Below are 55,703 nucleotides of genomic sequence, written 5' to 3' on the forward strand. Positions count from 1 at the left end.
GCGAGCATCGCGTTCGTCGCGCGCGTGCCCGAGAAGGGCCGCTACGGCAGCGTGGAGGGATTGGATGCTGCGGCCGAGGCGCCGCGGCACATCACCGGTGTGCGGTGGCACGCGAACGGCCTCGGCTACATCGGCGACCGGCCCGCCCACGTCTTCGTGATCGCCGCGCCCGCTGTGGACGCCGAGCCGTTCTACGAGCCTGCATCGGCGGTGCGCCCCGATGACGAGACGCCGCCCAAGAAGACGCTGGTCGCCGCGGAGGCGCGCCAGCTGACGGAGGGCACGGCATCGCACGGCGGGGTCGTCTTCACGTCCGACGGACGCGAGATCCTCACCGTTCCCGACGACATCGAGTCGGACCGCCGCGATCTGCGCGACCGCCTCATCGCCCTCGCGGTGGACGGCTCCGGGCAGCGTGAGGTGCTGGGACCCGACACCGGCATCGCGATCTACGACGCGGTCGTCGCCCCCGACGGCACGATCGCCCTCCTCGCGCACGAGGTCGGCGACGGCGTGGACTTCATCGCCCCCGGCGTCGGACTGTGGCTCCTCGAGGGCCGCGGTGCGCGTCGCGTCACCGACGCCGATGCGCTGAACTTCGGCGAGGGGCACCTGCGGGTGGACGGCGACGCCTTCCTCGTGCAGGATGCCGCGCGCGGCCGCGTGCGACTGCTGCGCGTCACGCGCGACGGTGCGGTCACCGAGGTCCTCGGCGGAGACGTCGAGGTGGGCGGCCACGCCACCGGCGGCGGCCGCGTCGTGGCAGCCGTGTCGCAGCCCGACTCGTTCGGCGAGCTCGTGCTCATCGAGGCTGGTGCCGCGCGGACGCTGACCTCGTTCGGGGCTCGGGCCGCAGCATCCGGAATCGTCCTCCCGCGGGAGCTGACGGTCACCGGGCGCGACGGCTACCCGGTGCACGGATGGGTCGCGACGCCGGAGGGCGAGGGACCGTTCCCGGTCATCCTGCAGATCCACGGCGGGCCTTTCGCCTCGTACGGGGTGCACCTGTTCGACGAGACGCAGGTGCTCGTCGATGCGGGATACGCCGTCGTGTACTCCAACCCCCGCGGATCCGCGGGGTACGGACGGGCGCACGGCCGCAGCATCCGTCAGCAGATGGGCACTGTCGACTTCGCCGACGTCATCGACTTCCTCGAGGGGGCGATCGCGGACGACGCCCGTCTGGACGGAGAGCGGGTCGGCGTGCAGGGCGGGTCGTACGGCGGATACCTCACGGCGTGGGTCATCGCCCACGACCACCGGTTCGCGGGCGCGATCGTGGAGCGCGGCTTCCTCGAGCCGCTCTCGTTCCAGGGCACGAGCGACATCGGCTCGTTCTTCGGCGACGAGTACGTCGGAGTCTCGGTGGAGGACATCGCGCGCCAGAGCCCGATGGCCGTCGTCGGCCAGGTGACGACGCCCACACTGGTGATGCACTCGGAGCTGGACTTCCGCTGCCCGCTCGAGCAGGCGACGCGGTACTACTCGGCGCTCAAGCGCCAGGGGACCGAGGCCGAACTGCTGGTGTTCCCCGGCGAGAACCACGAGCTCACGCGCGCAGGTCAGCCGCGGCATCGCGTCCAGCGCTTCGACGCGGTGCTGGACTGGTGGGACCGCCACCTGCCGGTCGGCTGATCCGATCACAGACACGAGTCGGCCCCGGGAGCTTCCGCTCCCGGGGCCGACTCGTTTCAGGCGCGGATCAGATGTCGCCCTTGAAGGTGAAGGCGCGGACGACGTTGATGATGCCGAGCACGACGAGCGAGATGCCGAGGATCCACCAGAGGATCGCGACACCCCAGACCGGCGCGAAGAGCACGACGATACCGGCGATGATGCTCAGGATGGCGAAGAAGATCGACCAGCCCTTCGACGACGCGTCGCCGAGCGTCGACAGCGCGACGATGCCTTCGACGATCCACATGATTCCGATGAGGATGCCGAGGAACAGCGCGAGCCACGCGGTGGTCTGCCCAAGGTTGAACAGGGCCACGACGCCGGCGATGATGAACAGGATGCCGAGCGCGATGTGGCCGACGCGGGCCCAGCCGCCCTTGGTCTTCGAGAAGATCCCGAGCCCGGCGTAGACGAGGCCGGCGGCGATCGCATAGATCGCGATGATCGCCGTGATGACCGCGGCGGTCTTGCCCGGCCAGACCAGGATCAGGATGCCGACGATGATGGCGAGGACGCCGCCGACGCCGAGCGCCGTGCGGATTCCGTTGACGGCCGACTTCTCGGCTTCGGATGCAGTGGACATGAGGGGCCTTTCTGAGAGTTCCCTGTACGTGGTGCGGCTAAAGCTTAGACCCCACATCGAACTTGCAAGCGACCATGAACGTGTGTTGCCCGATGCCCATCGCCTCGGCGGGCCGCAGCGCGCTAGCGTGAGCGTGCGTGACCGTGAGCGTGCGCGCCCGGCGCGGCGTGCAGGAGGAAGGTTTCGATGGCCGTCGTATCGAGAGGGTTCGGAGCGCGTCGCCGCGAGAGCGATCCGCGGCTGCCACCCGGGCAGTACCTGACGGAGGATTTTCCCGTGCTGTCGGCCGGTCCGACGCCGCGGATCGAGCAGGACGACTGGCGCTTCGGCATCCGCACCGAAGGCGGCGACGCGGTCTCGTGGACGTGGGACGAGTTCATGGCTCTGCCGATCGAGGACGTCGACACCGACATCCACTGCGTGACGCGGTGGTCGAAGCTGGGCACGTCCTGGCGCGGCGTGTCGCTCGACACCCTGCTCGACACGGTCGAGACCGACGCCGAATTCGCCATGGCGCACTCCTACGGCGGCTACACGACGAACGTGCCCATGGAGGACCTGCTCGGCGGGAAGGCGTGGGTCGCGTTCGAGTTCGAGGGCGAGCCGCTCGACCCCGAGCACGGCGGGCCGGCGCGGCTGCTCGTGCCGCATCTGTACTTCTGGAAGAGCGCGAAATGGGTGCGCGGGCTCACCCTCATGCAGGACGACGAGCCCGGATTCTGGGAGCAGAACGGGTACAACATGCACGGCGATCCTTGGACCGAGGAGCGGTATTGGTGACGGTCGGCGGCTGGCGGCCCGGCCGCGTCCTCGAGGCGCTGCCCGCGACACCGTCGGCGCGCATCCTGCGACTCGAGGTGCCGGGCTGGCCGGGCAGCACGGCGGGTCAGCACGTCGACATCCGGCTCACCGCCGAGGACGGCTACCAGGCGGTGCGGTCGTATTCGCTCGGTTCGTACGGCCCCGGCGACACGATCGAACTGGCGGTCGACGAGATCCCCGAGGGCGAGGTGTCGCCGTACCTCGTGGAGGATGTGCTGCCGGGCGACGAGCTCGAGGTCAAGGGGCCCCTCGGGGGCTACTTCGTGTGGCGACCCGGGGGAGAGGGGCCCGTGCAGCTCATCGCCGGGGGGTCGGGAATCGTGCCGCTGATGGCGATGGTGCGGGCTGCGACGGATGCCGGGGCTGCAGCATCCGTCCGACTGCTCTATTCCGTCCGCACGGCGAGCGACGCGATATATCGCGATGAACTCGAGCGGCTGGCCGACGACGGGGGAGTGGGGCTCACGTGGCGGTACACCCGCGCGGCGCCAGACGGCTGGACGGATCCGGTCGGGAGGCTGGACGAGGACGCACTGCGCGCGGCGACGTGGGAGCCGTCGCAGGAGCCGATCGTGTACGTGTGCGGACCCACGGGGTTCGTCGAGCACGTCGCCGACGCGCTCGTCGGGTGGGGCCATGAGCCCGCCCGGATCAGGACTGAACGCTTCGGAGGTGCATGATGCGTGCCGAGAACGCCGCGAGCGTCGTCGACGGCAACGCCGCGGCGGGGATGCTGTGGGATGTGTTCGGCACCGACGTCACCGCGCTGGTCGGCGTGTGCGGCGGATGCGGCGATGCCGCGCCGCTTGCGGAGGCCGTCGTCGAGATCGACGAGACGGCGGCGATCGTCCGTTGCCGCTCCTGCACCCACACGCTCTTCACCGTGCTGCGCGACGGGGACGAGATGCGGCTCGTGCTCGGGATGCTGCACGAGATCGTGCGGCCCTAGCCCGGTGAGACAGGTCAGCCGAGCAGCAGTCAGCCGAGCAGCAGGGTGACGAGGATCAGCACCGGGACACAGCCGATCGTCGTGAGGAACACGGTGTCGCGCGAGATCGTCTCGCCGACGTCGTAGCGCTGCGAGTAGTTGAAGACGTTCTGCGCCGTGGGCAGCGCGGCGAGCACCGTGACGATGAGCACGTCGTGCGGCGAGAGGCCGAACACGAACTCGGCGACCGCCCATGCGATCACAGGCATCGCGACGAGCTTCAGGATCGTGGCGAGAACGATGTCGCGCCGGCGCCCCGACGCCCCCAGCACGCGCTGCCCGTGCAGCGAGATGCCGTACGCGATCAGGAGGATCGGCACGCACGCGTTCGCGATGAGCATCGCCGGCTCCATCACGACGGGCGGCAGCTCGATCCCGAGCACGGAGACGAGCGTGCCCAGTACCGAGCCGACCACGATCGGGTTGGTCGCCACCCGGGCCACCGCGCGCCAGAGCGATGCGCGGGCGGTGGTCACAGCATCCAGGATCGCCATCGTGATCGGGGTGAACACCAGCAGCTGCATGAGGATGACCGGCGCGGGATACGCTGCGCTGCCGAGGAGATACAGCGACAGCGGGATGCCGATGTTGTTCGAGTTGACCTGACCCGCGCTGAGGGCGCCGATCACCGTCTCGCCGGCGGGGCGCCGCCAGATGAGACGGGCGATGACCGCGTAGACGAGGATGACGGCCACGGCCGCGATCGCCGACACCGGGAGGAGGGCCGAGAACAGTGTGTGGACGTCGGCCTGCGCGAGGACGACGAACAGCAGGAACGGGGAGAGCACGAAGAAGGTCAGGCGCGCGAGCACGGGCCGCGCGTGCTCGCCGAGCAGATCGATGCGCCCGAGGATCCAGCCCACGAGGATCGCCACGCCCACGACGACGAACCCGGTGAGCGACTCCAGCATGCTTCGAGCCTAGGAAGTCGTTCTCTGCGGTGCGAATCGCGCGTCACCGTCTGACAGACTGACACCCGCCGAGACCAAGGAGCGACGGATGCCTGAACCCCGTGACCGCGTGACCCGCAAGGCCGATCTGCTCACGGCGCTGACGGCTCCGGCGGCCGACGTCTGGGTGGCGACGGCATCCGCGGAGGCGGCGCCGCATCTCGTGCCGCTGTCGCTCGCGTGGATCGAGGACCGGGCGGTCATCGCGTTGGAGGGCGGATCGGTGACGGCGCGCAACCTCGGTGCGTCCGGGGTCGCGCGACTCGCGGTCGGTCCGACGCGTGACGTGGCGGTGATCGACGTCGTGCTCGAGCGGTCGGCGGGCGTGGACGACGACGCACCGCTGGGCGAGGCCTATGCGGCGCAGGCCGACTGGGACCCGCGCGGGCTCGCCGGCTACGTGTTCCTCGTGCTGCGGCCGACCCGGATCCAGGCGTGGCGCGAATCGAACGAACTGGCGGGCCGCGTGCTCATGCGGGGCGGCCACTGGGTCGTGTGACCGTCGCCGGCTCGTGTGGTTCCGCGGCGGGGCGGGAGTGACGGAAGTCACTTCCTGCGACTCCCTCGACGCCGGAGCCGCGCGTCGCTATCGTCGGCGCTGAGGGGAAGTCGATTCGGGGGTTTCGATGGAGACAGTGATCGTCATCCTGCAGGCCTGCGTGGTGATCGGCGCAATCGTCATGGGCGTGCGCACCGGCGGGATCGGACTCGGGCTCTGGGGTGTCGTCGGCACCGCGATCCTGGTGTTCGTCTTCCGACTCGAGCCGGGATCGCCTCCCGTGGACGCGTTCTTCATCATCATCGCGGTGATCACGGCGTCCTCGGCGATGCAGGCCGCCGGCGGCATCGACTACCTCGTGGCGATCGCCTCCAAGATCATCCAGCGCAATCCCGCCCGGCTGACCTTCGTCGCGCCGCTCGTCGCCTTCGTGTTCACCGTGCTGTCGGGCACGTCGAACATCTTCTTCGCGCTGATCCCGGTGATCTACGAGACCGCCTACCGCAACGGACAGCGTCCCGAGCGCGCGCTTGCGGCGTCGACCGTGACCTCGGGCCTCGGCATCACCGCGAGCCCCGTGTCGGCGGCGATGGCGGCCTATCTCGTGCTCATGGACGGCACCGGGTACGGCCTTCCGCAGATCCTGGCGGTGACAGTGCCGGCGGCGATCATCGCGTGCATCGCCACATCGTTCGTGCAGCAGCGCATCGGCAAGAACCTGCTCGACGACCCCGTGTTCCTCAAGCGCGTCGAGGAGGGGACCGTCGAGGTGCCGGCGCCGCTCAAGGCCGCGTACGCCGCGAAGATCGGCGGTGGTGCGGGTGCCGGAACCTCGAGCCTGGGCGCACCCGCCGGGGGAGAGGCCGTGAAGGTGCAGCCCGTGGAACACCCCGTGCCTCCGGGCGGCGCGACGGCGGCGTGGATCTTCATCGCCGGCACGCTCCTGGTCGTGACGCTCGGCCTGTTCCCCTCGCTGCGCCCGGCGTTCCCGAACGACGAGGGCGAGCTCGTGCCGATCGGGATGTCGCCGGTCATCGAGATGGTGATGTTCACCGTCGCCCTCGTGATCATCCTCGTGCGCAAGGTCAAGCCGTCGCTCGTGGTCGAGCAGCCGCTGCTGCGTGCCGGCTATGTCGCCGCTGTCGCCCTCTTCGGCATCGCGTGGATGGCCGACACCTTCATCTCGGCGAACGAGGAGACGATCATCGAGCCGCTCGGCGCGATGATCGAGTCCAACCCGCTGCTGCTGGCCGTCGCGCTGTTCCTCGTCTGCGGCCTCACCACCAGCCAGTCCGCGACCACGAACACCCTCATCCCCATCGCGCTCGCCGCCGGGCTCGCGCCGGGAGTGATCACGGCGATGTGGCCGTCGCTCATCGGCGTCTGGCTGTTCCCCGCGAACGGCTCGCAGATCGCGTCGGTCGAGACCGACCAGACCGGCTCGACGAAGCTCACCCAAGTGCCCGTCTGGCACTCCTTCACGATCCCGATGCTGGTCTCGTGGGTGGCCGTCGTCGCCTCGGGTCTGCTGATCCAGCTCATCATCCCGGCCTGAACCGGCCCGGATCCACGGCGTCTGAGCGCGCGCCCGCGTGCGGAGAGGAGCAAGCATGTCCGACACGAACGAGGTCGCGGAGGGCGCCGCTGCGCTCATGCCCGAAGTGATCGAGCGCCTCGAGACCCTGGTGCGGATCCCGTCCGTGGCCTTCCCGGGCTTCGATCCCGCACCCGTCCACGAGATGGGTAGGGCCGTGGTGGAGCTGTTCGAGGCCGCCGGCGCGACCGGGGTGTCGCTCGTCGACGTCCCCGACGGGTATCCGTGTGTGTTCGCAGACCTCGCGGGACCCGAGGGGTCGCCGACGGTGCTGCTCTACGCCCACTACGACGTGCAGCCGGCGCCCGAGAGCCAGCGCTGGTCCACACCGCCGTTCGAACCGGTCACGAAGGAGGACGGGCGCATCTACGGCCGCGGCGCCGCCGACGACAAGTCCGGGCTCGTCATCCACTACGCGACCCTCAAGCTGCTCGGCGCCGACCGGCCGTGCCGCGTGAAGATCCTCGTCGAGGGGGAGGAGGAGACGATCTCGCACCTCGAGGCCTTCGTCGAGGCGAACCCCGAGAAGTTCGCGGCCGACGCGTATGTCATCGCCGACATCGGCCCTCAGGCGCCGGGCCGGCCGGGTCTCACGACGGCGCTCCGTGGCGATGTCGCCTGCACCGTCACAGTGCGGACGCTCGCGAACCCCGTGCACTCGGGAGAGTTCGGGGGAGCGGCACCCGACGCCCTCACCGCGATGATCCGCATCCTCGACACGCTGCACGATGACAACGGCGACACGGTGATCCCGGGTGTCGACAGCGGCCACTGGGATGGCGCGGAGATGGACGAGGACGTGTACCGGGGCGGCTCGGCGATCCTTCCGGGCGTGGAGTTCCTCGGGACGGGCTCGCTGTCGGACCGCATCTGGGCGAAGCCGTCCGTCACCGTCCTCGGCATGGATCTGCCGAACACGACCGAGGCGTCGAACGTGCTGCTGAACGAGGTGAAGGCGAAGCTGTCGATGCGCATCATCCCGGGCTCCGACGGCGACGCCCAGCTGGAGGCGCTGATGGCGCACCTGCGGTCACAGCGGCCCTGGAACGCCGAAGTGGTCGTCGAGAAGGTGAAGGTGGGGCATCCGTTCGCCGTCGATGAGTCGCACCCGGCGATCGTCGCCGCGGAGGACGCGCTGCGCGAGGCCTACGGTGCCGACGTGGAGTCCATCGGCAGCGGCGCATCGATCCCGCTCGTCGCGTCGTTCAAGAAGATCGCTCCCGATGCGGCCATCGTGCTGTGGGGCGCCGAGGACACGGCGCTCGCTCGCATCCACGCGTCCGATGAATCGGTCGACCCGAAGGAGATCGAGCGGATGATCGTCGCGCAGACGCTGTTCATCCGCGAATTCGCCGGATGACGACGGATGCTGCGACCCGCGGTGTGCGACGGAACTACAGCGGTGTAACACGATCAGGGAAAGTCATCCGGTTGACACTGTCTCGTGTGCGTGGCGATTCAGCGCGTGGGCAGGAGCGCGTGGGCGAACTTCGGTGATGGAGCCCCTTCTGGGAACCCCTTCTGGCGCGGGGGTCTGGAAGGGGTTCCGTTCGCGCTCCTTCTCCGTCGCGCCGATAATGCACATTATGTCAACTCGTAATGACTCTATGGGCGAGATTCGCACATAGAGCGAAATCGGGTAACGCCCACCGGTCCCCTCGAATCCATCCCTGGCCTGGCCTTCTTCGAGCCGCTTGTACTGTTGGGTAAACCAAGCGGCATAAGCGCGACCGTTCAGAAGCTTCACCTCTGCATCTAGCCTGACCAGGCATTTGTCGCATCGCGGTAGCAAGAACTGCATGCTGTGTGCGATTCTTGCAACCGGTTCAGGCGCGAGGAGGCAGTGTGGACGAGGACTCGAACGTGGTGCTCTTCGCTCCGTTCGGCGGCTCCGTTCCAGACCCAGACTTCTTCCTCGAGAGCGTGCTGGACGGCTGGGAGCGTCAGCAGCGTGGCAAGGACTTCGCGTCGGGAACGATCGGCTCTCGCCGATCACTTGTAGTCCAGCTGGTCGACTTCAGTGGGCACTACCCGTGGCAGTGGACGCTCGCGGACGCCGATGACTTCTTCTCCCATGCCCGCGGCATCCGCAATCTTGCCCACGCGACCGTGCGTTCCTATCAGACGGCGATCAAATTGTTCTGCGACTTCGCGTGCGATCCCCGCTACGACTGGAATGAGCAGTGCGCGCGCCTGTTCGGCGCCGGGTTCGCGCAGGTGATCACCGAGCTCAACCGGATCAGCCACGCTCAACCGACCGATGCGCGGCCGGCGAAGCGGCCGTTCACCCAGCGTGAGCTGCAGCAGCTGTTCGACCTGGCCGATCTCGAGGTGCAGCGCGTCATCAACTCCGGCCGACGCGCCCCGATCGCGGCCTGGCGCGACGCCGTCGCACTGAAGGCCGCATACAGCTGGGGCCTGCGCTCCAACGAGCTTCGCCACCTCCAGCTCGTCGACCTGTCCCGCAACCACAGGGCCCCCTACTTCGGCGACTATGGCGTAGTCCGGGTGCGGTGGGGCAAACCCCACCGAGGCTCGGCGAAGAAGGTGCGCTCGGTGCTCACCGTCTGGGAGTGGAGCGTCGACGTCGTACGCGACTGGGTGACTAACGGTCTCCCCCACTACGGCGAACCCCTCACCGACCTGTTCCCCACCAGCAAGGGCAACGTGGTGGGCGAATCGCACCTGCTCGGCCGGCTGCGCGCCTTCATCGACGAGCTCGGTTTCCCGCCGGGGCTCGACATCCACTCCTTCCGGCGCTCGTACGCTACCCATCTCATCATCGGCGAAGGCTTCGACGTCGCGTTCGTGCAGATGCAGCTCGGACACGAGCACGCGTCCACGACATCCATCTACGCCCTCCCCTCCCCCGACTACCAGACCCGAGCTTTGCAGCAGATCCATGAACGGACCCTGGCGGCCGCGAAGCAACTCCCACGAAGGAGAGAACCATGACACGACGCGAGATCCACTACACCTGGCGCGTGAGGGAAATCATGGCGCGCCGCAACATCTACCTCGCCAAAGACCTTGCGCCGCTCCTCCATGAACGCGGCATCACGCTGACCGCCAACGCGATCTGGCGCATCGTCAAGGACGAGCCCGAGCGCATCTCGATCCAGATGCTTGTCGCTCTCGCCGACGCCCTTGACGTCTCCCTCGACGAGCTCATCACCTACACCGCCCGCGATGCGCGCACCATCCGGGCCAAGCGCGCCGCCGGCGACCGGCTCCCCGACATCCGCGACTACCGCCCCACCCGGGCGCGCATCCTCGACGACGATGACGACGAGTAGACCGGGTCGGCCCAGCAGCGGCGGTAACGGCTCCGCCCGACCTCCCACCCTTCGCACCTTCACCGATCCGATCCCTCGCGGGAGACCTCGCTCCACTGGCGATCTCCGCTGCGACCGCTGCCAGAACAAAGTCGCACGCATCCGGGTGCGATGGCCCGACGGCGCCATCTGCGGCCCCTGCTTCACCACCGCCACCCACACCTACGGCACCTGCGCACACTGCCACACCCACCGGATGACGCCCGGCCGCTCCGCCACCGGTCAACCGATCTGCCGCGACTGCGCCGGCATCCGAACCAACCTCACCTGCAACCGCTGCGCACAGGAAGCCGAACGCCACCGCGGCGGACTCTGCGCGCGCTGCGCCCTCAACGACGACCTCAACGCCCTGCTCAAACCTGGAAACGACCGCCAGATCCTGCAACTCGTCGACGCCCTCGCCGCCGCCGACCGGCCGGAAAGCATCATCAGCTACCTCCGAGGCGCTCGAGCGCACGAGCTACTCACGCGCATCGGCACCCGCGAACTGCCGCTCACCCACGAAGCACTCGACTCACTCCATCGATCCGCGGCCGCGGAACACATTCGCGCCCTGCTCACGCACCACGGCGCGCTCCCACGGAGAGGCAGTGAACCGGTGGCCCGTTTCAGACTCTGGCTCACGGCACGTCTGGCGCAGCTTCCCGACGACGGCACCCGCAGCAACATCGAACAATTCGCTACATGGCGACACCTCCGCCGCATCCGCGAGAAGGAGAAGCACGCCGATGCGGTCAACCTCGACACGGTCACCCACGCCGCCAAGCAGGAGATCACCGAAGCCAGCAAGTTCCTGGTCTGGCTCCGCACCGCCCACAACGTCGGCCCCGCCGGCATCCAGCAAGCCCACGTCGACGAATACCTCAGCGAAGGCGCGACGACCCGGACACACATCCGGAACTACATGCACTGGCTGCAGCGCGGAAAGAGCCGCCGCCAGCGAACCATGGACGCCCCACACCGCGTCGCAAAATCGCTGCCGATGGTCACCCAGGAGCAACGACTGGAGATGGTGCGCAACTGCATCGAGCTGGGACAAGTCGTTGCATCCACCCGGATCGCGGGCCTGATCTTCCTGCTCTGGGCGCAACCCCTCAACCGGATCGTGATGCTGCGGCAACGAGACGCCCTGCGGCGCGTCGACGGCCTCTACCTCCAGCTCGGAAGTACGCCCACCGTCGTGCCGAGCGAGCTCGCCGAAACCTTCGTAACCTACTTCGCGGCACCCGACAACCAACGCACCGGCAACACCGGCACGGACTGGCTCTTCCCCGGCCGACGAGCCGGAGGCCACCTTCACGAACGGACGCTGAGCCAGCAGCTCAAAGTCCTCGGAATCGACCCTCAACGCGCCCGCAACGCCACACTGCAGGACCTCACCCGGCAAGTCGACGCCCGCAGCCTCATCGACCTCCTCGGCTACAGCGGCCACACCATCACGCTCCACGCCGCGCGCGCCGCAGCACCAAAGGCTGATTACATAACTCTCCGACGAGAGCGTGATTGATCCCGGCAGGACTGGGGAGGCGCTTCCACTTGTGTAGTCACCCGTTCAGATCCACCTCGTCTCCGAAAGGCTCCGAACCGGAACCAATCGGATCGAGCACCACCTCGAAGTCGGGTCCGAGTTCCGCCTGGAGAATCGCGCGCAGCTCATGAGCCTCTGAAAGATGGCCGAGTCGTACTTTGCGCGACCTCCATCCATGGACTTCGTCGACGTTCTCGCTGAACTCGCGTGACCATGCCGCGAGGCGTTCGACAAGATGCTCGTTCAGCACCTCCGCGCCGAACCCGTAGTCGTTGCCGCAGCGGATAGGCCACCCAACCCACGGCAACCCAAGTTCTACTCGTACCACCATTGTGCAAACCGGCGGCAATCCGTGGTGTCAGGGGCGTAGCTCGTGATCACACGATTGTTGGTCATCGAGACGACGACAGAAGGGTTGAAGGTATAGAGGAGGGTTCCGCTCGTCGTCCAGATCTGGATCATCGACGTGTAGCAGCGCTTACCGCCGTACTCTTTCGTGTAGTTGTCCGGCCAATCGAGCACCTGGCGAGTGATTCCCTCCATGAAGTCGTCCCAGGCGACCGAACTCGGTATCGCGTTCACCCGAGCCTGCCACTGGTTCTGGTGGCGGTCCTGGATGTGATGCCAGCCATACGTCTTGGTGCTGATCGGACCGCACTGGAGGTAGACGGTCCCAGTGGCCTGGGGTACCCAGCCGTAGGACCGGAGCGGAAAATCGGGAAACTGAGGAGTCCCCACCCCGAAGCACGCGGCGTATGCCGTGGGGGTGTCGATAAGCATCGGCGTGATCGTACCGGGGGATTGAGTCTGCTCGCTCGGGATTAGATCGGTCAGATCGGATAAGTAGGTCCGTTCACCCGACTCGGGATGGTAAATGTACACCTCCGGCTCCGGCGGCGCCTCGGCCGCTCCCATCAGCAGTGGAGTCAGTAGGGTGACGCAGGCGCCCATAATGAGTGTTCTCAGAGCCACGTTGCTCATCTGCTATTCCTTCTCTTTAGCCGGACCCAGGCTGGGTCTTTGAGGATTGGGCCGAGCGTATCGACTTGTCTCGGAATACGCTGTCCCCCATTGGGTGGACAAGGTGGCATGGTGAGGAAACGGGTAACGCGGTTTCCCAGCATGCGTGAAGCTGTGAGGTGGAGGAATCTCACGACGCTCCCCTGAAATCGACGCCGACCTGCGGTTTGTGGGGTCAGCGTCGTCGGCGTTGAGCTTGCTCTGTCGTCTGCGAGCGTTGGAGGCAGACGACGCGGCGACTGTCACGGGCTCCGTCGACCGCACGTTGGAAGCTCCCGACGTCGCGCAGAGTCTCCCGGCGGTCAGTTCGACGGGATCGACAAGTGGTTCGGCCTGGAAGGCGTATGAGCTTCTCCCCCGCCGAGAGGTTTTCGAGCGGCGGATCCACCGTAGCGGCGCGGTCGGCGTAAGGATCGCTGGAGGCGCGATCAGACGTCTTATCTTCGATCAACCTTCACGTCAGATCTATGCAGGATCGAAGATAAGTACTAAACTCGACTCATGGAAGCCCTCTCGCCGACCGTTGAACATGTGGGCCATGCGTTCGTGCTCAGGGAGTTGTTCGGGGACGCGGAGTCAGCGCAGTTCGAGATGAACCGGCGTGCGTCGCGGCAGAGCGAGCATCTCGCCGAGGTGCTCGACTTCGCGCGCGCACATCCTGAGCTGTACGTGAACGTGGACTTCGATCCACGCCTCGCCGGAAGGTTTCCATCGCTCGGCGGCGATGCCACGCTGGCGGAGCGGTGCGCAGCTCTCGAGGCGTCTTCGCGGCTGCGGCTCACGGAGGGCGAAGTGCGGTCGTCGGCGGCCGTGGCGCAACGGGCGCTCGCGCAACTCCCCCGCGTTTGGCAGGCCGCGCGCGATGGGCTGATATCGATCGCGCACGTGAAGGCCGTACTCGCCCAGTTGCCGCTCATCGAGAGTGTCCCCGATGCGAGCGGCGGGTTCGATGAGCTGATGCGCGATATTGCCGTGTCGTCCACTGTCAGCGGCACCCGCCGGCAAGCTCGCCTGGTCGCCGACCGGCTGACGGCGTGCACCCGCACGCAGCGGCACGTAGCCGCCTTCGCTCGACGCACGGTGTACGTCGAGGACGTCGCCGACGGCATGTCGTGGGTATACGCGATGGTCACAACAGATCGTGCACACGCTTTCGACCGCGAACTCTCGCTGACGGCGAAGCAGATGCCTGCGGTCCAGCGCGACGGTCGCACGACAGGGCAGATCCGTGCGGATCTGTTCGCTGACATGTTGATCGGCGGCGACGTCACTCGAGTGAAGTCGAAGGTGCTCGTGACCGTTCCTCTCGACCGGCTCGTTCCCGCGGCGAGGGCGAGCGTGCGCCTCCCGGCGATCTCCACCGAGGTGGCGGGTCTGGATCTGAACAGTGACTGCCTGATCCCCGGAATCGGAGCGATCGACGATGCCACCGCCCGGCAGATGCTGCTCGACGCCGGCGCATTCACAAGGGTGATCACCGACCCGGTCACCGGCGTCATCCTCGACATGGACCGGCGAGCCCGCAAGGCCACCCGTGCGCAACGAGAGTGGCTGGCTCTGGTGCATGGCACGTGCGCACGCGACGGCTGCGACCGCCTCGCGATCGACGGAGACATCGATCACCACTGCGCTTATCACGGTCCTGATCGCGGCGAAACCGACATCGCGAACCTCGATCCGCTGTGCGACCCCGACCACGCGCTGAAAGACACCACGCTGCTGCGACATCAGAGGCGGGAGGACGGCAGCATCGAGGTCGAGTTCCCCAGCGGGCATCACACCACCAACCCGTTCGCCGGCCTGCGAGAACGCGTCCGCGCGTTGCTCGACCGGATCGCAGAACCGCCGGAGAACCCGCCCTTCTGACATCCCATGCGGCACGATCGAATCGAACCGCGATAGTCGGGCGCGTCCCTGCGTGCCCGACGAGGCTGGTGTGGAAGGAGGAACCGTGATCGCGATTCTCAACCGGGTGATCGAGCTCGTCGAAGCCGACCTGTCGGTCGACGTCGACGTCGCCGGGCTCGCCGCCGGCCTCGGCACCACCGAGTACCACGCACGCCGCATGTTCTCATCGCTCGCGGGGATGCCGCTGTCGGAGTACATCCGCCGCCGGCGGATGACCGTCGCTGCCGCTGAGGTGCTCGGCGACGGCGAGATGCTCGACATCGCGGTGCGCCATGGCTACGGCTCCACCGAGGCGTTCGGTCGTGCGTTCCGTGCGGTGCACGGTGCGAGCCCCGCTGATGTGCGCCGCGACGGCGGTCCCCTTCGATCGCAACCGCAGCTCAGGTTCCGCCTGACCGTAGAAGGGAACACACCCATGGACACCCGTATCGCCGACCGACCGGCCTTCCTGCTGATCGGTCATGCCGCACGCGTGCCCCTCATCCACCAGGGGGTCAATCCGCACATCCAGGCCCACGTCGCCGCTCTGCCCGTCGCCGAGCACGCGCGGCTCAAGGACCTCAGCAGCACCGAGCCCGCGGGGCTTCTGCAGGTGAGTGCCGACATCGACCCCGACTACATCGAGGGCAGCGAGCTGACCTACCTCCACGGTGTCGCGGTCGGTGAGGACGTCTCCCCGCCCGATGATCTCGATGTGATCGAGGTTCCGGCCGGCGCGTGGGCGGTCTTCCGCACGGAAGGCCCATACCCCGCCGCGCTTCAATCGACCTGGGCCGCGACGGCGAGCGACTGGTTCCCGTCCAACCCCTGGCGACTGCGGCCGGGTCCGTCCATCGTGGCGGTGCTCGACCGCTCCCCTGACTTCAGCACGGCGACGTGCGAACTGTGGTTGCCGGTCGAGCGCGACGAGTGATCGGGTCGGTCTTCCGGCGGGTTCAGAGGGACGCCGCGAAGATCGACTCGACGACCTCTGTCACGGCGTCGTGATCCGGGAGGGCGCCCGACGCTCCCGCCGACAGGAGGTAGGCGCTGCCCGCGAGCGCCAATGCCAGAACGGGGACGTCGGCGTCCTTGCGGATCCACCCGACCTCGCGTCCCGCGGCCAGGACGTCCGCGACCGCGGTCGTCGCATCTCCGAGCAGCGGAATGCCGGGCGAACCATCGCCGACACGCCGCCGCACACCGTCGCGGCCGATGACGAGGCTCACGAGCCCGAGCATCGTCGGTGTGAAGGTCTGCTCGATCACATCCGTGGTCGCGGCCGCGGCGGAGTCCGCCACACGCGGCTCGATCGCCTGGATGCGGACGGCCTCGTCTGCCACGAGGGCTGCGACGTAGGCGTCGAAGTCCTCGAAGTGGCGATGCAGCACACCCTTCGCGACGCCGGACGCCTCGGTCACCGACCTGCTGGTGAGCGCGTCGGCTCCGTGTGCCGCGAGAACTTCTCGTCCCGCATCCAGCAAGACGCGGCGAGGATCCTGAAGCGCGTGACCGGTGGGCATCCAACTCCTAATGGGCGAGCGCCCATTCAAAGTGGGCGCATGGTCACTCTACCTCCGGAACGCGTCGTCTGGCAGACTTCCGGGATGCCGCACACCGACGCGCTCGCCCGCCTCTGGCCCGCTTCGGCGGTGTCGGTGCGCGCGGGCGACCTCGAGCTCCGCTGGATCGATGACGCTCTCCTCGTGCAACTCGCGGAACTGGCGGGTCGAGGCATCCATGATCCTGAGATGATGCCGTTCGAGCACCCCTGGTCGCGCGGCACGGCGGAGGAGGTCGCGCGGAGCGTTCTCACATTCCAGTGGGGCATCCGAGGCCGCGTCTGCGCCGACGCGTTCGTGCTCGAGTTCGCGGTTCTGCACGACGGCATCCCCGCCGGCGTTCAGGGGCTGACGGCGAATGAGTGGCCGGTGCTGCGCCGTGTGACGACAGGATCGTGGCTGGGGCACGCTCACCAGGGGCGCGGCATCGGCACCCGCATGCGGATGCTTGCGCTCCACCTCGCGTTCGAGGGCCTCGGGGCGCGGGAGGCGACGTCGGGCGCCTTCGTCACAACGGTCCGTCGAATGCCGTGTCACGGCGCGTGGGCTACGAGTCCGATGGCGCCGTCCATGTCGCTCGCGAAGGCGTCGCGGTGCTGCACAACCGCTTCGTCATGTCGCGCGAGCGCTGGGAGTCTCTCCGCGGCGATCATGCCGCAGCACTTGGCACGCCGATCGAGATGCGAGGGGTCGAGGCGTTCCGATCGTCGATCGAGACCTCCTCCGAGCACCTGCGCACATTACTCCGGCTGCGGGCACCGCAGCGCCCGCAGCCGGAAAGTCGTTCAGAGTCCGGCGGTGTCGTCCGTCGTGCTCGTGCTCCGGCGTGTGACCTGCTCGTTGACGTTGGGGTCGACCGCGGTGCGCGTGACGGACTCCGTGCGGCGGCGACGCGCCAGGAGCACGATGCCGATCAGGAAGATGACGGCTCCGGCACCCATGAGGATGTAGCCGATCATGTCGAGATTCACCCACTCGACCTCCACGTTCACCGCGAACGCGAGGATCGCTCCGATGGCGAAGAGGGCGATGCCTGCTCCGATACTCATGCGAGGTGTCCTTTCCGGGGCACGGCGAGCGGCCCTCCCCTGTATCGGGACGAGTAGTCCCTCGCCTACGCTCCCGCATCCCCACCTGTATCAGGGAGGGGGTTGACAGGCGACGGATGCTGCCGCAAGGCGCAGCTCGGCTCAACCCCGCAGGACGGCCCGGTGAGTGGGCGGGCGCGGGCGGCAGCATCCGTCGCGGTGACTACTGTGGAAGGGTGCACAGTCTGTCCCGTCCTCGCGCGACGGGGCCGGGAGCATATGCCTGGGTGATCTGGGCGGTCGGCGTCGCCGCGTACGTCCTCGCGATCACGAACCGCTCGTCGCTGAGCGCCGTCGGCGTGGATGCCGCAGCGCGCTTCGACGCGGATGCCGCGACGCTGTCGATGTTCGCGGTGGTGCAGCTCGCGGTGTACGGCGGGATGCAGATCCCGATCGGCGTCCTTCTCGACCGGTACGGCGCGCGGCCGATCATGACGGTCGGGATGCTGCTGATGGCGGTGGGACAGCTGACCATGGCGATCTCCCCCAGCGTCGGCGTGGCGATCCTCGCGCGCATGCTGCTGGGCGCCGGAGATGCGGCGATCTTCCCGGGCGTGCTGCGCCTGATCGCGACGTGGTTTCCCGCGCAGCGCGGCCCGATCATGGTGCAGCTCACCGGCATCGTGGGTCAGTCGGGGCAGTTGGTGGCGCTGATCCCGCTCGCGGCGCTGCTGCACGCCACCAGCTGGACCATCACCTTCGGCAGCATCGCCGGGCTCGGCGTGCTGTTCGCGATCCTCGTCTTCCTGCTCATCCGCAACCACCCGCCCGACCGCGACGAGGACGTGTCGGTCGACACCGACACGGGCGCGATCCGGGTCGTGACGTCGTCGGTGGACACCGGGGTCGGCATCCGCGCGGCCTGGGCGCATCCGGGGACACGTCTGGCCTTCTGGTCGCACTTCACCACGCCGTTCGCGGGAACCGCGTTCGTGCTGCTGTGGGGCATGCCGTTCCTCACCGCGGGCGAGGGGCGCACGACGGCCGAGGCCGCGTCGATCATGTCGCTGTACGTCGTGGTGGGCATGGCGCTCGGACCCATCATGGGCGAGCTGTCGCGCCGCATCCCGCACCTGCGTTCGCGGGCGCTCGTGCTGCCCACCGTCGCCGTGCAGGCGGTCGCCTGGCTCGTCGTGATCGCCTATCCGGGACCGGCGCCGCTGTGGCTCCTGCTCGCGCTCGCCGTGGCCCTCGCGACCGGCGGGCCCGCGTCGATGATCGCGTTCGACCACGCCCGCACGCACAATCCGTCGCACCGCCTCAGCACCGCTACCGGGGTGACGAACGCGGGCGGATTCCTCGCGGCACTCCTCGCGATCCTCCTCATCGGCCTCGCGCTCGACCTGCAGGGGGCGGGAACGCCCGAGACGTACAACCTGGATGCCTTCCGTCTCGCGTTCCTGATGCAGGTGCCGCTGTGGGCGCTCGGCAGCATCTTCATCGTCATCGAGCGCAAGCGCACGCGCATCCGCCTCGGAATGGATCCGCCCCGCGCGCGGCGCCGCCGGCGCGGCTGAGCGCGGCTGAGCGCCCGGGTGGCGGCATCCGCTCGATACTGTGTCCCTGTCCGGGTCGGATGAACTGCCGGATCGAAAGGATGCCCGTGTCCGATCCCCTCGTCATCGCGCCGGAGGTGCGGGACGCCGTCGCCTCGGGCGATCCCGTGCTCGCGCTCGAGTCCACGATCTTCACGCACGGCCTGCCGCGCCCGCGCAATCTCACGGTCGCCCTCGAAGCCGAGGCCCGCGTCCGGGCGCTCGGCGTCGTGCCGGCGACGATCGGCCTCGTCGACGGACGCCCCACCGTGGGCCTGTCGCCCGACGAGATCGAGCGCCTCTCGACCGCCGACGGTGTCGTGAAGGCGAGTGTGCGGGACGTGCCCGTCGCCGTGGTCAAGGGGCTCAGCGCGGGGACGACCGTGGCCGCCACCGCGCACCTCGCGGCACGGGCCGGCGTGCGGGTATTCTCGACCGGCGGGCTCGGCGGCGTGCACCGCGGAGCCGCGCGGACCTTCGACGAGTCCGCCGACCTGCCGACCCTGGCGGGGCTTCCGCTCGTGGTGGTGAGTGCCGGCGTCAAGTCGATCCTCGACATCGCGCTCACTCTCGAGCGGCTCGAGACGCTGAACCTCGCCGTCGTCGGTTACCGCACCACGGACTACCCCGGCTTCTACGTCGGCGACTCGGGCTACGACGTCGAATACTCGGTGGACTCCCCCGCCGAGATCGCCGCGATCGCACGCACCCGCGACGCGCTGGGCATCTCGTCGACCCTGTTGGTCGCCAACCCCGTCGGCGCCGATCGCGAGCTCGACCCGGCGCTGCACGACGACGTGCTGACGCGGGCGCTCGCCGCGGCTGACGCGCAGGGCGTGACGGGACACGACACGACTCCGTTCCTGCTGGACTTCTTCCAGCGTGAGACGGCAGGACGGAGCCTGGACGTGAACGTCGCGGTGTACCGGGGCAACGTCGACCTCGGCGCCCGCATCGCGCGGGCGCTCGCCGGCGACGCCTGATGCTCGTCGTCATCGGCGACCTCGTCGCCGACCTCATCGTCCTCGGCGGCGCGACGCTCGAGCGCGGCACCGACAATCCTGCCGAGGTGCGTCTCACACGGGGCGGAAGCGCCGCGAACGTCGCAGTGGCGGCTGCGGCGCAGCATCCGTCCCGCTTCATCGGCCGTGTCGGCGACGACACACTCGCCGTCGCGCTCGTGGGCGAGCTCGAGGCCGCCGGCGTCGACGCCCAGGTGCAGCGGCACGGTCGCACCGGCTCGATCGTCGTGCTCGTCGACGCCGTGGGCGAACGCACCATGATCACCGACCGCGGCGCGGCAGCCGAGCTCGACCGCATCGATCCGGAGTGGATCTCCGACGCCGACTGGGTGCATCTGCCGCTGTACGGCTTCGCGGCGCCCCGCTCGGCGCGGGCGGTGACGGATGCTGCGATCCACGCGGCAGCGCGGGGCGCCCGCGTGAGCCTCGACCTGTCGAGTGTCGCGACGATGCGCGCGCTGGGCGGCGAACGGCTGTGTCGCCTGCTGGAGGATCTCGAGCCCGATGTCGTCTTCGCGAACGCGGACGAAGCGGCCACAGCGGACGAGCTCGGGGTCGCGCCGGCGGGCGTGTACGTCGTCAAACGCGGCGCGGAGCCCGTGCTCGTCTCCGAGGGCGGCGAGACGACCGCGGTGCCCGTCGACAGAGTCGACGACGTGCTCGACTCGACGGGTGCGGGCGACGCCTTCGCCGCGGGGTACATCGTGGCGGCGCTGGCCGGCGCCGGCCCACGTGAGAGCGCCCGGGCGGGCAGCGTGCTCGCGATGAGCGCGCTGCGCCGCCCGGGCGCGCTGTGACGGCGCTCAGGCGCTCTGGAGGCGCTCCAGCACGTGCTCGATGTCGTCGATGAATGAGTTGTAACCGGCGATCGTCGCGGCGACCTGCTCGTCGGAGAAGTCGCTGCGGTCCTGGCGGATGGTGAGCACGGTGCCGTCGCCGGCCTCTTCCAGGTCGAAGAGCACGGGCAGCCCCGCGTCGTCGCCGGGCTGGTCGGTGAGCGTCATCGCGAGGTGCGAGGGCGGCTCGACCACCTTGTACTCCCCCGCCCAGTCGATGCGGTTGCCGTCGGGCAGCAGCATCACGGCCCGGAAGGCGCCGCCGGGACGCACGTCCATCGTGAGGCTGTCCTGCGGCACCTCCACGGCTGCGGTGCCGAACCACACGGCGAAGTGCTCGGGCTTGGTCAACGTCTCGAACACCAGCTCCCGCGGAGCCTGCAGGGTGCGGGTGACGGTGAAGTACTCAGTCATGGTCGTTCTCCTTCTCTGTGGGTGCGGCGGGGCCGCCGGTCGGTGTCGTGCGGGCAGCGCCGAGCTGCTGCAGCGCGTTGAGGTACTGATCGAGGGCGCCGAGACTGTCTTCCCAGAACTGCGCATAGTCGCCGATCCAGACGGATGCCGCCGCCAGGGGTCGCGCGTCGAGCCGGGCCGGCCGGTACTGGGCGTTGCGGCCCCGCGTGACGAGCCCCGCTCCCTCGAGGACGCGGAGGTGCTTCGACACGGCGGCGAAGGTCATGTCGAACGGCTCGGCGAGCTCCCCCACGGTCGCCTCGCCCTGGCTCAGCCGCGCGAGCATCGCGCGCCGAGTGGGGTCGGCGAGTGCCGCGAAGGTGCGGCTCAGCGCATCGGTCATCTCGCCTCCTTATTCAACTGATCAGTACAGTACTACTTGGTTGAATAGAAGGTCAAGCCTTTGTCGGAGATGCGCGCTACGGTGACCGCATGCCTCGGGTCGTCTTCTACACCGCCACCACGCTCAACGGCTTCCTCGCCGACGACCATGACTCGCTGGAGTGGCTCTTCGCCGCACCGGGCGGCGAAGGCGGCGATGAGGACTTCCAGCGGTTCCTGGCGGGCATCGGCGTGCTGGTGCAGGGGTCATCGACGTACCGGTGGGTGCTCGAGCACGAGGACCTGGTGGCTCACCCCGAGAAATGGCCGTCGTACTACGGCGACCGCCCCACATGGGTGTTCACGAGCAAGGAGCAGCCCGTAGTTCCGGGCGTCGACATCCGGTTCGCCTCGGGCGACGTGCGCGAGGCGTGGCCGCAGATCCGCGATGCGGCAGGCGACCGTGGCGTGTGGATCGTCGGCGGCGGCGACCTCGCGGGCCAGTTCGCCGATGCCGGCCTCCTCGACGAGATCCGCGTATCGATCGCGCCCGCGACGCTGCCGTCGGGCAAGCCCCTCCTCCCCCGAAGCCTCGGTGCCGACCGGCTGCAGCTCACCGCCGTGCGGCAGGCAGGTGCCTTCGCCGAGCTCACCTACGCGGTGACGCGCGTCGATCCGGCTGCGCCGTGACGGTCGCTCAGCGGGCGGTGGCTCAGCGGGCGGTCGGGGCGATCTCGGTCCACTGACCGTACTTCGGTTCGCGGCCGTCACCGGACGACGTGCCGGCCAGACGCCGCCGCACCCACGGGCCGACGTGCTCGCGGTAGTAGGCGGCGCCACGGGGGCCCATCGGGGGCAGTGGCGGCTGCGACCACCACTCCGGCACCGGCTCGACGCCGAGTGAGCTCAGCACGCGCGCGGCGACGCGGTGGTGTCCGCGTGCATTCATGTGCAGGCGGTCCTCGGACCAGTACGGCGGCGTCGCCAGCTCCTCGTCGAACCAGTTGTACGCCTGCACGACATCGGTGCGCGCGGCCAGACGCGCCTCGACGGCGTACGACAGGAGGTCGCCGCGTCGCTGGATCACGCGCTTGAGCGGCAGCTGCGCCGTCGGATTCGCCCCCGAGAGCACGATGAGCTGGACACCCTCCTCGTCGCAGCGGCGCAGCACCGTCTCGAAGGCGGCGAGGACGTGGGCGACGCTGGTGCGGGGGCGCAGCATGTCGTTGCCGCCGCCGTTGAACGACAGGTGCGTCGGCTTGAGCGCAAGCGCCGGCTCGAGCTGCTGCTCGATGATCGGCCAGACGAGCTTGCCGCGGATCGCGAGGTTGGCGTACTCGACGCTCTCGCCGGTGGTGTTCGCCCACCCCTGTGCCACGAGGTCGGCCCAGCCGCGCACGTGTCCGTCGGGGAGCTCGTCGCCCACGCCCTCGGTGAAGGAGTCGCCGATCGCGACGTATCGAACGGATGCCACGGCCTCAAGCCTACGTCCGGCTCAGCGCAGGACCGGCCACCGTCAGCGGTCGTCGAGCGCGACGCCGCGCCGGTCCACGAGCCCCCACGCCGCCGCGGCGGCCACCGCGAAGAAGACCGCGAACACGACGAACAGCACGGGGGCACCGCCCGCGACGAGCAGCGGGGGCACGACCAGCGGGGCCACGATCGACGCGATGCGCCCGACGCCGGCCGCCCAGCCCGAGCCGGTCGCGCGCAGCGACGTCGGGTACATCTCGGGGGTCACCGCGTACAGGGCCCCCCACGCACCGAGGTTGAAGAACGACAGGGCCATGCCGGCCGCGATGACCCCGCCCGCTCCGGTGGCGGTGCCGAAGAAGATCGCCGACACCGCGGAACCCACGAGGAAGACCGAGAGCGTCGCGCGGCGCCCCCACACCTCGATGAGCCACGCGGCCACCGCGTAACCGGGCAGCTGTGCGAGCGTGATGATCAGGGTGAAGCCGAACGACCGCACGAGGTCGTACCCCTGCGCCACGAGGATCGACGGGATCCAGATGAACGCGCCGTAGTACGAGAAGTTGACGCAGAACCACACCAGCCACAGGCAGGCCGTGCGGACCCGGAACTCGGCCGACCACAGCGTGCCGAGTCGCTGGCCCAGCGAGGTCGCCGCGGCGGGAGGAACCAGGGGCCGCCCTGACGCGGGCACGGGCGCGGCGCCGGCGGCATCCTCGAACGAGCGCACGACGGACTCCGCCTGGCTGAAGCGGCCGCGCCGTTCGAGCCAGCGCGCCGACTCGGGCAGGCCCCAGCGCACGATGAGCGCGTACGCCGCGGGGATCGCGCCCAGCGCGAACGCCCAGCGCCAGCCGTTCGCCGATGCGGGGATCACGAAATAGCCGATGAGCGCGGCCAGCGTCCACCCCACGGCCCAGAAGGCCTCGAGGATCACGATCAGGCGCCCCCGCATGCGCGCGGGAGCGAACTCGCTCACGTACGTGCTCGCCACCGGCAGCTCGGCGCCGAGCCCCAGACCCACGAGGAACCGCAGCACGAGGAGTGCGGCGAGGCCGCCGACGAGCGCGCTCGCACCCGTCGCGACCCCGTACACGAGGAGGGTCAGCGCGAACACCTGACGGCGCCCGAACCGGTCCGCGAGGAGGCCGCCGACGCTCGCACCGATCGCCATGCCCACGAACCCGACCGAGGCGATCCAGCCCGCCTCGGTCGGCGTCAGACTCCACTGGGCCGCGAGCGCCGCGATGATGAAGGAGATGAGCCCGACGTCCATCGCGTCCAGCGCCCACCCGATGCCCGATCCGGTGAGCACGCGCAGGTGCTTGCGGGTGAACGGCAGGCGGTCGAGGCGCTCCGAGAGCGTCGACGACGCGCGGGTTGCAGCATCCGTCATAGCGTCATGCTACGGATGCCGGAACCCGGGCGGGGCTCACGACAGCATGTCGCGCACGCGAGGCACGACCTCGGTGCCGAACAGCTCGATCGAGCGCATCATCTTCTCGTGCGACAGCGTGCCCGTCGAGAACTTCATGTCGAAGCGGGACGCACCGAGCGTCTGCACCGTGTCGGCGATCTTGCGGGCGACGGTCTCGGGCGAGCCCACGTAGAGCGCTCCCTCGGGTCCGACGTCGTGCTGGAAGCGCAGGCGGTTGTACGTCGGCCAGCCCCGTTCGCGCCCGATGGAGTTGTTCATCGCCTCGAAGCCCTCGTACGCCTCGTCCCACGCCTGCTGATCCGTCTCGGCGACGTGGCCCGGCGAGTGCACCCCGACCGGCAGCTGCGGCTGGTCGAAGGTGTCGAGGGACCGGCGGTACAGCTCGGCGAAGGGCGCGAAGCGCCCGGCGGGCCCACCGATGATCGCGAGCATGAGGCCGTACCCGTAGCGGGCGGCGCGCACCGCCGACTCCGGGGTGCCGCCCACGCCGACCCACGCGCGCAGGCCGTTCTCGGTCTTGGGGAACACATCGGCGGCATCGAGGGATGCCCGCAGCGTGCCGTCCCAGGTGACGGGCTTCTCGGTCAGCAGATGCGAGAAGAGGTCGAGCTTCTCGTCGAACAGCGTCTCGTAGTCGCGCAGGTCGTAGCCGAACAGCGGGAACGACTCGATGAACGATCCGCGGCCGAGGATGACCTCGGCGCGGCCGTTCGAGACCGCGTCCAGGGTCGCGAACCGCTCGAAGACGCGCACCGGGTCATCGCTCGAGAGCACGGTGACGGCGGTTCCGAGGTGGATGCGCTCCGTGCGCGCCGCCGCGGCCGCGAGCACGATCTCGGGACTGGACACGGCGAACTCGCGGCGGTGGTGCTCCCCCACCCCGAAGAACGACAGCCCGACGCGATCGGCGAGCACCGCCTGTTCGACGACATTGCGGATCGTCTGCGCGCCGCTGATCAGCTCGCCGGAGAGGTCGCGGGTCACGTCGCCGAAGGTGTCGAGTCCGAGCTCGATCGTGGCGGGATCGACAGAGGTCATGTGTGCTTCTCCTTCTATGCGCTTGCATGAACCGGCGGCGCGGCCGTGGCATTCCCGAGACGCCCGGACCCCGCGAGCGTAGCGTGGAGGGATGATCCCCTTCGCGGATCGCCGGTCCGCCGGGCGCGAGCTCGCCGCAGAGCTCGAACGATGGCGGGGAACGGATGCCGTGGTCCTCGGCATCCCGCGGGGCGGCGTGGTCGTCGCCGCAGTGGTCGCCGAGGCGCTCGGACTCGACCTCGACGCGGTCGTCGTGCGCAAGCTCGGCGCCGCGGGCCATGAGGAATACGCCGTGGGCGCGATCGCCGACGGCGTGCGCATCGTCACGCCCGGCGCGATGCGGTGGGCGGGGATGTCGCCGGAAGACCTCGAGCGCGTGGAGGCTGCGGAGCGTGACGAACTGGCACGGCGGACGGATGCCTTCGGCTCGGCGTCCGTCGAACTGTCGGGGCGGACCGCGATCGTCGTCGACGACGGCGTGGCCACCGGCGCGACCGCCCTCGCTGCGTGCCGCGCGCTGCGCGCCCGCGACCCAGAGCGGATCGTGCTGGCCGTCCCCGTCGCGCCGGAGCAGTGGGAGCCGCCGGCGGACGCCGTGGACGGGTTCGTGTGCCCGCATCGTGAAGCAGACTTCTGGGCCGTGGGCCAGTACTACGACGACTTCCGCCAGACGACGGACGCCGAGGTCGTGGCGCTGCTGCGCCACGACCCCGGCGACTGATCAGCGCGAGAGCGCGGACCGCAGGGTGTCGAGTCCGACACCGCCGAGGTCGAGGGCGCGCTTGTGGAACTGCTTGATCGAGAAGGCGTCGCCCTCGCGCTCGGCGACCTCGTCGCGCAGCTGCTCCCAGATGCGCTGGCCGACCTTGTACGACGGCGCCTGGCCCGGCCAGCCGAGGTAGCGGTTGACCTCGAACTTCACGAACTCGTCGGGCATGTTGACGTTGCGCAGCATGAACTCGAGCGCGAAGTCGGCGTCCCACGGACCCTGGCCGTCGGGACGCGGCTTCTCGAGGTGCACGCCGATGTCGAGCACGACGCGGGCGGCGCGCATGCGCTGGCCGTCGAGCATGCCGAGGCGGTCGGCGGGGTCCGACAGGTAGCCCAGCTGCTCCATGAGGCGCTCGGCGTAGAGCGCCCAGCCCTCGGCGTGTCCCGACGTGCCGCCGAGGAGCCGGCGATAGGTGTTGAGCTGCGCGCGGTTGTACACCGCCTGCGCGATCTGGAGGTGATGGCCGGGGACGCCCTCGTGGTAGACCGTCGTGAGCTCGCGCCAGGTGTCGAAGTCCTCGACGCCCTCGGGCACCGACCACCACATGCGGCCGGGACGCGAGAAGTCGTCGGTCGGGCCGGTGTAGTAGATCCCGCCTTCCTTGGTGGGCGCGATCATGCACTCGAGCTTGCGGATCGGCTCGGCGATGTCGAAATGGGTCTTGCCGAGCTCGGCGACGGCGCGGTCGCTGGTCTCCTGCATCCACTTCTGCAGCGCGTCGGTGCCGTAGAGCTTGCGGCTCGTGTCCTGCTCGAGGAGCGCGACGGCCTCCTCGACGGTCGCGCCGGTCTTGATCTCGTTCGCGATCGCCTCCTGCTCGGCGACCATGCGCGCGAGCTCCTCGACGCCCCACTCGTAGGTCTCGTCGAGGTCGATCGTGGCGCCGAGGAAGCGCCGCGAGTGCAGCGCGTACAGCTCGCGGCCCACAGCGTCCTTCTCCGTGGCGGCCGGGGCGAGCTCGTTCGTGAGGAACGCCGCGAGCTCGTCGTACGCCACGCGCGCGGCGTTGGCGTTGTCGGCGAGATCGCGCGCGAGCGAGGCGGGCAGCTGTCCCTCTTCGGGAGCGGCTTCGGCGGCGAAGCTCGCGAAGAAGCCGTTCTCCGCGGTGTAGCGGGCGATCTGCGTCGCCACCTCGGTGACCTGCCGGCGGGCGGGCACCACGCCCTGCGCGATGCCCTCGCGAAGAGTCGCGACGTAGCCGTCGACGGCACCCGAGACGGCGCCGAGGCGCTTCGCGATGACCGACCAGTCGTCGCTCGTCGCGGTGGGCATGAGGTCGAAGGCGGAACGGATGTTCTGCGCGTGCGAGGCGATCACGTTGAGATCGCGCAGGTGCCACTGGGCATCGTGCAGGTCGAGCTCCAGCTGGAGCTCGCGAGAGAGATCCTCCTTCGTCACGACGTCGACGTCGTCGTCGGCGGTCGCGGCATCGAGCGCGGCGAGGGTCTTGCGACCCTCCTCCACGAGCCTCTCCTGGCCGGCGGGGCTGTAGTCGCCGAACCGGTCGTTGTACTCGGAACGACCGATGTAGGTCGCGAGCGTCGGCTCGAGTTCGGCGAGGGTGTCGACCCACGCATCAGCGATCTTGTCGATCTGCGTGGGCGTGCGGGTTTCGTCTGTCATAGCACCGAGCCTAGGCATGGGACGCGGTGCCGACAAACGAGGATCCCGGTGCCGGCAGGTGCCTTCGGGGGCTCCGATCAGTGACCGGCGACGTCCCAGTTGTCGCCGCGGCCGATCTGCACGTCGAGTGGCACCGACAGCTGCGCGGCATCGCCCATCCGGCTGCGCACGATCTGCTCGGCGGCGTCCCACTCCCCCGGAGCGACTTCGATCACGAGCTCGTCGTGGATCTGCAGCAGCACGCGCGAGCCGAGCTGCTGGGCGGCGAAGTCGTCGTGGATGTGGAAGAGCGCGATCTTCATGATGTCGGCGGCGCTGCCTTGGATCGGCGCATTGAGCGCTGCGCGCTCGGCGTTCTCTCGCAGCACGCGGTTGGGGCTCGCGAGGTCGGGGAACGGGCGCCGGCGGCCGAAGATCGTCTCGGTGTACCCGTCGATGCGCGCCTGCTCGACCGAGGAGCGCAGGTAGTCGCGCACCGCGCCGAAACGGGCGAAGTACTCCATCATGAGCTGCTTCGCCTCGGCCTGCTCGATGCGCAGCTGCTTCGACAAGCCGAAGGCCGACAGCCCGTACACGAGACCGTACGACATCGCCTTGACCTTGGTGCGCATCGCGGGTGTCACGTCCTCGGGAGCGACGCCGAAGACGCGCGAACCCACGAAGCGGTGCGTGTCTTCTCCGGAGTTGAACGCCTCGATGAGGCCCGGGTCCTCCGAGAGGTGTGCCATGATGCGCATCTCGATCTGCGAGTAGTCGGCGGTGAGCAGCGTCTCGTAGCCCTCGCCGACGGTGAACGCCGAACGGATGCGGCGGCTCTCCTCCGTGCGGATCGGGATGTTCTGCAGGTTGGGGTCGGTGCTCGACAGGCGGCCGGTCTGGCTGCCCGTCTGCACATAGGTCGTGTGGATGCGGCCGTCGGCGCCGCTCGTGCGGTCGCCGCCGATGGCGCTGTCGAGGGACTCGATGATCTGGCGCAGCTTCGTCGCCTCGCGGTGCTGGAGCAGCAGGTCGAGGAACGGATGAGGGTTGGTCTCCTGCAGATCGGCGAGGACCGCGGCATCCGTCGAGTAGCCGGTCTTGGTCTTGCGGGTCTTCGGCAGCTGCAGCTCTTCGAACAGCACCTCCTGCAGCTGCTTGGGCGAGCCGAGGTTCACCTCGCGGCCGATCGCCGCGTACGCCTCCTGGGCGAGCGCGTCGGCGCGGGTGCCGAGCTCGCCGGAGAACTGCGACAGCGTCGCGTGCGACACGGCGACGCCCGCGAGCTCCATGTCGGCGAGGGTGTGCAGTGTCGGCAGCTCGATGTCGGTGAGGACGGCTGCCACGCTCTCGGGAAGCTCTGCGCGCACCGCGGCCGCCACGCGCATCAGGTACCAGGACAGCTGGCCGGTCGTCGCGCCCTCGGTCTCGGGCACGAGCTGCGACGGGTCGGACTCGGGCAGCTTCTCGTCCAGGTAGCGGTCGACGAGGTCGGCGAGCGTCTTGTCGGGGAAGCTCGGGCGCAGCAGCCACCCGGCGAGGATCACGTCGAACGCGAGCCCGCCGAGGCGGAGGCCGGCACGCCGCAGCGCCTTCACCTGCGGCTTCGCGTCGGCGAAGACCTTGGGGGCGTCGGAGGTGAGCCACGGTGCGAGGGCCGCCGCGAGCTCGGGGGTCCACGACGACTCGGCCGCGGCATCCGTCGTCGCGACGCCGATGCGAGCCGGGAGCCCTCCCTCGACCGCGATCGTCACCCCCAGTTCGCCGTTCGCGCTCTCGAGCCACGCGGCGAAGTCGGCGGGCGCGAGCTCTTTCGCGACCGGCGCGAGCTCGGCCGCAGCCGACGTGACCGCGGCCATCTGCTGCTCGATGCCCGCCAGCTCTGCCACGCGCGGGATGAGGGTCTTGAACTCGAGGCGAGAGAAGATGTCGCGCACCGCCTGTGCGTCCATCGGCTGCACTTCGAGGTCTTCCGGGCCGAGCGGCAGGTCGACGTCGGTCAGGAGCCGATTGAGGCGGCGGTTGCGACGGACGTCCTCGATGTGCTCGCGCAGGTTGCCGCCGACGACGCCCTTGATCGAGTCGGCGCCCTCGAGCAGCGCGTCGAGCGAGCCGAATTGGGTGAGCCACTTCACGGCGGTCTTCTCGCCGACCTTCGGCACGCCGGGCAGGTTGTCGCTCGTCTCACCGACGAGTGCCGCGATGTCGGGGTACTGCTCGGGCGGTACGCCGTAGCGCTCGATGACGGCGTCGCGGTCGTAGCGCTTGAGCTGCGAGACGCCCTGCACGTTCGGGTAGAGGAGCGTGACGTCGTCGTTCACGAGCTGGATCGTGTCGCGGTCGCCCGAGCACACGAGCACGTGGAACCCCTGCGACGAGCCCTGCGTCGCGAGGGTCGCGAGGATGTCGTCGGCCTCGATGTCCTCCTGCTGGAGGACGCGGATGCTCATCGCCGCAAGGCAGTCCTGAAGGAGCGGGATCTGCCCCTTGAACTCGGACGGCGTCTCGGAGCGGTTCGCCTTGTACTCGGTGTACTCGCGGGTGCGGAAGGACTGCCGGGAGGTGTCGAAAGCCACCGCCAGGTGGGTCGGCTTCTCCGCCTTGATGAGGTTGATCAGCATCGCGAGGAACCCGTAGATCCCGTTCGTGTGCTGGCCGTCCTTCGTCGAGAAGTTGTCGACCGGGAGGGCGTAGAACGCCCGATATGCCAGCGAATGGCCGTCGACGACGAGAAGGGTAGGCTTTGCGGAGTCCGTCACCCTGCAAGCCTAGTCAGGGCCGGCGACACCCGATCTCCCGCCCCGCACCCCCGAAGGCGACGCATGCCCGAGCACTCCCCCTCCCCCGTCGACGGCCTCGCGTGGGCTGCGAATCGCGGCATGGGCGCGCTCGCCGAGAAGATGGGGATCGTCTTCACCGAGTTCTCCGTCGAGCGTGCGGTGGCCACGATGCCGGTGGAGGGGAACACCCAGCCGGTCGGCCTCCTGCACGGTGGCGCCTATGTGGTGCTGGGTGAATCGCTCGGCTCGATGGCGGCGAACCTGTACGCCGGTCCGGGCAAGCTCGCGGTCGGCGTCGACATCAACGCGACCCACACGCGCTCGGCGACCTCGGGCATCGTGACCGGCGTCTGCACGCCCATCCATCTCGGTCGCACGCTCGCCGTCCACGAGATCGTCGTCACAGACGAGGCCGGCCGCCGCTGCTCGACGGTGCGCATCACGAACCACATCAAGGAACTGCCGCCCGTCTGAACCCGCACGGGAATGGAAGAAGCGGATGCCTCGTCACGAGGCATCCGCTTCTCTTGAAGTCGTGAGGGTCAGCCCTTCTTGGGCGCCAGCTGCTCGATGATCGCCTTCGCGACGTCCTGCATGGTGAGGCGGCGGTCCATCGACGCCTTCTGGATCCAGCGGAACGCCTCGGGCTCCGAGAGGCCCATCTTCTCGTTGAGAAGGCCCTTCGCGCGGTCGACGAGCTTGCGGGTCTCGAAGCGCTCGACCATGTCGGCGACCTCGGCCTCGAGCGTGATGATCTGCTCGTAGCGGGCCAGCGCGATCTCGATCGCGGGCAGCAGGTCGTTCGGCGTGAACGGCTTGACCACGTACGCGAGGGCGCCCGCTTCGCTCGCGCGCTCGACGAGCTCCTTCTGGCTGAAGGCGGTGAGCAGCACGACCGGGGCGATGTGGTTCTTGCTGAGCTTCTCAGCCGCCGAGATGCCGTCGAGCTGCGGCATCTTGACGTCCATGATCACGAGGTCGGGACGCAGCTCGGTGGCGAGGGCCACCGCGGTCTCTCCGTCTCCGGCCTCGCCGACGACGTCGAATCCGTTGTCGCGGAGGATCTCGACGATGTCGAGTCGGATGAGCGACTCGTCTTCGGCGACCACGACGCGGCGGGGGGTGGATGCCGTCGATGCGGCGGTCTGCTCCTGCTCAGTCACCATTGAATCCTACGGTATGGTCAATCGCGGACGCGCGCCGCGGCGCGCAGGCCGGTGTGGCGGAATGGCAGACGCGACCGACTCAAACTCGGTTGCCCGCAAGGGCGTGTGGGTTCGACTCCCACCACCGGCACTCCCCTGACATCCAAAAGAGCGGATGCCTCGACTCGAGGCATCCGCTCTTCGTCGTTTCACGACCCTCCGAACATTCTTGGTATTCGTTGTTGCTAAGTACCGGTACCTAGTGTTACTGTCTACCAGTAGTCAACAACACTGAGTAGTGAGAAGGAGGTGCGCCATGGGCAAGCAGGAGACCGAGATGCTCAAGGGCACGCTGGAGGGCATCGTGCTCGCGATCCTCTCCGGCCGTCCCGCCTACGGGTACGAGATCACCTCGTGGCTGCGGGACCAGGGCTTCTCGGACATCGCCGAGGGCACCGTCTACGCCCTGCTGGTCAGGGTCGAGCAGCGCGGCCTCGTCGACGTCGAGAAGGTCCCGTCGGAGAAGGGACCGCCGCGCAAGGTGTACTCCCTCAACGCGCAGGGCCGCGAGCAGCTCGCGGAGTTCTGGAGGACCTGGAGCTTCCTCGCAGAACGCATCGAACAGCTCCACCGCGAACACGCAGACAGCAACGCCAACCCCCAGGAAGAGGACTGATCATGGCCGCCAAGTGGTACGAAGTCGTCACCGGCTCGCTCGAGCAGAAGAAGCAGTACCGCCAGTACAAGGCGCGCATCGAGGCGCTGCCCGAGCCCTACCGCGGCGCCGCGAAGGCGCTGGACCGGTACTTCATGACCGTCGGCGGCATGACCGACGGCGTGACGATGATGCAGATGCTCGGCGACTCCGCCGACCTCTGGGAGCGCGCGGCCGCCGACGGGACGCCCGTCCGCGACATCGTCGGCGAGGACGCCTCGGCTTTCGCCGAGGAGTTCACCGCCGCCTACTCCGGCAAGCAGTGGATCGACAAGGAGCGCGCACGCCTCAACAAGGCGATCGACGACGCAGAAGGAGGAGCCCAGAAATGAGCGTGGACACCGCCATCCGGGTCCAGGGACTCGAGAAGTCCTACAAGGACCTGCATGTGCTCAAGGGCGTCGACTTCGACGTGGCGCGGGGCAGCATCTTCGCGCTGCTCGGCTCGAACGGCGCGGGAAAGACCACGGTCGTCCGCATCCTGTCGACGCTGCTCAAGGCCGATGCCGGCACCGCCGCCATCGCCGGCTTCGACGTCGCCGCCCAGGCTCAGAAGGTGCGCGAGACGATCAGCCTCACCGGGCAGTTCGCCGCCGTCGACGAGGTGCTGAGCGGCCGCGAGAACCTCGTGCTCATCGCGCAGCTCCGCCACCTCCCCGACCCGGGTTCGATCGCGGACGGCCTGCTCGAACGCTTCTCGCTGACGGATGCCGGCTCCCGCAAGGTGTCGACGTACTCCGGCGGCATGCGGCGCCGGCTCGACATCGCGATGAGCCTCATCGGCGACCCGCCGGTCATCTTCCTCGACGAGCCGACGACGGGTCTCGATCCCGCGGCGCGCCTCGAGGTCTGGGATGCGGTCCGGGAGCTGGCCCGGGGCGGCACGACCGTGCTGCTGACCACGCAGTACCTCGAAGAGGCCGAGCAGCTCGCCGACCGCATCGCGATCCTGCACAAAGGGCGCATCATCGTCGACGGCACGCTGACCGAGCTCAAGCAGCTGCTGCCGCCCGCGAAGGTGGAGTACGTCGAGAAGCAGCCGAGCCTGGAAGACGTCTTCTTCGCCCTCACCGGCGAAGACGACACCGTATCCGCGAAGGAGGAGTCATGACCACGCACGTGATCGGCGACACCGCCGTTCTCACCAGCCGCTCGCTGCGGCACATCCTGCGCAGCCCCGACACGATCATCACCACCGCGGTCACCCCGATCGCGCTCATGCTGCTGTTCGTCTACGTCTTCAGCGGGGCGATCGACACCGGCGGCGCGAAGGGGTCGTATATCGACTACATGCTCCCGGGCATCCTGCTGATCACGATCGCGTCGGGCATCGCCTACACGGCGTACCGGCTGTTCCTGGACATGCAGAGCGGCATCTTCGAGCGGTTCCAGTCGCTGCCGATCGCGCGGTCGGGAGTCCTGTGGGCGCACGTGCTGACGTCGCTCGTCTCGATCCTCGTCTCGCTGGCGCTCGTCATCGGCGTGGCGCTGCTGATGGGGTTCCGCACCGGCGCGAGCTTCGGCGCCTGGATGGGCGTGATCGGCATGCTGGTGCTGTTCACGCTGGCGCTCACGTGGCTCGCGGTGATCCCGGGCCTGACGGCGAAGACGGTGGACGGCGCGAGCGCGTTCTCGTATCCGCTCATCTTCCTGCCGTTCATCAGCTCGGCGTTCGTCCCGACCGAGAGCATGCCGGGCCCGGTGCAGTGGTTCGCCGAGAACCAGCCGGTCACCTCGATCGTCGACTCGATGCGCGCGCTGTTCGCCGGCGAGCCGGTCGGCACCGACATCTGGGTCGCGATGGCCTGGCTGGTCGGCATCCTCGTCGTCGCCTACATCGCGTCGATGGCGATCTATCGCAAGAAGATCAGCTGACGCCGGCAGCCCGGTACAACGGGAAGAGCGGATGCCTCGAATTCGAGGCATCCGCTCTTCACTGTTCTCGCCGGCTACGCGCCGAAGTACTGGTTGCCGAGCGCCTTGCTCTTCAGGGCGTCGAACTCGCCCTGCGAGATCGCGCCGGCGTCGAGGAGCGCCTTGGCCTGCGCGATGTCCTCTGCGGGACTCGACGAGGCGGAGGGACGGTAGTCGTCGGACTCGGCCACCACTCCCCCGCGCGCGGCCTGCGCACGGGCGGCCATGCCCTTGCCGCGGGCGATGATGTAGACCAGCGCGGTGAGGAACGGCACGAAGACGAGGGCGATGATCCACACCGCCTTGAGCCAGCCGTTGAGGGCATCGTCACGGAACAGGTCCGTGATGATCACGATCACCACGTACAGATACGCGATGAAGTAGAAGCTCCACAGCAGGAACCACCAGAAATCACCGAACCACATCGGCGTCACCTCTCTCGAAAAACCGGACGGCTGCGACCACAGTAGTGGTCGCAGCCGTCGGGATGAGGGACGTGTCAGTCCCGTGTCTTGTAGATCGGCGCCTTGCCGTGCACCGCGTCGCCCACCTTGTGGATGCGGATGTCGTTCGTCGAGCCGATGATTCCGGGAGGGGATCCCGAGATCACGACGACCTTGTCGCCGACCTTCGCGAGGTCGTTCGACAGCAGGTAGTCGTCGACCTGGATGAACATCAGGTCGGTGTGCGCGACGTGCTCGACGAGCGTCGACTGCACACCCCACGTCAGCGCCATCCGGCGGCGGATCGCCGGCTCGGGCGCGAACCCGATCATGGGGATGCGGGGACGCAGGCGAGACATGCGGCGAGCGGTATCGCCCGACTCGGTGAAGATGCAGAGGAACTTCGCGTCGACGAACTCGGCGACCTCCATGGCCGCGAGCGTGATCGCGCCGCCCTGCGTGCGGGGCTTCGTCGTGAGCGGCTGGATGCGGTCCAGACCGTGCTCCTCGGTCGAGTCCACGATGCGCGCCATCGTCTCGACGACCACGACCGGGTACTTGCCGACGCTGGTCTCGCCCGAGAGCATGACCGCGTCCGCGCCGTCGAGGACGGCGTTGGCGACGTCGCTCGTCTCGGCGCGCGTGGGCACCGGGTTCTCGATCATCGACTCGAGCATCTGCGTCGCGACGATGACGGGCTTGGCCATGCGGCGGCAGAGCTCGACGGCGCGCTTCTGCACGATCGGCACCGCCTCGAGGGGCAGCTCGACGCCGAGGTCGCCGCGGGCGACCATGATGCCGTCGAAAGCGTCGATGATCTCCTCGAGGTTGTCGACGGCCTGCGGCTTCTCGATCTTGGCGATGACGGGCACGTGGCGCCCCTCCTCGGCCATGATCACGTGGACGCGCTGGACGTCCTTCGCGTCGCGCACGAACGACAGGGCGATGATGTCGGCGCCGGCGCGCAGACCCCAGCGGAGGTCGGCCTCGTCCTTCTCGGACAGCGCGGGGACGTTGACCGCGACGCCGGGCAGGTTGATGCCCTTGTTGTTCGAGACCGGGCCCGCGACGATCACCTTGGTGGTGACGACGGTGCCGTCGGTCTCGACGACCTCGACGCGGACCTTGCCGTCGTCGATGAGGAGGAAGTCACCCGGCTTGACGTCGTTCGGGAGGCCCTTGAACGTCGTGCCGACGATCTCCTTGGTGCCGAGGATGTCTTCCGTGGTGATCTTGAAGATGTCGCCGACCGCCAGTTCGTGCGGTCCGTTCTCGAACTTGCCGAGGCGGATCTTCGGACCCTGGAGGTCGACGAGGATCGCGACCGCCCGTCCGGCGTCGTCGGCGGCCTTGCGCACGTTGGCGAAGTTGTTGTCGTGGACCGAGTAGTCCCCGTGGCTCAGATTGAAGCGGGCGACGTCGACGCCGGCATCGATGATCGCGCGGACCATCTCATACGACGACGTGGCGGGCCCCAGGGTGGCGACGATCTTGGCGCGTCTCATCCGTGGTTTTCTCCGGGTGGGTTGAAGGTGGCGAGTGCCTCGGCCAGCCTACGCGGGCTGCAGGCCGATGGCGACATCGGTCGGGCGGACCGGAGCAGGCAGCTCCGTCTCCCCCATGAGGAATCGGTCGACGCTGGCTGCGGCGGCGCGTCCCTCGGCGATCGCCCACACGATGAGCGACTGGCCGCGGCCGGCGTCGCCGGCCACGAACACGCCCGGGGCGGTCGTCTGGTAGTCGTCCTCGCGGCGGACGTTGCCCCGCTCGGTGAAGCGGGCGCCGAGCTGGTCCTCGAGGAGGGCGCGCTCCGGGCCGGTGAAGCCCATCGCGATCAGCACGAGGTCGGCGGGGATCTCACGCTCGGTACCGCTCTTGGGCACGCGGCGGCCGTCGACGAACTCGGTCTCGGCGACGCGCAGCGCGCGCACCTCGCCGGCGTCGTTCGCGAGGAACTCGACGGTCGAGGCGAGGAAGGCACGCTCCCCGCCCTCTTCGTGGGCGGACTGCACCTCGAACACGAGCGGGTCCATCGGCCACGGCTGGTGCTCGGGACGCTCGCCTGGAGGGCGGCGGCCGATCGCGAGGTTCGTGACGCTCAGCGCGCCGTGACGGTGCGCCGTGCCGATGCAGTCGGCGCCGGTGTCGCCGCCGCCGATGACGACGACGTGCTTGCCCTCGGCCGTGATCTGGTTGGCGACCGCATCACCTGCGACGGCCTTGTTCGACTCGACGAGGTACTCCATCGCGAAGTGCACGCCGGCCAGGTCGCGTCCGGGGATCGCGAGCTCGCGCGGCACCGTCGCGCCGGTGGCGATGACGACCGCGTCGTAACGGGCGCGCAGGTCGGCCCAGGTGATGTCCTTGCCGATCTCGACGCCCGCGCGGAAGCGGGTGCCCTCGTCCTGCATCTGGCGAAGACGCGACTCGAGGTGCTTCTTCTCCATCTTGAAGTCGGGGATGCCGTAGCGCAGGAGACCGCCGATGCGGTCGTCGCGCTCGAACACGGCGACGGTGTGGCCGGCGCGCGTCAGCTGCTGCGCGGCTGCGAGACCGGCAGGACCCGACCCGACGACGGCGACCGTCTTGCCGGTGAGGCGCCCCGGGGGCTCCGGCTCGATCCAGCCGTTCGCGAACGCCTCGTCGGCGATCGAGACCTCGACCTGCTTGATGGTCACTGCCGGCTGGTTGATGCCGAGGACGCAGGAGCTCTCGCAGGGAGCGGGGCACAGCCGCCCGGTGAACTCCGGGAAGTTGTTCGTCGCGTGCAGACGCTCACTGGCGGCGCGGCCTTCGCCGCGCCACGTCAGGTCGTTCCACTCCGGGATGAGGTTGCCGAGCGGGCAGCCCTTGTGGCAGAACGGCACGCCGCAGTCCATGCAGCGTCCGGCCTGCCGGCGCAGCACCGCCGCGTCGCCCGGCTCGTAGACCTCTTTCCAGTCCATGATGCGCACCGGCACCGGCCGCCGCGTGGGCAGCTCGCGCTCGGTGACCTTCAGAAAGCCCTTCGGGTCAGCCACCCGTCACCTCCAGGATGCGGTTCCAGACGACGTCGCCGTCGGGGTCGAGCCCCTCGGCCACGGCCTCCTGGCGGGTCTGCAGCACCGCGGCGTAGTCGCGCGGCAGGACCCGGACGAAATTCGCCAGCTCGGCCTCGAAGTCGTCGAGGAGAGCCTGGGCGAGGGTCGATTCGGTCTCGGCGACGTGCTGCTCGAGCAGGTCGCGGAGGATCTCGGCGTCGCCGGAGCCGAGCTCGCCGAGCTCGAGCTCGCCGGAGGCCAGCGCCTCGCGGTTCACGAGTTTGCGGTCGAGCTTGTACACGTACGCGGTGCCGCCGGACATGCCGGCGCCGAGGTTGCGTCCGGTCGCGCCGAGGATGACCGCGAGACCGCCGGTCATGTATTCGAGCGCGTGGTCGCCCACGCCCTCGACCACCGCGGTGGCACCAGAGTTGCGGACGAAGAAGCGCTCGCCCACGACGCCGCGCAGGAACATCGTCCCGAGCGTCGCGCCGTAGCCGATCACGTTGCCCGCGATGACGTTCTGGGACGCGTCGAACGTGGCTCCGCGCGGCGGGCGGACGACGATCTGACCGCCCGAGAGCCCCTTGCCGACGTAGTCGTTGGAGTCGCCCTCGAGGCGCAGCGTGATTCCCGCGGGCATGAACGCGCCGAACGACTGGCCCGCCGACCCGGTGAGGTTGACGACGATGCTCCCCGAACGCAGCCCGTTCTCGCCGCGTGCCTTGGTCACGTGGTGACCCAGCAGCGTGCCGACCGCGCGCTCCGTGTTGCGGATCGGCAGGTCGATCGTGATCTCGCCGCCGTTCGCGATGACGTCCTGCGCGCGCTCGATGAGTCCGACGTCGAAGTGCTCGTCGAGCTCGTGCAGCTGGGCGGTCGTGTTGCGGCGCGGCTCGTCGTCGGCGAAGACCGGGCCGTCGAGCACGGGACCGAGGTCCAGGCCGTTCGCCTTCCAGTGGTTCACCGCACCGTCGATGTCGAGCAGGTCGCTGCGGCCGATCGCCTCGTCGAGCGAGCGCAGGCCGAGGGACGCGAGGTACTCGCGCACCTCTTCGGCGATGAACTCCATGAAGTTCACGACGAACTCCGGCTTGCCGTTGAAGCGCTCGCGCAGGACGGGGTTCTGCGTCGCGACGCCCACTGGGCAGGTGTCGAGGTGGCAGACGCGCATCATGATGCAGCCCGACACGACGAGCGGCGCCGTGGCGAAGCCGAACTCCTCCGCGCCCAGCAGTGCGCCGATGATGACGTCGCGGCCGGTCTTGAGCTGGCCGTCGACCTGCACGACCACGCGGTCGCGCATGCCGTTGAGCATGAGCGTCTGCTGCGTCTCCGCGAGGCCGAGCTCCCACGGCGTGCCCGCGTGCTTGAGCGAGTTCAGCGGGCTCGCACCGGTGCCGCCGTCGTGGCCCGACACCAGGATGACGTCGGCCAGCGCCTTGGCGGTGCCGGCGGCGACCGCGCCGATGCCGGACTGGCTCACCAGCTTCACGTGGACCCGCGCGCCGGGGTTGGCGCGCTTCAGGTCGAAGATGAGCTGCTTGAGGTCCTCGATCGAGTAGATGTCGTGGTGCGGCGGCGGCGAGATGAGACCCACCCCGGCGGTCGCGTGACGCGTCCGTGCGACCCACGGATACACCTTGGTCGGCGGCAGCTGGCCACCCTCGCCGGGCTTGGCGCCCTGCGCGAGCTTGATCTGGATGTCGTCCGATTCCGTCAGGTAGAGGCTCGTGACGCCGAAGCGGCCCGACGCGACCTGCTTGATGGAGCTGCGACGCTCGGGGTCGAGGAGGCGGTCCACGTCCTCGCCGCCCTCGCCGGTGTTCGACTTGCCGCCGATGCGGTTCATCGCGATCGCGAGCGTCTCGTGGGCTTCGCGCGAGATGGAGCCGTAGCTCATCGCACCCGTCGAGAAGCGCTTGACGATCGACGCCACCGACTCGACCTCGTCGATCGGCACGGGCGTGCGACCCTCGGTCTTGAGCGCGAACAGGCCGCGCAGCGTCTTCAGCTCGTTCGCCTGGTCGTCGACGAGCTTCGTGTACTCGCGGAAGATGTCGTACCGGCGCGTGCGCGTCGAGTGCTGCAGGCGGAACACCGTGTCGGGGTTGAACAGGTGGGGCGACCCGTCGCGGCGCCACTGGTACTCGCCACCCGTCCAGAGCCGCTCGTGCGCCCGGACCGCAGCATCCTGCGGGTACGCGTACGCGTGCCGGGCGGCGTTCTCGGCGGCGATGACGTCGAGTCCGACGCCGCCGAGCTTGGACTCGGTGCCGGTGAAGTACGTGTCGACGAAGTCCTGCGACAGGCCGACGGCCTCGAACACCTGGGCGCCGGCGTAGGACGAAACGGTCGAGATGCCCATCTTCGACATGATCTTGAGCACGCCCTTGCCGAGCGCGTAGATCAGGTTCTTGACGGCCTTCTCGGGCGCGATGCCGGTGATGAAGCCGGCCCGCACCAGATACTCGACGGTCTCCATCGCGAGGTACGGGTTGACGGCGGATGCCCCGTACCCGATGAGGGTCGCGATGTGGTGCACCTCGCGCACGTCGCCCGCCTCGACCACGAGACCGCACTTCATGCGCGTCTGCTTGCGGATGAGGTGGTGGTGCACGGCCGCGAGCATGAGCAGCGACGGGATCGGCGCCAGGTCCTTGTTGGAGTCGCGGTCCGACAGCACGATGAACTCGGCGCCGTCCTCGATGGCCTGGTCGACCTCCTGGCACATCTGCTCGAGGCGCTTCTTCATGCCCTTGTGGCCGGCCTCGACGCGGTACAGGCCGCGGATCGTGACCGACGTGCGACCGGGGAGCGCGGTGTCGATGTGCTGGATCTTGGCGAGCTCGTCGTTGTCGATCACCGGGAAGTCGAGCGTCACGACGCGCGTGTGCTCGGGCCCCCACTCGAGGAGGTTGCGCTCAGGACCGAGGCCCAGGCCGAGCGACGTGACGACCTCTTCGCGGATGGAGTCCAGCGGCGGGTTGGTGACCTGCGCGAACTGCTGTGTGAAGTAGTCGAACAGCAGACGCGGGCGCTCGCTCAGGACGGCGACGGGCGTGTCGGAGCCCATGGCACCGAGCGGCTCGGCGCCGTTCTGCCCCATCGGCGTGAGGAGGATCTTGACCTCTTCCTCGGTGTAGCCGAAGGTGCGCTGACGCCGCGTGATCGAGGCGATGGGGTGCACGATGTGCTCGCGCTCGGGAAGGTCGGCGAGGCGGACGCGGCCGGAGTCGAGCCATTCCTGCCACGGCTCCTGATCGGCGAGCTGCGCCTTGATCTCGTCGTCCTCGATGATGCGGCGCTCGGCCGTGTCGACGAGGAACATGCGTCCGGGGCGCAGGCGCCCGCGACGCTTGATCCGCTCGGGCTCGAAGTCGAGCACACCGGTCTCGCTGCCGATGACGATGAGGCCGTCGGTCGTCTCGGTCCAGCGACCGGGGCGCAGGCCGTTGCGGTCGAGCGTGGCGCCGACGAGCGTGCCGTCCGTGAAGATGAGGGCGGCCGGGCCGTCCCACGGCTCCATCTGCATGGAGTGGAACTCGTAGAACGCCCGCAGCTTCGGGTCGATGTCGGCCTGCTTCTCGTAGGCCTCGGGCACCATCATCATGATGGCGTGCGGGAGGCTCCGGCCCGTCAGCGTGAGGAGCTCGAGCACCTCGTCGAACGAGGCCGAGTCGCTCGCACCGGTGGTGCAGATGGGCAGCAGCGGCTGGATGTCGCCGAGCAGCTCGGACTCGAGCTGCGACTGACGGGCGCGCATCCAGTTGCGGTTGCCGTTGACGGTGTTGATCTCGCCGTTGTGGGCGAGCATGCGCAGCGGCTGCGCGAGCGGCCACGACGGGAAGGTGTTGGTCGAGTAGCGCGAGTGCACCACCGCGAGCTCGGAGGCGAAGCGCTCGTCCTGCAGGTCGGGGTAGAACGGCTCGAGCTGGAGCGTCGTGACCATGCCCTTGTAGCCGAGCGTGCGCGACGACAGCGACACGAAGTACGCGTCGAGCTCGGTGCGTGCCCGGGCCCGCAGGCGGTAGGCGCGGCGGTCGAGCGCGATGCCCGAGAGCGCCGCGGCGTCGCCGGTCGCGGGACGTGAGATGAAGAGCTGCTCGAAGACCGGGCGCGCCTCGAAGGCGAGCTTGCCCAGGTTCTCGTCGGAGGTCGGGACGTCGCGCCAGCCGAGCACCGTCAGACCCTCGGATGCTGCGATCCGCTCGATCCCGCTCTTCTGGGCGGCGCGTGCCTCGGCGTCGCGCGGCAGGAAGACGAGGCCGGCGGCGTACTCGCCCACCGGCGGCAGGTCGAAGCCGGCCACCGCACGCAGGAACGCGTCGGGCATCTGCGTCAGGATGCCCGCGCCGTCGCCGGTGCCGGCGTCGGAGCCGATGGCGCCTCGGTGCTCGAGGTTGCGCAGGGCGGTCAGGGCCAGATCGATGATGTCGTGGCCGGCCTCACCGCGCAGCGTGGCCACCATCGCCAGGCCGCAGGCATCCTTCTCGAAGGCAGGGTTGTACATCCCCTGCTTCTGCGGGAATCCGGCACGGCCGGACGCAGCGGGGAAGTTCGCCTCCGCAGAGGCGACGGAACGGGGGCTCGAAGCCATACCTACCGTCCTCACGTTGATAGTCAAGATGGGACGACGTCGGCCCTGGGCGCGCTCTTCGGGGGGAGAGCTGCGTTACTTGGTGGCAGGAGTGCTTGTGGCGCTGACCCCTTCGGCTTCGGACGTCGGGGGTTCGCTGACGTCGACGAAGTCGTCGGTCTCCTGAGATTGTACAGCCTGTCCGGCCTTCCACTCGCGGCCGGACACATAGGGCGACGGCTCCAGGCCGGGGTGGCGGCGCTTCTGCAGGAAGAAGATCACGAGACCGATCACCACGCCGAAGATGGCGGCCCAGACGTTGGTGCGCAGGCCCAGGAAGATGTCGCTCGGGTCGATGCGGATCGACTCCCACACGATGCGGCCCGCGCTGTACCAGACGAGGTACAGGCCGAAGAGGCGGCCCCACTGGAGCGTGAAGCGGCGACCCACCCACACGAGGAAGAGCACGCCGAGCGTGTTCCAGAGGACCTCGTAGAGGAACGTCGGGTGGTACAGGGTGCCCTCGGGCAGGCCGATCGGCCACGCGGGGTTCGGGTAGTCGATCTCGAGGCCCCACGGCACGTCGGTCGGAAGGCCGAACAGCTCCTGGTTGAACCAGTTGCCGAAGCGGCCGATCGCCTGTGCGAGGAGGAGACCCGGAGCGAGTGCGTCGGCGAAGGTCCAGAAGCGGATGCCGGTCCACCGGCAGCCGAGCCACGCACCGACGGCGCCGCCGATGAGCGCGCCGTAGATGGCGATGCCGCCCTCCCAGATGAAGAGGGCCGACCAGGGGTTCGCCCCCTCGCCGAAGTAGAAGTTCCAGTGCGTGAGCACGTGGTAGATGCGCGCCGTGATGATCGCGAGCGGGACGGCGAGCAGGGCGATGTCGATGACGACCCACGGCTCGGCGCCGCGCTTGGTGAGGCGGGCGTTGGTCCACAGCGTCGCGACGATGATGCCCGTGATGATGCACAGCGCGTAGATGTGGATCCGCAGGGGGCCGATGTCGAAGTAGCTGATCGACGGGCTCGGGATGCTGGCGACGACGCTCGCGGCGGCGTTGATCATGGGAGAACCGTGTCCTTGCTGGATCCGTGCTGGGGGTGGCGGCGGTGGACGCCGACCTCAGAAGTCTAGTTCGCGCCGCGGGCGGTGCCTGCGGCGAGGCTCTGCGCGGTCTCGGCGAGCCCCTCGAGGCCGCCATCGCGCAGCGCGCGCACGAGCGCCGTGCCGACGATCGCGCCGTCGGCGTACTCGAGTACGCCGCCGACCTGCTCGGCGTTCGAGATGCCGATGCCGACGCACGCGTGCTCGACCCCGTGCTCGCGCAGGCGGGCGACGAGGGTGCGGGCCGCAGCATCCAACTGCGCGCGCTCCCCCGTGATGCCCATGGTCGAGACGGTGTAGACGAAGCCGGTGGAGTTCTGTGCGATGAGCTCCAGCCGCTCGTCCGTCGAAGTCGGCGCGGCGAGGAACACCCGGTCGAGGCCGGTGCGCTCACTGGCGGCGATCCACTCCGGCGCCGCCTCCGGCGTGATGTCGGGCGTGATGAGACCTGCGCCCCCGGCGGCGAGCAAGTCATCGGCGTAGCGGTCGACGCCGTACTGCAGCACGGGGTTCCAGTACGTCATGACGAGCACGGGCACGTCGACGCGGCGCGTGATCTCGCGCACCGCCGTGAACGTGTCGCGCAGGCGGAAGCCGCCGGCGAGGGCTGCCTGGGTGGCCTCCTGGATGACCGTGCCGTCCATCACGGGGTCCGAGTACGGCGGGCCGAGCTCGAGGATGTCGGCGCCGTTCTCGGCCAGCGCGACCGCCGCGTCGATGCTCGTCTGGAGGTCGGGGAAGCCGAGCGGCAGGTAGCCGACGAACGCCCCGCGTCCCGCGGCACGGGCGGCGTCGATCGCGGCGGCGACGCGTGAGGTCACAGCTTCTCCCCCTCGCCGTGTGCGGCGTCGTCGTGCGGCGCGGAGGCGGCGGCCGCGGCATCCGCGCCGTCGTCGTACAGCTGGAAGTACCGTGCCGCGGTGTCCATGTCCTTGTCGCCGCGGCCCGAGAGGCACACCGCGAGGATCGCGTCGGGGCCGAGCTCGCGGCCGATGCGCAGCGCCCCGGCGAGGGCGTGGGCCGACTCGATGGCGGGGATGATGCCCTCCGTCTGGGAGAGCAGACGCAGCGCCTGCATCGCCTCGTCGTCGGTCGCGGGGATGTACTCGGCGCGGCCGATCGAGGCGAGCCACGCGTGCTCCGGGCCGACGCCCGGGTAGTCGAGACCCGCCGAGATCGAGTGCGATTCGATCGTCTGGCCGTCCTCGTCCTGCAGCACGAAGGTCTTCGCGCCGTGCAGCACACCGGGGCGGCCGCGCTCGATCGACGCGGCATGCCGCGGCGTGTCGACGCCGTCGCCGGCGGCCTCGACGCCGTAGAGCCTGACGCCCTCGTCGTCGAGGAACGCGTCGAACATGCCGATGGCGTTCGAGCCGCCGCCGACGCACGCGAGGACGGCGTCGGGCAGGCTCCCCGCCTGTTCGAGGAGCTGTGCGCGCGCCTCCTCCGAGATGACCTTCTGGAAGTCGCGGACCATCGCGGGGAACGGGTGGGGCCCTGCGGCCGTGCCGAAGATGTAGTTGGTCGTCTCGACGCTCGCGACCCAGTCGCGGTAGGCGTCGTTGATGGCGTCCTTGAGGGTGCGCGAGCCGGTCGTGACGGGGATCACCTCGGCGCCGAGCAGGCGCATGCGGGCGACGTTGAGCGCCTGGCGCTCCGTGTCGACCTCGCCCATGTAGATCGTGCACTCGAAGCCGAAGAGCGCCGCAGCTGTCGCGGTCGCGACGCCGTGCTGGCCCGCGCCCGTCTCGGCGATGACGCGCGTCTTGCCGAGGCGCTGGGTGAGCAGCGCCTGGCCGAGCACGTTGTTGATCTTGTGCGAGCCGGTGTGGTTGAGGTCCTCGCGCTTGAGGAAGACACGGGCGCCGCCGGCGTGCTCGGCGAACCGGGCGACCTCGGTGATCGGCGACGGGCGGCCGGCGTACGAGTGCAGCAGCCGAACGAACTCGGCCTGGAAGGCCGGGTCGGCCTTCGCCGCCTCGTACTCGGCCGTCAGCTCGTCGATCGCGGCGATGAGAGACTCGGGCATGTACCGCCCGCCGAACTCGCCGAACAGCGGCCCGGGAGCCTCACGAAGACTCATGCGCCTGCCTCCAGGAATGCGCGCAGGGTGGATACGGGGTCGTTCGTGACCAGCGCCTCGCCCACCAGCACCACGTCTGCACCGTCGCGGCGGTAGTGGGCGACGTCGTCGGGCGCCAGCACGGCCGATTCGGCGATCTTGATGGCGCCCTCCGGGATGCGCTCGGCGAGGCGGCCGAAGAGGTCGCGGTCGAGCTGGAAGGTCGACAGGTCGCGCGCGTTGACGCCGATGAGCTGCGCCCCGAGGTCCACGGCGCGGTCGACCTCGTCGGCCGAGTGCGTCTCGACCAGCGCCGTCATGCCCAGTTCACGCGTGAATGCGTACAGGCGGGCGAGCACGTCCTGGTCGAGCGCGGCGACGATGAGGAGAGCCAGGTCGGCACCCGAGGCGCGGGCCTCGAGGAGCTGGTACTCGGTCGCGATGAAGTCCTTGCGCAGCACCGGCAGCGTGACCGCGGCCTTCACGGCCTCGAGGTCGGCGAGGCTGCCCTTGAACTTGCGGCCCTCGGTCAGGACGGAGATCGCCGACGCGCCGCCCTCTTCGTACCGACGGGCCTGGAGCGCCGGATCCGGGATGGCGGCGAGGTCGCCGCGCGACGGGCTCGCACGCTTGACCTCGGCGATGATCTTGACGCGGTCGGACGGGGCGAGCGCGGCGAGGACGTCGAGAGCGGGACGCTGCGCCAGGGCTGCGGACTCGACCTCTGCCAGGGGATGCCGCGAGGCGCGTGCCTCCGCATCCTCCACCGCGCCGGCCGTGAGGTCGGCGAGCATGCTCAGTGCTCTTTCGCCGCGACCTTGGAGCCGCCCACGCCGTAGCCGGCGCGCTTCATGACCCACCCCACGAGGAGTCCGATGACCAGGAGGCCGGCTGACGCCCAGACGAAGATCGGCATGTCGAGGAAGAAGAAGAAGGTGCCGATCGAGACCGCGATGAGCATGATCACGACGGCCGTCCAGGCTGCGGGCGAGTGTCCGTGGCCGGGGTCGCCGATGTTGTTGCTCATGGATATCTCCTCGTGAAACCTGGGCGGGATGCCGCCAGTCTAGCGGTCAGGCGGTCGGATCCTCGCCACGCGACAGGTCGTCCCAGTCGTCGATGGCGCGCGATCCGGCAGCGTCGTGGGGGCGCGGGCCGTCACCGGCGCGCGCGGGGGAACCGGTGGCCGGGGCGGCCTTCGCGGCCTCGTCCGTGCGGTAGCGGCGACCGGTGCGAGACCAGGAGTGCGCTGTTGCGAGCACGAACACGCCGGCCGCGATCAGCACCACCCAGACGACCAGCGTCACCGCCGGCCACGCGGTCGCCTCGATGGACGCGACGAGCTTCGCGACGGAGGTCTCCCCCGCGATGCCGGTGGATTCGGTGACGACGGAGGCGACGGCGGAGACCGGGTGCTCGAACACGACGCGGGCGGTCAGCCACGCGAGGACGGCGCCGATGAAGAACGCCAGTGCGCCGAAGACGTAGCGCAGCACCAGCCCGACGATCGACAGCGCGGCCCCCAGGGCCAGCACCGCGAGGCTGAGCGGCGCGAGCACCGGGACTGCGGAGGCGCCGGGCACCTCGAGCGTGTGGTGGGCGGCGTCCTGGAGCTCGACCGTCAGCCACGTCTGGGTCGACGAGATCACGCCCAGCGCCCCGCACAGCACCGCCACGACGACCGAGACGAGTCGCGCCCTGCGGATCACGCGTCCGGCTCCGGACCGCGGACGGCCCCGAGGTCGCGGCCGTCGAAGCATGTGCGGGTGCCGGTGTGGCACGCCGCCCCGATCTGCTCGACCTCGACGAGGATCGTGTCGCCGTCGCAGTCGAGGCTCGCTCCGCGGACCAGCTGGATGTGGCCGGACGTGTCGCCCTTGCGCCAGTACTCCTGCCGGGAGCGCGACCAGAAGGTGACGCGGCCCTCGGTGAGCGTGCGACGCAGGGCCTCGGCATCCATCCATCCGAGCATGAGCACCTCGCGGGTGTCCCACTGCTGGATGACTGCGGCGACCAGGCCATCGGCGGTGAATCTCACGCGCGCGATGCGCTCGTCGAGCGTCTCGGTCATGCGGCCACCTCCCGGACGGCGATACCCTCGGCGCGCATGGCGGCCTTCACGTCGCCGACCGTGAGCTGCCCGGAGTGGAAGACGGATGCGGCGAGCACGGCGTCCGCGCCGGCCTCGATGGCGGGGCCGAAGTCCTCGGCGCGGCCGGCGCCGCCCGACGCGATGACGGGGACGCTCGCCACCTCGCGCATCAGGGAGACGAGCTCGAGGTCGAAGCCCTGCTTGGTGCCGTCGGCGTCGATCGAGTTCACGAGGAGCTCCCCCGCACCGCGTTCGATCGCCTCGCGCGCCCACTCGAGCGCGTCGAGGGTCGTCTCGGTGCGGCCGCCGTGCGTGGTGACGACGAAGCCGGACTCGGTCGCCGGCGAGCGCTTGACGTCGAGCGACAGCACGAGCACCTGAGCACCGAACCGGTCGGCGATCTCGTCCAGGAGCGGCGGGCGGGCGATCGCCGCGGAGTTCACGCCGATCTTGTCGGCGCCGACCGACAGCAGGCGGGCGACGTCGTCGGCCGAGCGGACTCCCCCGCCCACGGTGAGCGGGATGAAGACCTCTTCGGCGGTGCGCCGGACGACGTCGTAGGTCGTCGAGCGCTCGTCGACCGTCGCGGTGACGTCGAGGAAGGTGATCTCGTCGGCGCCCTGGCGGAAGTACTCCCGTGCGAGCTCGACCGGGTCTCCCATGTCGCGCAGGTTCTGGAAGTTCACACCCTTGACGACGCGCCCTGCGGCGACGTCGAGGCACGGGATGACGCGGCAGACCAGGCTCATCAGAGTCTCGCGTTGTGGATCGCGGTGACGAGGATCGCGCGGGCGCCGATCGCGTACAGCGCGTCCATCACGTTGTTGACCCCCTTGCGTGGTGCCATCACCCGAACCGCCACCCATGCGGGATCGCGCAGCGGTGAGATCGTGGGCGACTCGATGCCCGGGGCGATCGCGACGGCCTGGTCGACCAAGTCGGCAGGGAGGTCGTAGTCCACGAGCACGTACTGACGCGCCACGAGGACTCCGCGCAGTCGACGCAGAAGCGTGTCGGTGCCGGGGACGTCCGAGGGCCCGGCGATCAGCACCGCCTCGGAGCGCAGGATCGGCGGGCCGAACACCTCGAGGCCGGCCTGACGCAGCGTCGTGCCGGTCTCGACCACATCGGCGACCGCGTCGGCGACACCGAGGCGCACCGCGGATTCCACGGCGCCGTCCAGCGGCACCAGATCCACCGCGATCCCGCGCTCGTCGAGGAAGGCGTCGACGAGCCCCGGATAAGACGTCGCGATGCGCTTGCCCTCGAGGTGCTCCACCTCGGTCAGCGTCCCCGTCGGGGCGGCGAAGCGGAAGGTCGATCCTGCGAAGCCCAGGGCTTCGATCTCGCGGGCGCCGGGCATACGGGCGTCCAGCAGCAGATCGCGCCCGGTGATCCCGACGTCGAGGGCGCCGGATCCGACGTAGGTCGCGATGTCCTTGGGGCGCAGGTAGAAGAACTCGACCTCGTTCTGAGGGTCGATGATGTGCAGGTCTTTGCTGTCGCGACGGCCGGTGTATCCGGCCTCGCTCAGCATCTCGGCAGCGGTCTCGGCGAGCGAGCCCTTGTTCGGCACGGCGATTCGCAGCATGGCAGCGGGGCTTTCGGGTTCGAGGACGGGTGGGGACGCGCGCTCAGAGATGTCGGTAGACGTCTTCGAGGCTCAGCCCCTTCGCGAGCATCAGCACCTGCAGGTGGTACAGCAGCTGCGAGATCTCCTCGGCGGCGGCATCCGTCGATTCGTACTCGGCCGCCATCCAGACCTCGGCCGCCTCCTCCACGATCTTCTTGCCGATCGCGTGGACGCCCGCGTCCAGCTGTGCGACGGTTCCCGATCCCTCGGGGCGCTCAGCCGCTTTCGCGGCGAGCTCGGCGTACAGCGTGTCGAACGTCTTCACCATGCCAGGGTATCGAACCGAGCGGATGCCTCGGCGCCGCGTGACACGACGCTCAGTGGATGTGGTGCTCGGCGGCGGACGCGCGAAGGCCCGCGATGGCGTTCGACGGGTCGCTCGCGCCGAACACGGCGGAGCCCGCGACGAACGTGTCGGCGCCCGCCTCGGCGGCCTGCGCGATCGTCGACTCGCCGATGCCGCCGTCGACCTGGAGCCACACCGACGATCCGCGCCGGCCGGCCTCATCGGCCAGGCGACGGAGCTTCGGCATGGTCTCGGGCATGAACGACTGGCCGCCGAAGCCGGGCTCGACGGTCATCACGAGGATCTGGTCGAAATCGTCGAGGAGGTCGAACAGGCCCTCAACAGGGGTCGCGGGCTTGACCGCGACCCCGGCGCGCGCGCCGATCTCGCGCAGCCGCCGGGCGAGCGCGACCGGCTCGGTCGCCGCCTCGAGGTGGAACGTGACGGATGCCGCACCGAGCTCGGCGTACCCGGGGGCCCAGCGGTCGGGGTCGGAGATCATGAGGTGCACGTCGAGGGGCACGGGGCTCGTCGCCTGGATGCGCTCGACCATCTGCGGGCCGAACGTCAGATTGGGCACGAAGTGGTTGTCCATGACGTCGACGTGGACGAAGTCCGCCGTCGCGATGCGCGCGAGCTCGGCCTGCATGTTCACGAAGTCGGCGGCGAGGATGCTGGGATTGATGCGGATGCCCCTCTGGCGGGCGGCGTCGTCGATCGGTGGCACGCGTCCATTATGGTCGAGCCGTGGATCCGATCACGGCGCTGCTGCACGACGTCCTCGAAGACATCCGACCCCATGACCGCGGCGCCCCGGCGGGCTACATCCCCGAGCTCGCCGCCGCCGATCCCGATCGGCTCGCACTCGCGGTCGTCGGACCGCGCGGGCGTGTCCGCGCGGTCGGCGACGTCACGCACGAGTTCACGATCCAGTCGATCTCGAAGCCGTTCGTGCTCGCGCTCGCCCTCGCCGACCGCGGCCGCGACGCGGTGCTGCGCAAGGTCGGCGTCGAGCCGAGCGGCGAGCCGTTCAACGCGATCAGCCTCGAGCCCGGAACCGGGCGACCGGCGAATCCCATGGTCAACGCCGGGGCGATCGCGACGTCCGCCCTCATCCCGGGCGACGCCGTCGACGACCGGATGACCCGCATCGTCGAGGGACTCTCCGCCTTCGCGGGGCGCTCGCTGTGGGTCGACGAGCAGGTCTACGCCTCGGAGTCGGCGACCGGCGACCGCAACCGCGCCCTGGCCCACCTGCTGCGCTCGCACGGGATCATCGAGGGCTCGGTCGAGATCGCCGTCGAGACCTACTTCCGGCAGTGCTCGCTGCTCGTCACCGTGCGCGACCTCGCCGTGATGTCGGCCACCCTCGCGTTCGGCGGCCTCAACCCCGTCACCGGCGAGCGGGTCGTCTCCGAGGCCGTGGCCCGCGACGTGCTGTCGATCATGGCGAGCTGCGGCATGTACGACTACTCCGGCGAGTGGCTGCTGCGCGTCGGCCTGCCTGCCAAGAGCGGTGTCAGCGGCGGCCTCCTCGCCGTCGCCCCGTCGCAGTTCGGCGTGGCGGCGTTCAGTCCCCGGCTGGACCAGCACGGCAACTCGGTGCGCGCCATCGCCCTCCTCGAGACGCTCGGCGAGCGGTTCGGCATGCACCTGCTCGAGTCGCACGAGAGCGTCGCCGTGCCCGCCTTCACGGTCGAGGACACCGACCAGGGACGCGTGCTGCGACTGGCGGGCGAGCTCGGACTGGCCGGCACCGAGCGGGTCGTCGCGGTGCTCCGCGAGATCGCCGAAGCACTCCCAGAGGGCTCCGAGGTGATCGTCGACGCGCGAGACCTCGCCCGCGCCCACAGCGCCGCGCTGGTCGCGCTGCGGGTCGAGTTCGAGCAGATGCCCCACGGTATCCGTCTGCGGGAATGACGTCGCGAGCCGGACCGGGATGCTGCGGCTCAGACTCTCCGCAGCAGCGAGATCGACATCGCGTCGGTGTTGTGACGGTGCGGCCACAGCTGTGCGCGCCCGCTGCCGTCGGCCTGCGGCGGCAGGCCGGGGTCGGCGTCGGACAAGGACGTGATCACGTCGCGGGCGGAGATCTCCTCGAGCGCCGCGCCCCACTCGCGGCGGATGTCGGCGACGACGCCCGACGTCTCGGCGAGGTGGGGCGAGCACGTCACGTAGGCGACGACGCCGCCGGGCTTGAGCGCACCGACCGCGGCGCTGAGCAGCTCCCGCTGCAGCTCGGTCAGCGCCGGGACGTCGCTCGGCGCCTTGCGCCAGCGCGCCTCGGGACGACGGCGCAGCGCGCCCAGCCCGGTGCACGGCGCGTCGACGAGGATGCGGTCGTAGGTGTCGGGCGCGTCAGCCGCGCGGGTGCGGCCGTCCTCCTCCGACACGGGCACCTCGACCGGGACGCCCGCGAGAGCCTGCCGGACGAGCCCGGCACGCGCCGGTGAGATCTCGTTGGCCTCGAGTGTGGCGCCGCCGACGCGGGCCTCCGCGGCGAGGACGGCGGTCTTGCCACCGGGACCCGCGCACAGATCGAGCCAGCGCTCCCCTTCCGTGATGGGCAGGGCGCGCGTGAGCGCCAGCGCGGCGAGCTGTGAGCCCTCGTCCTGCACGCGGATGCGCCCGCGCGAGGTGCGCACGAGCGGGTCGGGGTCACCGCCGCCCAGGCGGAACCCGATCGGCGAGAACGGCGTGCGCCGGGCGTCGTCGGGAACACCCGCGAGGTCGGGCAGCGCCGCCATCGTGACGCGCGGCGACGCGTTGTCGGCGGTGAGCAGCGCCTCGAGCTCTTCGGCGCGGCCCTCCGCAGCCAGCGCGCGCCGGAAGGCGCGCACGACCCACACCGGGTGCGAGAACAGCAGGCCGAGCTGCTCGTCGTCGGACCGCGCGCTCGCGGCGACGTGGGTCATCCAGTCGCCCGGCGTGTCGCGCGACACCCGGCGCAGCACGGCGTTCACGAACCCCGCGGCGCCGCGGCCGCCCGCACCCCGGGCGAGCTCGACGGACTCGTTCACCGCGGCGTGGGAGGCCACACGGGTCGACAGGAGCTGGTGCACGCCGAGCCGCAGCGCGTCGAGCACGGCCGGGTCGACGTCGGAGACCGGCCGATCGGCGGCGATCGCGATCACCGCGTCGTAGGTGCCCTGGCGCCGGAGCGTGCCGTAGGTGAGCTCGGTCGCGAGGGCGGCGTCGGCCGTCGACAGGCCGGCGCGCGAGATCGCGGTCGGCAGCAGCAGGTTGGCGTACGCGTCCGATTCGTGGACGGCTCGCAGCGTCTCGTAGGCGACCCGGCGCGCCGCGACCGTGCGGCTCACGATCCGGCCACCGGGGTCGCGTCGCGCAGTCCGCGCCACCAGTCGGGGGCGCGCATCGCGCCCTTGCCGGCGGGCTGCACCGCCTCGAGCGCGATCGGCGCGGACGCGGTCCCGGCGATCACCTGCTTGCCGTGCAGAGCGAGCGCGCCCGGTGCGAGCGACGGAGCATCGTCGGGAGCAGGCGCGACCGCGAGCACCTTGAAACGGGCGCCGTCGATCGTGGTGTGCGCACCAGGCTCGGGCGTCACCCCGCGGATGCGGCCGAGCACCGCGCTCGCAGGCTCGTCCCAGCGGATGCGGCCGTCGTCGTCGCCGAGCTTCGACGCGTACGTGGTGTCGCCCTGCTGCGGGCGGGCCACGGCGACGCCGGCGGCGATCGCGTCGACGACGTCGGAGAGCAGTCCGGCACCGTCGTCGGCCAGCGAGGCGAGGAGGTCGCCGGCGGTCGCGTCCGACGGGACGTCGACCGCGAGCTCGCCGAACACGTCTCCGGCGTCGAGCTCGGGCACCAGCTGGAACACGCTGGCCCCCGTGCGTGCGTCACCGGCGATGAGCGCGTGCTGCACGGGTGCGGCGCCGCGCCAGCGGGGCAGCAGTGAGAAGTGCAGGTTGATCCAGCCGTGCGCCGGGGTCGACAGCAGCGGCTCGCGCACGAGCCCGCCGTAGGCCACGATCACGCCGAGGTCGGGTTCGAGCGCCGCGATCTCGGCCGTGACTGCCGCATCGAGCCGGTCGGCGCGGATCACGGGCAGCCCGAGCTCTTCGGCGGCCGCGGCGACGGGTGACGGCGTCAGCACCCGCTTGCGCCCGAGCGGGGCGTCGTGGCGGGTGATGACGGCGGCGATGTCGTGAGCGGATGCCGCGAGCCGCCGCAGCGACGGCACAGCCGGCGCCGGTGTGCCGGCGAAGACGAGACGCATGACGTTCCTGGGAGTCGAGGGTCAGAGATCGAGATCGGGTACGTCGACCCGAACCTTCAGTGTATGGGCGGCCCCGGGCGCACGACCCTTCGCGGGGCGGCGCCCCTTCATCGCGTGGCTCACCACGGACGCGCGCAGGCTCTCGGTCACGCGCGCCCCGAGGCCGTAGTCGAACCGCACCAGAGCGCGAACCGAGTCCTCGTGCGCGATCGGACCGAGCACGGACTCTGCGTCGAGCTCCGGCACGGCGGCGCGCAACGCCGCGATGGCGGTGTCCACTGCGCGCCGCGGGCCGTCGACGGAGGCCACCCGCACGGTCGGGGGCATGCGCAGCGGGGCGCGGTCGGCGAGCTCGGAGCGGGCGTACGCGGCCTGCGTCCAGGTCGCGAGTGCGCGAGCGACCTCGCCGCCCACACCGACGAGATGAACCGGAGCACCGGGGGCCGCCAGGGCCGCCGCGTTCGACCACCACCGCAGACACGACTCGCCGATGCGCAGGTCGTCGCCCATCAGCATCCGATCCCCGTCCAGCAGGATCACGGCACGATACCCGCCGGCCGCGAGCGGCTCGGCGCCGCGGGTCGCCACCACCAGGGCGGGACGGGCGTCGACCTCGGCCACCGGGTGGTCGCCGTCGGCGACGATCACGCGCGTGCCGGGAAAGGCGCGGCCGAGCTCGTCGGCGGTGCGCTCGCTGCCGGACGAGGCCATGCGCAGCAGCGTCGACCGGCACTCGGGGCAGGCCCACGCGTGGGCGGCGCGTCCGCACCACGTGCACGTCGGGACGGCGCCCTGGCGCGCCGCGTGGAGCGGACCGCCGCAGTGCGCGCAGCGCGCAGGATGGCGGCATTTCGCGCACACGAGAACGGGTGCGTAGCCCGGACGCGCCACCTGAACGAGCACGGGGCCCCCGGTGAGCGCTTCGCGCGCGGCGGCGAACGCCGACGACGGCACGCGCGCTGCGCGGGACTCCCCTTCGCGGTTCGCGCTCAGCACGACGCGAGGGCTCATACGCCGTGCCGCGGGGAGGTCGCGCACCCAGCCGACGGCGACCAGACGCTCGACGTCGGTGGTGCGGGTGTGCCCTGCGAAGACGAGCGCTCCGCCGTGCAGTTCCTGACGCAGCAGCGCCGCGTCGCGGGCGTGGACCCCGGGGCTCAGGGGCTCCCCCAGCAGAGGGTCCCCATCGTCCCAGAGCGCGACCAGCCCGAGCGCGGACACCGGCGCGTACACGGTGGAGCGGTTGCCGATCACCACGCACGGCGCGTCGGCGAGGGTCCTCAGGAACGCGGCGTACCGGGTGGGGCCGCTCTGCTTCGCATCGTCGCGGACCAGGGCGCCGGCGGGGATGCGGGCCGCGAGCGCGGCTTCGAGCTGGGCCCGGTCACGATGATCCGGCACGGCGATGACGGCGCTGCGCCCGGAGGCGAGGGTATGCGTCGCCGCCGCGGCGAGGAGGATCGCCCAGGACCCGACGACCGTGCCGTCGTCGAGCGTCGACGGCACGGGCGGCGCATCCACCGCCAGGCGCTCGTCGTGGTCGAGCGCTCCGGCGAGTCCTGGGTACGCGTCGAGGACGCCCTCGGCCCACGCACGATCCGCGTCGTCGATCACCGGTCGCAGCGGCGGGTCGGCGGCGAGCCACGCCTTCTCGGCGCGCACCATGC

55 protein-coding genes, 1 tRNA gene and 1 pseudogene (2 of these 57 only partly in view) are annotated in these 55,703 nt (G+C 69.8%); 25 read left to right on the forward strand and 32 right to left on the reverse strand.

Translation table 11 applies throughout. The features are described 5' to 3' along the window. Positions 1-1,635: the 3' portion of a S9 family peptidase gene (locus tag ASF40_RS05515; protein WP_056367217.1), read on the forward strand. The gene continues 345 nt to the left of window position 1, outside the view; 1,635 of the gene's 1,980 nt are visible here — the last part of the coding sequence; its start codon lies beyond the left edge, outside the window; the stop codon is at positions 1,633-1,635. A gap of 67 nt (positions 1,636-1,702) precedes the next feature. On the opposite strand, the gene ASF40_RS05520 is transcribed toward ASF40_RS05515, so the two are convergent. Beyond that, positions 1,703-2,260: an HdeD family acid-resistance protein gene (locus ASF40_RS05520; RefSeq protein WP_056367218.1), complete on the reverse strand. Its 558-nt coding sequence runs from the start codon at positions 2,258-2,260 to the stop codon at positions 1,703-1,705. 186 nt (positions 2,261-2,446) lie between these two features. On the opposite strand from ASF40_RS05520, the gene ASF40_RS05525 reads away from it, so the two are divergent. From ASF40_RS05525 to ASF40_RS05535, 3 genes are read left to right on the forward strand one after another with little or no spacing between them, the layout of a single operon-like run. After that, entirely contained in the window at positions 2,447-3,040 is a 594-nt protein-coding gene (locus ASF40_RS05525; RefSeq protein ID WP_082496893.1) for a sulfite oxidase-like oxidoreductase, read from the forward strand. After that, the gene (locus ASF40_RS05530; RefSeq protein ID WP_200919457.1) at positions 3,037-3,762 is read left to right on the forward strand and encodes a ferredoxin reductase; all 726 of its coding nucleotides are present in this window, start codon (positions 3,037-3,039) and stop codon (positions 3,760-3,762) included. Before ASF40_RS05525 ends, ASF40_RS05530 begins: the two co-directional genes overlap by 4 nt. Next, complete coding sequence (locus tag ASF40_RS05535; protein WP_235560143.1) at positions 3,759-4,031, forward strand: DUF6510 family protein; 273 nt, start codon at positions 3,759-3,761, stop codon at positions 4,029-4,031. The genes ASF40_RS05530 and ASF40_RS05535 overlap by 4 nt, the downstream gene beginning before the upstream one ends. Before the next feature lie 29 nt (positions 4,032-4,060). On the opposite strand, the gene ASF40_RS05540 is transcribed toward ASF40_RS05535, so the two are convergent. Then, on the reverse strand, positions 4,061-4,981 hold the full coding sequence (locus ASF40_RS05540; RefSeq protein WP_056367222.1) for an AEC family transporter: 921 nt from the start codon (positions 4,979-4,981) through the stop codon (positions 4,061-4,063). Positions 4,982-5,069: 88 nt separating this feature from the next. Here ASF40_RS05540 and ASF40_RS05545 point away from each other — a divergent pair, with 88 nt between their 5' ends. The 6 genes from ASF40_RS05545 (at position 5,070) to ASF40_RS05570 (ending at position 11,955) form a co-directional block, all read left to right on the forward strand. Then, the gene (locus ASF40_RS05545) at positions 5,070-5,519 is read left to right on the forward strand and encodes a hypothetical protein (RefSeq protein ID WP_056367223.1); all 450 of its coding nucleotides are present in this window, start codon (positions 5,070-5,072) and stop codon (positions 5,517-5,519) included. Between the two features lie 127 nt (positions 5,520-5,646). Next, positions 5,647-7,074, forward strand: coding sequence for an anaerobic C4-dicarboxylate transporter (locus tag ASF40_RS05550; protein WP_056367224.1), 1,428 nt, complete (start codon positions 5,647-5,649; stop codon positions 7,072-7,074). Between the two features lie 55 nt (positions 7,075-7,129). Continuing rightward, positions 7,130-8,473 (forward strand): M20/M25/M40 family metallo-hydrolase, encoded by a 1,344-nt coding sequence (locus tag ASF40_RS05555; RefSeq protein WP_056367225.1) that lies wholly within the window; start codon positions 7,130-7,132, stop codon positions 8,471-8,473. A 485-nt stretch (positions 8,474-8,958) separates the two neighbouring features. Then, positions 8,959-10,068 carry a tyrosine-type recombinase/integrase gene (locus tag ASF40_RS05560; RefSeq protein WP_056367226.1) on the forward strand — a complete coding sequence of 370 codons (1,110 nt, stop codon included), beginning with the start codon at positions 8,959-8,961 and terminating at the stop codon, positions 10,066-10,068. Further along, complete coding sequence (locus tag ASF40_RS05565; protein ID WP_056367227.1) at positions 10,065-10,409, forward strand: helix-turn-helix domain-containing protein; 345 nt, start codon at positions 10,065-10,067, stop codon at positions 10,407-10,409. The genes ASF40_RS05560 and ASF40_RS05565 overlap by 4 nt, the downstream gene beginning before the upstream one ends. Before the next feature lie 235 nt (positions 10,410-10,644). After that, positions 10,645-11,955, forward strand: a complete 1,311-nt coding sequence (locus tag ASF40_RS05570) for a hypothetical protein (RefSeq protein WP_056367228.1) — start codon at positions 10,645-10,647, stop codon at positions 11,953-11,955. Between the two features lie 37 nt (positions 11,956-11,992). Here the strand turns inward: ASF40_RS05570 and ASF40_RS05575 are convergent, their stop codons facing one another. Then, a complete protein-coding gene (locus tag ASF40_RS05575; RefSeq protein WP_056367229.1) occupies positions 11,993-12,226 on the reverse strand; it encodes a hypothetical protein in 234 nt (77 codons plus the stop codon). A 65-nt stretch (positions 12,227-12,291) separates the two neighbouring features. Then, positions 12,292-12,957: a hypothetical protein gene (locus ASF40_RS05580; protein ID WP_056367230.1), complete on the reverse strand. Its 666-nt coding sequence runs from the start codon at positions 12,955-12,957 to the stop codon at positions 12,292-12,294. Positions 12,958-13,497: 540 nt separating this feature from the next. On the opposite strand from ASF40_RS05580, the gene ASF40_RS05585 reads away from it, so the two are divergent. Both ASF40_RS05585 and ASF40_RS05590 read left to right on the forward strand, forming a co-directional pair. Continuing rightward, on the forward strand, positions 13,498-14,862 hold the full coding sequence (locus ASF40_RS05585) for a DUF222 domain-containing protein (protein ID WP_056367231.1): 1,365 nt from the start codon (positions 13,498-13,500) through the stop codon (positions 14,860-14,862). A gap of 85 nt (positions 14,863-14,947) precedes the next feature. Beyond that, positions 14,948-15,817, forward strand: coding sequence for an AraC family transcriptional regulator (locus ASF40_RS05590; RefSeq protein WP_056367232.1), 870 nt, complete (start codon positions 14,948-14,950; stop codon positions 15,815-15,817). Between the two features lie 22 nt (positions 15,818-15,839). Here the strand turns inward: ASF40_RS05590 and ASF40_RS05595 are convergent, their stop codons facing one another. Next, positions 15,840-16,406, reverse strand: a complete 567-nt coding sequence (locus ASF40_RS05595; protein WP_056367233.1) for a TetR/AcrR family transcriptional regulator — start codon at positions 16,404-16,406, stop codon at positions 15,840-15,842. An 84-nt stretch (positions 16,407-16,490) separates the two neighbouring features. Between ASF40_RS05595 and ASF40_RS21710 the strand changes: the two are divergent. After that, positions 16,491-16,880 (forward strand): annotated as a pseudogene (locus ASF40_RS21710) (GNAT family N-acetyltransferase); the annotation flags it as partial. Between the two features lie 350 nt (positions 16,881-17,230). Here ASF40_RS21710 and ASF40_RS05600 read toward each other — a convergent pair. Then, a complete protein-coding gene (locus ASF40_RS05600; RefSeq protein ID WP_056367234.1) occupies positions 17,231-17,494 on the reverse strand; it encodes a DUF6458 family protein in 264 nt (87 codons plus the stop codon). A gap of 266 nt (positions 17,495-17,760) precedes the next feature. On the opposite strand from ASF40_RS05600, the gene ASF40_RS05605 reads away from it, so the two are divergent. The 3 genes from ASF40_RS05605 to ASF40_RS05615 all read left to right on the forward strand — a co-directional run bounded on the left by ASF40_RS05605 (position 17,761) and on the right by ASF40_RS05615 (position 20,887). After that, positions 17,761-19,050 carry an MFS transporter gene (locus ASF40_RS05605; RefSeq protein ID WP_200919438.1) on the forward strand — a complete coding sequence of 430 codons (1,290 nt, stop codon included), beginning with the start codon at positions 17,761-17,763 and terminating at the stop codon, positions 19,048-19,050. Positions 19,051-19,130: 80 nt separating this feature from the next. After that, positions 19,131-20,051 (forward strand): pseudouridine-5'-phosphate glycosidase, encoded by a 921-nt coding sequence (locus tag ASF40_RS05610; RefSeq protein WP_056367235.1) that lies wholly within the window; start codon positions 19,131-19,133, stop codon positions 20,049-20,051. Further along, the gene (locus ASF40_RS05615; protein WP_056367236.1) at positions 20,051-20,887 is read left to right on the forward strand and encodes a carbohydrate kinase family protein; all 837 of its coding nucleotides are present in this window, start codon (positions 20,051-20,053) and stop codon (positions 20,885-20,887) included. The genes ASF40_RS05610 and ASF40_RS05615 overlap by 1 nt, the downstream gene beginning before the upstream one ends. Before the next feature lie 6 nt (positions 20,888-20,893). Here ASF40_RS05615 and ASF40_RS05620 read toward each other — a convergent pair whose 3' ends face one another. Both ASF40_RS05620 and ASF40_RS05625 read right to left on the reverse strand, forming a co-directional pair. Then, positions 20,894-21,340, reverse strand: a complete 447-nt coding sequence (locus tag ASF40_RS05620; RefSeq protein WP_056367237.1) for an SRPBCC family protein — start codon at positions 21,338-21,340, stop codon at positions 20,894-20,896. Beyond that, positions 21,333-21,722 (reverse strand): ArsR/SmtB family transcription factor, encoded by a 390-nt coding sequence (locus ASF40_RS05625; protein ID WP_056367238.1) that lies wholly within the window; start codon positions 21,720-21,722, stop codon positions 21,333-21,335. Before ASF40_RS05625 ends, ASF40_RS05620 begins: the two co-directional genes overlap by 8 nt. Positions 21,723-21,811: 89 nt before the next feature. On the opposite strand from ASF40_RS05625, the gene ASF40_RS05630 reads away from it, so the two are divergent. Next, on the forward strand, positions 21,812-22,390 hold the full coding sequence (locus ASF40_RS05630; protein ID WP_056367239.1) for a dihydrofolate reductase family protein: 579 nt from the start codon (positions 21,812-21,814) through the stop codon (positions 22,388-22,390). A gap of 22 nt (positions 22,391-22,412) precedes the next feature. Here the strand turns inward: ASF40_RS05630 and ASF40_RS05635 are convergent, their stop codons facing one another. From ASF40_RS05635 to ASF40_RS05645, 3 genes are read right to left on the reverse strand one after another with little or no spacing between them, the layout of a single operon-like run. Next, positions 22,413-23,174 carry an SGNH/GDSL hydrolase family protein gene (locus ASF40_RS05635; protein WP_056367240.1) on the reverse strand — a complete coding sequence of 254 codons (762 nt, stop codon included), beginning with the start codon at positions 23,172-23,174 and terminating at the stop codon, positions 22,413-22,415. Positions 23,175-23,216: 42 nt separating this feature from the next. After that, positions 23,217-24,569, reverse strand: a complete 1,353-nt coding sequence (locus ASF40_RS05640; RefSeq protein WP_056367241.1) for an MFS transporter — start codon at positions 24,567-24,569, stop codon at positions 23,217-23,219. Positions 24,570-24,605: 36 nt separating this feature from the next. Continuing rightward, positions 24,606-25,649, reverse strand: a complete 1,044-nt coding sequence (locus ASF40_RS05645) for an LLM class flavin-dependent oxidoreductase (RefSeq protein ID WP_056367242.1) — start codon at positions 25,647-25,649, stop codon at positions 24,606-24,608. A gap of 91 nt (positions 25,650-25,740) precedes the next feature. Here ASF40_RS05645 and ASF40_RS05650 point away from each other — a divergent pair, with 91 nt between their 5' ends. Next, complete coding sequence (locus ASF40_RS05650) at positions 25,741-26,370, forward strand: phosphoribosyltransferase (RefSeq protein WP_056367243.1); 630 nt, start codon at positions 25,741-25,743, stop codon at positions 26,368-26,370. On the opposite strand, the gene ASF40_RS05655 is transcribed toward ASF40_RS05650, so the two are convergent. Together ASF40_RS05655 and polA are read right to left on the reverse strand one after the other, a co-directional pair. Continuing rightward, positions 26,371-28,044: a DUF885 domain-containing protein gene (locus tag ASF40_RS05655; protein ID WP_056367244.1), complete on the reverse strand. Its 1,674-nt coding sequence runs from the start codon at positions 28,042-28,044 to the stop codon at positions 26,371-26,373. Between the two features lie 77 nt (positions 28,045-28,121). Beyond that, a complete protein-coding gene (polA, locus tag ASF40_RS05660; RefSeq protein ID WP_056367245.1) occupies positions 28,122-30,779 on the reverse strand; it encodes a DNA polymerase I in 2,658 nt (885 codons plus the stop codon). A 63-nt stretch (positions 30,780-30,842) separates the two neighbouring features. Here polA and ASF40_RS05665 point away from each other — a divergent pair, with 63 nt between their 5' ends. After that, positions 30,843-31,274: a hotdog fold thioesterase gene (locus ASF40_RS05665; protein WP_045302437.1), complete on the forward strand. Its 432-nt coding sequence runs from the start codon at positions 30,843-30,845 to the stop codon at positions 31,272-31,274. A gap of 68 nt (positions 31,275-31,342) precedes the next feature. Here ASF40_RS05665 and ASF40_RS05670 read toward each other — a convergent pair whose 3' ends face one another. Then, positions 31,343-31,966: an ANTAR domain-containing response regulator gene (locus tag ASF40_RS05670; RefSeq protein ID WP_109209425.1), complete on the reverse strand. Its 624-nt coding sequence runs from the start codon at positions 31,964-31,966 to the stop codon at positions 31,343-31,345. A 47-nt stretch (positions 31,967-32,013) separates the two neighbouring features. Here ASF40_RS05670 and ASF40_RS05675 point away from each other — a divergent pair. From ASF40_RS05675 to ASF40_RS05695, 5 genes are all read left to right on the forward strand, one after another. Continuing rightward, a tRNA-Leu gene (locus tag ASF40_RS05675) sits at positions 32,014-32,096 on the forward strand. A 165-nt stretch (positions 32,097-32,261) separates the two neighbouring features. Beyond that, positions 32,262-32,621 (forward strand): PadR family transcriptional regulator, encoded by a 360-nt coding sequence (locus ASF40_RS05680; protein WP_056367246.1) that lies wholly within the window; start codon positions 32,262-32,264, stop codon positions 32,619-32,621. Between the two features lie 2 nt (positions 32,622-32,623). Continuing rightward, positions 32,624-32,992 (forward strand): DUF1048 domain-containing protein, encoded by a 369-nt coding sequence (locus ASF40_RS05685; RefSeq protein WP_056367247.1) that lies wholly within the window; start codon positions 32,624-32,626, stop codon positions 32,990-32,992. Next, positions 32,989-33,771 carry an ABC transporter ATP-binding protein gene (locus ASF40_RS05690; RefSeq protein ID WP_056367248.1) on the forward strand — a complete coding sequence of 261 codons (783 nt, stop codon included), beginning with the start codon at positions 32,989-32,991 and terminating at the stop codon, positions 33,769-33,771. The genes ASF40_RS05685 and ASF40_RS05690 overlap by 4 nt, the downstream gene beginning before the upstream one ends. Further along, entirely contained in the window at positions 33,768-34,535 is a 768-nt protein-coding gene (locus ASF40_RS05695) for an ABC transporter permease (protein WP_056367249.1), read from the forward strand. The genes ASF40_RS05690 and ASF40_RS05695 overlap by 4 nt, the downstream gene beginning before the upstream one ends. A gap of 74 nt (positions 34,536-34,609) precedes the next feature. Here ASF40_RS05695 and ASF40_RS05700 read toward each other — a convergent pair whose 3' ends face one another. The 15 genes from ASF40_RS05700 to rpe all read right to left on the reverse strand — a co-directional run bounded on the left by ASF40_RS05700 (position 34,610) and on the right by rpe (position 50,523). Beyond that, a complete protein-coding gene (locus ASF40_RS05700; protein WP_056368241.1) occupies positions 34,610-34,999 on the reverse strand; it encodes an SHOCT domain-containing protein in 390 nt (129 codons plus the stop codon). Positions 35,000-35,073: 74 nt separating this feature from the next. Beyond that, positions 35,074-36,522: a pyruvate kinase gene (gene pyk / locus ASF40_RS05705; protein ID WP_056367250.1), complete on the reverse strand. Its 1,449-nt coding sequence runs from the start codon at positions 36,520-36,522 to the stop codon at positions 35,074-35,076. A 48-nt stretch (positions 36,523-36,570) separates the two neighbouring features. Continuing rightward, a complete protein-coding gene (locus ASF40_RS05710) occupies positions 36,571-38,037 on the reverse strand; it encodes a glutamate synthase subunit beta (protein ID WP_056367251.1) in 1,467 nt (488 codons plus the stop codon). After that, complete coding sequence (gene gltB, locus ASF40_RS05715; protein WP_056367252.1) at positions 38,030-42,637, reverse strand: glutamate synthase large subunit; 4,608 nt, start codon at positions 42,635-42,637, stop codon at positions 38,030-38,032. Before gltB ends, ASF40_RS05710 begins: the two co-directional genes overlap by 8 nt. 75 nt (positions 42,638-42,712) lie before the next feature. Beyond that, on the reverse strand, positions 42,713-43,684 hold the full coding sequence (lgt, locus tag ASF40_RS05720) for a prolipoprotein diacylglyceryl transferase (RefSeq protein ID WP_056367253.1): 972 nt from the start codon (positions 43,682-43,684) through the stop codon (positions 42,713-42,715). Positions 43,685-43,749: 65 nt separating this feature from the next. Then, positions 43,750-44,544 carry a tryptophan synthase subunit alpha gene (gene trpA / locus ASF40_RS05725; protein WP_056367254.1) on the reverse strand — a complete coding sequence of 265 codons (795 nt, stop codon included), beginning with the start codon at positions 44,542-44,544 and terminating at the stop codon, positions 43,750-43,752. Then, entirely contained in the window at positions 44,541-45,806 is a 1,266-nt protein-coding gene (gene trpB / locus ASF40_RS05730; protein ID WP_056367255.1) for a tryptophan synthase subunit beta, read from the reverse strand. Before trpB ends, trpA begins: the two co-directional genes overlap by 4 nt. Then, entirely contained in the window at positions 45,803-46,579 is a 777-nt protein-coding gene (trpC, locus tag ASF40_RS05735) for an indole-3-glycerol phosphate synthase TrpC (protein ID WP_056367256.1), read from the reverse strand. The genes trpB and trpC overlap by 4 nt, the downstream gene beginning before the upstream one ends. Before the next feature lie 2 nt (positions 46,580-46,581). Next, positions 46,582-46,812 (reverse strand): DUF6704 family protein, encoded by a 231-nt coding sequence (locus ASF40_RS05740; protein WP_056367257.1) that lies wholly within the window; start codon positions 46,810-46,812, stop codon positions 46,582-46,584. A 46-nt stretch (positions 46,813-46,858) separates the two neighbouring features. Continuing rightward, positions 46,859-47,494 (reverse strand): Trp biosynthesis-associated membrane protein, encoded by a 636-nt coding sequence (locus ASF40_RS05745; protein ID WP_157549441.1) that lies wholly within the window; start codon positions 47,492-47,494, stop codon positions 46,859-46,861. Continuing rightward, positions 47,491-47,856, reverse strand: coding sequence for a phosphoribosyl-AMP cyclohydrolase (hisI, locus tag ASF40_RS05750; protein WP_056367259.1), 366 nt, complete (start codon positions 47,854-47,856; stop codon positions 47,491-47,493). Before hisI ends, ASF40_RS05745 begins: the two co-directional genes overlap by 4 nt. Further along, a complete protein-coding gene (hisF, locus tag ASF40_RS05755; protein ID WP_056367260.1) occupies positions 47,853-48,626 on the reverse strand; it encodes an imidazole glycerol phosphate synthase subunit HisF in 774 nt (257 codons plus the stop codon). The genes hisI and hisF overlap by 4 nt, the downstream gene beginning before the upstream one ends. After that, positions 48,626-49,468 carry an ATP phosphoribosyltransferase gene (hisG, locus tag ASF40_RS05760; RefSeq protein WP_056367261.1) on the reverse strand — a complete coding sequence of 281 codons (843 nt, stop codon included), beginning with the start codon at positions 49,466-49,468 and terminating at the stop codon, positions 48,626-48,628. Before hisG ends, hisF begins: the two co-directional genes overlap by 1 nt. A 43-nt stretch (positions 49,469-49,511) precedes the next feature. Further along, on the reverse strand, positions 49,512-49,775 hold the full coding sequence (locus ASF40_RS05765; RefSeq protein WP_045302883.1) for a phosphoribosyl-ATP diphosphatase: 264 nt from the start codon (positions 49,773-49,775) through the stop codon (positions 49,512-49,514). 52 nt (positions 49,776-49,827) lie between these two features. Then, entirely contained in the window at positions 49,828-50,523 is a 696-nt protein-coding gene (rpe, locus tag ASF40_RS05770; protein WP_056367262.1) for a ribulose-phosphate 3-epimerase, read from the reverse strand. A 20-nt stretch (positions 50,524-50,543) separates the two neighbouring features. Here rpe and glsA point away from each other — a divergent pair, with 20 nt between their 5' ends. Next, positions 50,544-51,716 carry a glutaminase A gene (gene glsA / locus ASF40_RS05775; RefSeq protein WP_056367263.1) on the forward strand — a complete coding sequence of 391 codons (1,173 nt, stop codon included), beginning with the start codon at positions 50,544-50,546 and terminating at the stop codon, positions 51,714-51,716. A gap of 29 nt (positions 51,717-51,745) precedes the next feature. On the opposite strand, the gene ASF40_RS05780 is transcribed toward glsA, so the two are convergent. The 3 genes in view from ASF40_RS05780 to ASF40_RS05790 are tightly spaced (at most 21 nt apart) and all read right to left on the reverse strand, a layout consistent with a single transcriptional unit that may run on beyond the window. Continuing rightward, complete coding sequence (locus ASF40_RS05780) at positions 51,746-53,116, reverse strand: RsmB/NOP family class I SAM-dependent RNA methyltransferase (RefSeq protein ID WP_056368243.1); 1,371 nt, start codon at positions 53,114-53,116, stop codon at positions 51,746-51,748. Further along, positions 53,113-54,036 (reverse strand): methionyl-tRNA formyltransferase, encoded by a 924-nt coding sequence (fmt, locus tag ASF40_RS05785; RefSeq protein ID WP_056367264.1) that lies wholly within the window; start codon positions 54,034-54,036, stop codon positions 53,113-53,115. The genes ASF40_RS05780 and fmt overlap by 4 nt, the downstream gene beginning before the upstream one ends. Before the next feature lie 21 nt (positions 54,037-54,057). Next, on the reverse strand, positions 54,058-55,703 hold the 3' portion of the coding sequence (locus ASF40_RS05790; protein ID WP_082496895.1) for a hypothetical protein. Its footprint extends 376 nt past the window's final position; the window shows 1,646 of its 2,022 coding nt (coding positions 377-2,022); the start codon falls outside the window, past its right edge; its stop codon occupies positions 54,058-54,060.

Source organism: Microbacterium sp. Leaf288 (genome assembly GCF_001422925.1).
Classification (GTDB): domain Bacteria; phylum Actinomycetota; class Actinomycetes; order Actinomycetales; family Microbacteriaceae; genus Microbacterium.

What these genes read in the sequence shown, in the direction of transcription:
- ASF40_RS05520 (WP_056367218.1), bottom strand. Translation starts at nt 2,260, where the DNA reads ATGTCCACTGCATCCGAAGCCGAGAAGTCGGCCGTCAACGGAATCCGC.
- ASF40_RS05525 (WP_082496893.1), top strand. Translation starts at nt 2,447, where the DNA reads ATGGCCGTCGTATCGAGAGGGTTCGGAGCGCGTCGCCGCGAGAGCGAT.
- ASF40_RS05535 (WP_235560143.1), top strand. Translation starts at nt 3,759, where the DNA reads ATGATGCGTGCCGAGAACGCCGCGAGCGTCGTCGACGGCAACGCCGCG.
- ASF40_RS05540 (WP_056367222.1), bottom strand. Translation starts at nt 4,981, where the DNA reads ATGCTGGAGTCGCTCACCGGGTTCGTCGTCGTGGGCGTGGCGATCCTC.
- ASF40_RS05545 (WP_056367223.1), top strand. Translation starts at nt 5,070, where the DNA reads ATGCCTGAACCCCGTGACCGCGTGACCCGCAAGGCCGATCTGCTCACG.
- ASF40_RS05550 (WP_056367224.1), top strand. Translation starts at nt 5,647, where the DNA reads ATGGAGACAGTGATCGTCATCCTGCAGGCCTGCGTGGTGATCGGCGCA.
- ASF40_RS05555 (WP_056367225.1), top strand. Translation starts at nt 7,130, where the DNA reads ATGTCCGACACGAACGAGGTCGCGGAGGGCGCCGCTGCGCTCATGCCC.
- ASF40_RS05565 (WP_056367227.1), top strand. Translation starts at nt 10,065, where the DNA reads ATGACACGACGCGAGATCCACTACACCTGGCGCGTGAGGGAAATCATG.
- ASF40_RS05570 (WP_056367228.1), top strand. Translation starts at nt 10,645, where the DNA reads ATGACGCCCGGCCGCTCCGCCACCGGTCAACCGATCTGCCGCGACTGC.
- ASF40_RS05580 (WP_056367230.1), bottom strand. Translation starts at nt 12,957, where the DNA reads ATGAGCAACGTGGCTCTGAGAACACTCATTATGGGCGCCTGCGTCACC.
- ASF40_RS05585 (WP_056367231.1), top strand. Translation starts at nt 13,498, where the DNA reads ATGGAAGCCCTCTCGCCGACCGTTGAACATGTGGGCCATGCGTTCGTG.
- ASF40_RS05595 (WP_056367233.1), bottom strand. Translation starts at nt 16,406, where the DNA reads ATGCCCACCGGTCACGCGCTTCAGGATCCTCGCCGCGTCTTGCTGGAT.
- ASF40_RS05600 (WP_056367234.1), bottom strand. Translation starts at nt 17,494, where the DNA reads ATGAGTATCGGAGCAGGCATCGCCCTCTTCGCCATCGGAGCGATCCTC.
- ASF40_RS05610 (WP_056367235.1), top strand. Translation starts at nt 19,131, where the DNA reads ATGCCCGTGTCCGATCCCCTCGTCATCGCGCCGGAGGTGCGGGACGCC.
- ASF40_RS05615 (WP_056367236.1), top strand. Translation starts at nt 20,051, where the DNA reads ATGCTCGTCGTCATCGGCGACCTCGTCGCCGACCTCATCGTCCTCGGC.
- ASF40_RS05620 (WP_056367237.1), bottom strand. Translation starts at nt 21,340, where the DNA reads ATGACTGAGTACTTCACCGTCACCCGCACCCTGCAGGCTCCGCGGGAG.
- ASF40_RS05625 (WP_056367238.1), bottom strand. Translation starts at nt 21,722, where the DNA reads ATGACCGATGCGCTGAGCCGCACCTTCGCGGCACTCGCCGACCCCACT.
- ASF40_RS05630 (WP_056367239.1), top strand. Translation starts at nt 21,812, where the DNA reads ATGCCTCGGGTCGTCTTCTACACCGCCACCACGCTCAACGGCTTCCTC.
- ASF40_RS05640 (WP_056367241.1), bottom strand. Translation starts at nt 24,569, where the DNA reads ATGACGGATGCTGCAACCCGCGCGTCGTCGACGCTCTCGGAGCGCCTC.
- ASF40_RS05645 (WP_056367242.1), bottom strand. Translation starts at nt 25,649, where the DNA reads ATGACCTCTGTCGATCCCGCCACGATCGAGCTCGGACTCGACACCTTC.
- ASF40_RS05650 (WP_056367243.1), top strand. Translation starts at nt 25,741, where the DNA reads ATGATCCCCTTCGCGGATCGCCGGTCCGCCGGGCGCGAGCTCGCCGCA.
- ASF40_RS05655 (WP_056367244.1), bottom strand. Translation starts at nt 28,044, where the DNA reads ATGACAGACGAAACCCGCACGCCCACGCAGATCGACAAGATCGCTGAT.
- ASF40_RS05665 (WP_045302437.1), top strand. Translation starts at nt 30,843, where the DNA reads ATGCCCGAGCACTCCCCCTCCCCCGTCGACGGCCTCGCGTGGGCTGCG.
- ASF40_RS05670 (WP_109209425.1), bottom strand. Translation starts at nt 31,966, where the DNA reads ATGGTGACTGAGCAGGAGCAGACCGCCGCATCGACGGCATCCACCCCC.
- ASF40_RS05680 (WP_056367246.1), top strand. Translation starts at nt 32,262, where the DNA reads ATGGGCAAGCAGGAGACCGAGATGCTCAAGGGCACGCTGGAGGGCATC.
- ASF40_RS05685 (WP_056367247.1), top strand. Translation starts at nt 32,624, where the DNA reads ATGGCCGCCAAGTGGTACGAAGTCGTCACCGGCTCGCTCGAGCAGAAG.
- ASF40_RS05690 (WP_056367248.1), top strand. Translation starts at nt 32,989, where the DNA reads ATGAGCGTGGACACCGCCATCCGGGTCCAGGGACTCGAGAAGTCCTAC.
- ASF40_RS05695 (WP_056367249.1), top strand. Translation starts at nt 33,768, where the DNA reads ATGACCACGCACGTGATCGGCGACACCGCCGTTCTCACCAGCCGCTCG.
- ASF40_RS05700 (WP_056368241.1), bottom strand. Translation starts at nt 34,999, where the DNA reads ATGTGGTTCGGTGATTTCTGGTGGTTCCTGCTGTGGAGCTTCTACTTC.
- pyk (WP_056367250.1), bottom strand. Translation starts at nt 36,522, where the DNA reads ATGAGACGCGCCAAGATCGTCGCCACCCTGGGGCCCGCCACGTCGTCG.
- gltB (WP_056367252.1), bottom strand. Translation starts at nt 42,637, where the DNA reads ATGGCTTCGAGCCCCCGTTCCGTCGCCTCTGCGGAGGCGAACTTCCCC.
- lgt (WP_056367253.1), bottom strand. Translation starts at nt 43,684, where the DNA reads ATGATCAACGCCGCCGCGAGCGTCGTCGCCAGCATCCCGAGCCCGTCG.
- trpB (WP_056367255.1), bottom strand. Translation starts at nt 45,806, where the DNA reads ATGAGTCTTCGTGAGGCTCCCGGGCCGCTGTTCGGCGAGTTCGGCGGG.
- trpC (WP_056367256.1), bottom strand. Translation starts at nt 46,579, where the DNA reads ATGCTCGCCGACCTCACGGCCGGCGCGGTGGAGGATGCGGAGGCACGC.
- ASF40_RS05740 (WP_056367257.1), bottom strand. Translation starts at nt 46,812, where the DNA reads ATGAGCAACAACATCGGCGACCCCGGCCACGGACACTCGCCCGCAGCC.
- hisI (WP_056367259.1), bottom strand. Translation starts at nt 47,856, where the DNA reads ATGACCGAGACGCTCGACGAGCGCATCGCGCGCGTGAGATTCACCGCC.
- hisF (WP_056367260.1), bottom strand. Translation starts at nt 48,626, where the DNA reads ATGAGCCTGGTCTGCCGCGTCATCCCGTGCCTCGACGTCGCCGCAGGG.
- hisG (WP_056367261.1), bottom strand. Translation starts at nt 49,468, where the DNA reads ATGCTGCGAATCGCCGTGCCGAACAAGGGCTCGCTCGCCGAGACCGCT.
- fmt (WP_056367264.1), bottom strand. Translation starts at nt 54,036, where the DNA reads ATGCGTCTCGTCTTCGCCGGCACACCGGCGCCGGCTGTGCCGTCGCTG.